General features: G+C 35.9%; 52 protein-coding genes (2 of these 52 running past the window's edge). 46 read left to right on the forward strand and 6 right to left on the reverse strand.

The genetic code is table 11. The features are described from left to right. Positions 1 to 304, forward strand: partial view of a DUF1934 domain-containing protein gene (locus tag ACTXGU_RS07655; protein WP_443480913.1) — the 3' portion only. It extends 149 nt beyond the left edge of the window; the window shows 304 of its 453 coding nt (coding positions 150–453); its start codon lies off the left edge, out of view; it ends in the stop codon at positions 302 to 304. Positions 305 to 306: 2 nt separating this feature from the next. Next, the gene (argS, locus tag ACTXGU_RS07660; RefSeq protein WP_443480914.1) at positions 307 to 1,977 is read left to right on the forward strand and encodes an arginine--tRNA ligase; all 1,671 of its coding nucleotides are present in this window, start codon (positions 307 to 309) and stop codon (positions 1,975 to 1,977) included. 45 nt (positions 1,978 to 2,022) lie between these two features. Here argS and ACTXGU_RS07665 read toward each other — a convergent pair whose 3' ends face one another. Continuing rightward, positions 2,023 to 3,180 (reverse strand): ABC transporter permease, encoded by a 1,158-nt coding sequence (locus tag ACTXGU_RS07665; RefSeq protein ID WP_443480915.1) that lies wholly within the window; start codon positions 3,178 to 3,180, stop codon positions 2,023 to 2,025. Beyond that, on the reverse strand, positions 3,170 to 3,922 hold the full coding sequence (locus tag ACTXGU_RS07670; protein ID WP_443480916.1) for an ATP-binding cassette domain-containing protein: 753 nt from the start codon (positions 3,920 to 3,922) through the stop codon (positions 3,170 to 3,172). The genes ACTXGU_RS07665 and ACTXGU_RS07670 overlap by 11 nt, the downstream gene beginning before the upstream one ends. A 195-nt stretch (positions 3,923 to 4,117) precedes the next feature. On the opposite strand from ACTXGU_RS07670, the gene ACTXGU_RS07675 reads away from it, so the two are divergent. Next, positions 4,118 to 4,816 carry a LytR/AlgR family response regulator transcription factor gene (locus ACTXGU_RS07675; RefSeq protein WP_443480917.1) on the forward strand — a complete coding sequence of 233 codons (699 nt, stop codon included), beginning with the start codon at positions 4,118 to 4,120 and terminating at the stop codon, positions 4,814 to 4,816. 150 nt (positions 4,817 to 4,966) lie between these two features. Next, a complete protein-coding gene (locus ACTXGU_RS07680; protein WP_443480918.1) occupies positions 4,967 to 5,947 on the forward strand; it encodes a sensor histidine kinase in 981 nt (326 codons plus the stop codon). A gap of 193 nt (positions 5,948 to 6,140) precedes the next feature. Here the strand turns inward: ACTXGU_RS07680 and ACTXGU_RS07685 are convergent, their stop codons facing one another. Both ACTXGU_RS07685 and ACTXGU_RS07690 read right to left on the reverse strand, forming a co-directional pair. Then, the gene (locus ACTXGU_RS07685; protein WP_443480919.1) at positions 6,141 to 6,869 is read right to left on the reverse strand and encodes a phospholipase D-like domain-containing protein; all 729 of its coding nucleotides are present in this window, start codon (positions 6,867 to 6,869) and stop codon (positions 6,141 to 6,143) included. 146 nt (positions 6,870 to 7,015) lie between these two features. Next, positions 7,016 to 7,342 carry a hypothetical protein gene (locus tag ACTXGU_RS07690; RefSeq protein ID WP_443480920.1) on the reverse strand — a complete coding sequence of 109 codons (327 nt, stop codon included), beginning with the start codon at positions 7,340 to 7,342 and terminating at the stop codon, positions 7,016 to 7,018. A 218-nt stretch (positions 7,343 to 7,560) separates the two neighbouring features. Here ACTXGU_RS07690 and rpoE point away from each other — a divergent pair, with 218 nt between their 5' ends. Further along, positions 7,561 to 8,142, forward strand: a complete 582-nt coding sequence (gene rpoE, locus ACTXGU_RS07695; RefSeq protein WP_443480921.1) for a DNA-directed RNA polymerase subunit delta — start codon at positions 7,561 to 7,563, stop codon at positions 8,140 to 8,142. A 466-nt stretch (positions 8,143 to 8,608) separates the two neighbouring features. Continuing rightward, positions 8,609 to 10,213 carry a CTP synthase gene (locus ACTXGU_RS07700; protein WP_443480922.1) on the forward strand — a complete coding sequence of 535 codons (1,605 nt, stop codon included), beginning with the start codon at positions 8,609 to 8,611 and terminating at the stop codon, positions 10,211 to 10,213. 642 nt (positions 10,214 to 10,855) lie between these two features. On the opposite strand, the gene ACTXGU_RS07705 is transcribed toward ACTXGU_RS07700, so the two are convergent. After that, on the reverse strand, positions 10,856 to 11,383 hold the full coding sequence (locus tag ACTXGU_RS07705) for a DUF2529 domain-containing protein (protein WP_443480923.1): 528 nt from the start codon (positions 11,381 to 11,383) through the stop codon (positions 10,856 to 10,858). Positions 11,384 to 11,827: 444 nt separating this feature from the next. On the opposite strand from ACTXGU_RS07705, the gene ACTXGU_RS07710 reads away from it, so the two are divergent. The 22 genes from ACTXGU_RS07710 to ACTXGU_RS07815 all read left to right on the forward strand — a co-directional run bounded on the left by ACTXGU_RS07710 (position 11,828) and on the right by ACTXGU_RS07815 (position 37,397). Then, a complete protein-coding gene (locus ACTXGU_RS07710) occupies positions 11,828 to 12,193 on the forward strand; it encodes a response regulator (RefSeq protein WP_443480996.1) in 366 nt (121 codons plus the stop codon). A 263-nt stretch (positions 12,194 to 12,456) separates the two neighbouring features. Continuing rightward, positions 12,457 to 13,314: a class II fructose-bisphosphate aldolase gene (locus tag ACTXGU_RS07715; protein ID WP_443480924.1), complete on the forward strand. Its 858-nt coding sequence runs from the start codon at positions 12,457 to 12,459 to the stop codon at positions 13,312 to 13,314. 908 nt (positions 13,315 to 14,222) lie between these two features. Next, positions 14,223 to 15,509, forward strand: a complete 1,287-nt coding sequence (locus ACTXGU_RS07720; RefSeq protein ID WP_443480925.1) for a UDP-N-acetylglucosamine 1-carboxyvinyltransferase — start codon at positions 14,223 to 14,225, stop codon at positions 15,507 to 15,509. A 1,133-nt stretch (positions 15,510 to 16,642) separates the two neighbouring features. Further along, the gene (gene rho / locus ACTXGU_RS07725) at positions 16,643 to 17,917 is read left to right on the forward strand and encodes a transcription termination factor Rho (RefSeq protein WP_443480926.1); all 1,275 of its coding nucleotides are present in this window, start codon (positions 16,643 to 16,645) and stop codon (positions 17,915 to 17,917) included. A 206-nt stretch (positions 17,918 to 18,123) separates the two neighbouring features. Continuing rightward, complete coding sequence (gene rpmE / locus ACTXGU_RS07730) at positions 18,124 to 18,324, forward strand: 50S ribosomal protein L31 (protein ID WP_443480927.1); 201 nt, start codon at positions 18,124 to 18,126, stop codon at positions 18,322 to 18,324. Positions 18,325 to 18,535: 211 nt separating this feature from the next. After that, positions 18,536 to 19,147, forward strand: coding sequence for a thymidine kinase (locus ACTXGU_RS07735; RefSeq protein WP_443480928.1), 612 nt, complete (start codon positions 18,536 to 18,538; stop codon positions 19,145 to 19,147). 429 nt (positions 19,148 to 19,576) lie between these two features. Continuing rightward, positions 19,577 to 20,650, forward strand: a complete 1,074-nt coding sequence (gene prfA, locus ACTXGU_RS07740; RefSeq protein WP_443480929.1) for a peptide chain release factor 1 — start codon at positions 19,577 to 19,579, stop codon at positions 20,648 to 20,650. Further along, positions 20,643 to 21,521: a peptide chain release factor N(5)-glutamine methyltransferase gene (prmC, locus tag ACTXGU_RS07745; protein WP_443480930.1), complete on the forward strand. Its 879-nt coding sequence runs from the start codon at positions 20,643 to 20,645 to the stop codon at positions 21,519 to 21,521. The genes prfA and prmC overlap by 8 nt, the downstream gene beginning before the upstream one ends. 463 nt (positions 21,522 to 21,984) lie before the next feature. Then, positions 21,985 to 22,989: a stage II sporulation protein R gene (spoIIR, locus tag ACTXGU_RS07750; protein ID WP_443480931.1), complete on the forward strand. Its 1,005-nt coding sequence runs from the start codon at positions 21,985 to 21,987 to the stop codon at positions 22,987 to 22,989. Positions 22,990 to 23,218: 229 nt separating this feature from the next. Next, entirely contained in the window at positions 23,219 to 24,133 is a 915-nt protein-coding gene (locus ACTXGU_RS07755) for a proline dehydrogenase family protein (RefSeq protein ID WP_443480932.1), read from the forward strand. A gap of 233 nt (positions 24,134 to 24,366) precedes the next feature. Beyond that, complete coding sequence (gene pruA, locus ACTXGU_RS07760; RefSeq protein ID WP_443480933.1) at positions 24,367 to 25,938, forward strand: L-glutamate gamma-semialdehyde dehydrogenase; 1,572 nt, start codon at positions 24,367 to 24,369, stop codon at positions 25,936 to 25,938. A 303-nt stretch (positions 25,939 to 26,241) separates the two neighbouring features. Further along, entirely contained in the window at positions 26,242 to 27,867 is a 1,626-nt protein-coding gene (locus ACTXGU_RS07765; protein ID WP_443480934.1) for a sigma-54 interaction domain-containing protein, read from the forward strand. 69 nt (positions 27,868 to 27,936) lie between these two features. Further along, a complete protein-coding gene (locus ACTXGU_RS07770) occupies positions 27,937 to 28,392 on the forward strand; it encodes a GNAT family N-acetyltransferase (protein ID WP_443480935.1) in 456 nt (151 codons plus the stop codon). A gap of 175 nt (positions 28,393 to 28,567) precedes the next feature. Further along, entirely contained in the window at positions 28,568 to 29,608 is a 1,041-nt protein-coding gene (locus ACTXGU_RS07775; RefSeq protein ID WP_443480936.1) for an L-threonylcarbamoyladenylate synthase, read from the forward strand. Positions 29,609 to 29,784: 176 nt separating this feature from the next. Then, the gene (locus ACTXGU_RS07780; protein WP_443480937.1) at positions 29,785 to 30,339 is read left to right on the forward strand and encodes a manganese efflux pump MntP; all 555 of its coding nucleotides are present in this window, start codon (positions 29,785 to 29,787) and stop codon (positions 30,337 to 30,339) included. Between the two features lie 142 nt (positions 30,340 to 30,481). Further along, the gene (locus tag ACTXGU_RS07785) at positions 30,482 to 30,919 is read left to right on the forward strand and encodes a low molecular weight protein arginine phosphatase (protein ID WP_443480938.1); all 438 of its coding nucleotides are present in this window, start codon (positions 30,482 to 30,484) and stop codon (positions 30,917 to 30,919) included. A gap of 21 nt (positions 30,920 to 30,940) precedes the next feature. Continuing rightward, positions 30,941 to 32,236 carry a methyl-accepting chemotaxis protein gene (locus ACTXGU_RS07790; RefSeq protein WP_443480939.1) on the forward strand — a complete coding sequence of 432 codons (1,296 nt, stop codon included), beginning with the start codon at positions 30,941 to 30,943 and terminating at the stop codon, positions 32,234 to 32,236. Between the two features lie 227 nt (positions 32,237 to 32,463). Continuing rightward, on the forward strand, positions 32,464 to 32,913 hold the full coding sequence (rpiB, locus tag ACTXGU_RS07795) for a ribose 5-phosphate isomerase B (RefSeq protein ID WP_443480940.1): 450 nt from the start codon (positions 32,464 to 32,466) through the stop codon (positions 32,911 to 32,913). 24 nt (positions 32,914 to 32,937) lie between these two features. Next, on the forward strand, positions 32,938 to 33,513 hold the full coding sequence (locus ACTXGU_RS07800; RefSeq protein WP_443480941.1) for a TIGR01440 family protein: 576 nt from the start codon (positions 32,938 to 32,940) through the stop codon (positions 33,511 to 33,513). Between the two features lie 749 nt (positions 33,514 to 34,262). Continuing rightward, positions 34,263 to 35,504, forward strand: a complete 1,242-nt coding sequence (gene glyA / locus ACTXGU_RS07805; RefSeq protein WP_443480942.1) for a serine hydroxymethyltransferase — start codon at positions 34,263 to 34,265, stop codon at positions 35,502 to 35,504. A 172-nt stretch (positions 35,505 to 35,676) separates the two neighbouring features. Beyond that, positions 35,677 to 36,306 (forward strand): uracil phosphoribosyltransferase, encoded by a 630-nt coding sequence (gene upp / locus ACTXGU_RS07810; protein WP_443480943.1) that lies wholly within the window; start codon positions 35,677 to 35,679, stop codon positions 36,304 to 36,306. A gap of 470 nt (positions 36,307 to 36,776) precedes the next feature. Next, on the forward strand, positions 36,777 to 37,397 hold the full coding sequence (locus tag ACTXGU_RS07815; protein ID WP_443480944.1) for a nuclease-related domain-containing protein: 621 nt from the start codon (positions 36,777 to 36,779) through the stop codon (positions 37,395 to 37,397). A 207-nt stretch (positions 37,398 to 37,604) separates the two neighbouring features. On the opposite strand, the gene ACTXGU_RS07820 is transcribed toward ACTXGU_RS07815, so the two are convergent. After that, a complete protein-coding gene (locus tag ACTXGU_RS07820) occupies positions 37,605 to 37,727 on the reverse strand; it encodes a hypothetical protein (protein WP_443480945.1) in 123 nt (40 codons plus the stop codon). A gap of 110 nt (positions 37,728 to 37,837) precedes the next feature. On the opposite strand from ACTXGU_RS07820, the gene ACTXGU_RS07825 reads away from it, so the two are divergent. The 18 genes from ACTXGU_RS07825 to ACTXGU_RS07910 all read left to right on the forward strand — a co-directional run. Beyond that, positions 37,838 to 40,054, forward strand: coding sequence for a S8 family serine peptidase (locus tag ACTXGU_RS07825; protein WP_443480946.1), 2,217 nt, complete (start codon positions 37,838 to 37,840; stop codon positions 40,052 to 40,054). A gap of 532 nt (positions 40,055 to 40,586) precedes the next feature. Then, positions 40,587 to 40,976, forward strand: a complete 390-nt coding sequence (locus ACTXGU_RS07830; protein ID WP_443480947.1) for an ATP synthase subunit I — start codon at positions 40,587 to 40,589, stop codon at positions 40,974 to 40,976. A gap of 6 nt (positions 40,977 to 40,982) precedes the next feature. After that, positions 40,983 to 41,705, forward strand: a complete 723-nt coding sequence (gene atpB / locus ACTXGU_RS07835) for a F0F1 ATP synthase subunit A (protein ID WP_443480948.1) — start codon at positions 40,983 to 40,985, stop codon at positions 41,703 to 41,705. Positions 41,706 to 41,774: 69 nt separating this feature from the next. Then, the gene (gene atpE, locus ACTXGU_RS07840) at positions 41,775 to 41,987 is read left to right on the forward strand and encodes a F0F1 ATP synthase subunit C (RefSeq protein ID WP_443480949.1); all 213 of its coding nucleotides are present in this window, start codon (positions 41,775 to 41,777) and stop codon (positions 41,985 to 41,987) included. 106 nt (positions 41,988 to 42,093) lie between these two features. Further along, positions 42,094 to 42,627 carry a F0F1 ATP synthase subunit B gene (locus tag ACTXGU_RS07845; RefSeq protein ID WP_443480950.1) on the forward strand — a complete coding sequence of 178 codons (534 nt, stop codon included), beginning with the start codon at positions 42,094 to 42,096 and terminating at the stop codon, positions 42,625 to 42,627. After that, positions 42,624 to 43,160: a F0F1 ATP synthase subunit delta gene (locus ACTXGU_RS07850; RefSeq protein WP_443480951.1), complete on the forward strand. Its 537-nt coding sequence runs from the start codon at positions 42,624 to 42,626 to the stop codon at positions 43,158 to 43,160. Before ACTXGU_RS07845 ends, ACTXGU_RS07850 begins: the two co-directional genes overlap by 4 nt. A 24-nt stretch (positions 43,161 to 43,184) precedes the next feature. After that, complete coding sequence (gene atpA, locus ACTXGU_RS07855) at positions 43,185 to 44,693, forward strand: F0F1 ATP synthase subunit alpha (protein ID WP_443480952.1); 1,509 nt, start codon at positions 43,185 to 43,187, stop codon at positions 44,691 to 44,693. Positions 44,694 to 44,725: 32 nt separating this feature from the next. Further along, a complete protein-coding gene (gene atpG, locus ACTXGU_RS07860; RefSeq protein ID WP_443480953.1) occupies positions 44,726 to 45,586 on the forward strand; it encodes an ATP synthase F1 subunit gamma in 861 nt (286 codons plus the stop codon). A 146-nt stretch (positions 45,587 to 45,732) separates the two neighbouring features. Then, a complete protein-coding gene (gene atpD, locus ACTXGU_RS07865) occupies positions 45,733 to 47,148 on the forward strand; it encodes a F0F1 ATP synthase subunit beta (protein WP_443480954.1) in 1,416 nt (471 codons plus the stop codon). 21 nt (positions 47,149 to 47,169) lie between these two features. Next, the gene (locus ACTXGU_RS07870) at positions 47,170 to 47,577 is read left to right on the forward strand and encodes a F0F1 ATP synthase subunit epsilon (protein ID WP_443480955.1); all 408 of its coding nucleotides are present in this window, start codon (positions 47,170 to 47,172) and stop codon (positions 47,575 to 47,577) included. A gap of 569 nt (positions 47,578 to 48,146) precedes the next feature. After that, the gene (locus ACTXGU_RS07875; RefSeq protein ID WP_443480956.1) at positions 48,147 to 48,383 is read left to right on the forward strand and encodes a DUF1146 family protein; all 237 of its coding nucleotides are present in this window, start codon (positions 48,147 to 48,149) and stop codon (positions 48,381 to 48,383) included. Positions 48,384 to 48,581: 198 nt separating this feature from the next. Beyond that, positions 48,582 to 49,328, forward strand: a complete 747-nt coding sequence (locus ACTXGU_RS07880) for a YwmB family TATA-box binding protein (RefSeq protein WP_443480957.1) — start codon at positions 48,582 to 48,584, stop codon at positions 49,326 to 49,328. Positions 49,329 to 49,361: 33 nt separating this feature from the next. After that, positions 49,362 to 50,669, forward strand: coding sequence for a UDP-N-acetylglucosamine 1-carboxyvinyltransferase (gene murA, locus ACTXGU_RS07885; protein ID WP_443480958.1), 1,308 nt, complete (start codon positions 49,362 to 49,364; stop codon positions 50,667 to 50,669). A gap of 625 nt (positions 50,670 to 51,294) precedes the next feature. Continuing rightward, positions 51,295 to 52,317 carry a stage II sporulation protein D gene (spoIID, locus tag ACTXGU_RS07890; RefSeq protein WP_443480959.1) on the forward strand — a complete coding sequence of 341 codons (1,023 nt, stop codon included), beginning with the start codon at positions 51,295 to 51,297 and terminating at the stop codon, positions 52,315 to 52,317. 329 nt (positions 52,318 to 52,646) lie between these two features. Further along, the gene (locus ACTXGU_RS07895; RefSeq protein WP_443480960.1) at positions 52,647 to 54,272 is read left to right on the forward strand and encodes an RNA-guided endonuclease TnpB family protein; all 1,626 of its coding nucleotides are present in this window, start codon (positions 52,647 to 52,649) and stop codon (positions 54,270 to 54,272) included. A 375-nt stretch (positions 54,273 to 54,647) separates the two neighbouring features. Next, positions 54,648 to 55,577, forward strand: coding sequence for a peptidoglycan DD-metalloendopeptidase family protein (locus ACTXGU_RS07900; protein ID WP_443480961.1), 930 nt, complete (start codon positions 54,648 to 54,650; stop codon positions 55,575 to 55,577). A gap of 596 nt (positions 55,578 to 56,173) precedes the next feature. Next, positions 56,174 to 56,443 (forward strand): sporulation transcriptional regulator SpoIIID, encoded by a 270-nt coding sequence (gene spoIIID, locus ACTXGU_RS07905; RefSeq protein WP_101179322.1) that lies wholly within the window; start codon positions 56,174 to 56,176, stop codon positions 56,441 to 56,443. A gap of 998 nt (positions 56,444 to 57,441) precedes the next feature. Continuing rightward, positions 57,442 to 57,671: the 5' portion of a rod shape-determining protein gene (locus ACTXGU_RS07910; RefSeq protein ID WP_443480962.1), read on the forward strand. 772 nt of this gene lie beyond the right edge of the window; only the first 230 of its 1,002 coding nucleotides appear in the window; the start codon lies at positions 57,442 to 57,444; its stop codon lies off the right edge, out of view.

Raw genomic sequence — 57,671 nt, forward strand, 5'->3', positions numbered from 1 at the left:
TGAAGAAATTATAGAAGAAGGCTCCATCAAAACCATTATTAAGATAGCAGAAAAGGAAGGATTGATCCTTCGCAGCGGGGCCGTAAAAATGAGGCTTTCCTTCATGCTGAATAAGCTGCGAAATGGCAGTTATGAAAGTCCATACGGGGTTTTTCAGCTAGTTACTGATACAAAAAGAATGACGCTGGAAAAATCGCCGAATCATACGTCAGGCACCTTTGATTTATTATATGACCTAAAAATGCAAGGCAATCAAAATGGAACGTATCATATGACGATAATTTTCAAGGAGGAGAAAAAATAAGCATGAATATAGTTGACCAAATAAAAGAAAATTTAAAGCAAGAGATTAAAGTAAGTGTTATAAAAGCAGGATTAGCAGCAGAAGAGCAAATTCCTGAAGTCGTTTTAGAACTTCCAAAAGATAAAGCACATGGAGATTATTCAACCAATATGGCGATGCAATTAGCGAGAGTGGCAAAAAAAGCGCCGCGTATGATTGCAGAAGCTATCATTGGAAATTTCGATACAAGCAAAGCGTCTATTGAAAAGTTAGAAATTGCCGGACCTGGATTTATCAACTTTTATATGAACAACAGCTATTTAACCGATTTAATTCCGACTATTTTAAAAGCAGATGAAGCATATGGTCAAACAAATGTTGGAAACAAAGAAAAGGTACAAGTAGAGTTTGTTTCTGCAAACCCAACAGGAGACCTGCATTTAGGACATGCTCGCGGCGCTGCCGTTGGTGATTCATTATGTAATATTTTAGATAAAGCGGGCTATGATGTATCAAGAGAATATTATATTAATGATGCTGGAAACCAAATTAATAACTTAGCATTATCGGTAGAAGCACGTTATTTCCAAGCGTTAGGTGTGGAAAAAGAAATGCCGGCAGATGGCTACCATGGAGAAGATATTGTTGGCATCGGCAAAAAGCTAGCGGAAGAATTCGGTGAAAAGTATGTAAATGTTTCTGAGCAAGAACGTTTTGACTTTTTCCGTGAATATGGTCTGAAATACGAGATGGCAAAACTAAAACAAGATTTAGAAGACTTCCGTGTGCCGTTTGATGTTTGGTATTCAGAAACATCCTTATACCATAATGGCAAAATTGATGTTGCCCTTAATACGTTAAAAGAAAATGGCTACATTTATGAGCAGGATGGTGCGACATGGCTGCGCTCAACCGATTTTGCTGATGATAAAGACCGTGTTTTAATTAAAAATGACGGATCATACACTTATTTAACTCCTGATATCGCTTACCATAAAGATAAGCTGGAAAGAGGATTTGAAAAGCTTATTAATATTTGGGGAGCAGATCATCACGGGTATATCCCGCGTATGAAGGCTGCAATTCAAGCGCTTGGCTATGATAAAGACGCGTTGGAAGTAGAAATTATTCAGCTTGTTCATCTATATAAAAATGGTGAAAAAATGAAGATGAGTAAACGTACAGGGAAAGCGGTAACGATGAGAGACTTAGTAGAGGAAGTTGGTCTTGATGCAACACGCTACTTCTTTGCGATGAGAAGTGCGGATACGCATTTAGATTTTGACTTAGATTTAGCAGTATCTCAATCAAATGAAAACCCTGTTTACTATGCACAATATGCTCATGCCCGCATTTCCAGTATTTTAAGACAAGGAAAAGAGCAAGGCATCGAGTTGACAGACAACTTAGATGTGGCACAAATTGCAGCCGAAAAAGAATTTGATTTGCTGAAAAAATTAGGCGAATTCCCACAAGCGGTTGGAGAAGCAGCATTAAAAAGAATGCCGCATAGAATTACTAACTATATTTATGATCTAGCATCCACATTCCACAGCTTCTACAATGCGGAAAAAGTGTTGGATGCAGATAACTTAGAAAGAACAAAAGCAAGATTAGCACTTATTAAAGCAACACAAATTACATTAAAAAATGCATTGCGCTTAATTGGCGTATCTGCACCAGAGAAAATGTAAGAAGCATCAATAAAAGGATTGGCGACCTGCGCCAATCCTTTTTATTTAGTTCATTACCCATTTATCTTTCAAAAATAGCAGCCTGCCCAGTAAAAAGACAATTACCATTACAATAATATTGCTTCCAAAAGTAATGAAAATATGTTCATAATTTAAAATGCCAAATATTAATTCTTTTAGTAGGCTGAATAAATTCATAATAGGTATGGCAAAATGTTTGACCTTCAGTTCGTTTATGCCAAGATTGGATGTAAACATCAACGGAAAGACAGTGAGCATCATAATAGGTGTACTGTAGCTCTGTGCTTCTTTGATTGTTTTGCCGATAATGCTTGTCAGCATGTGAAGAGAAGCGACAAACATTGAATAAATAATCGTAATCAACAAGGAGAATCCAATAGTTGCCAAATAATTATTATCAAAATGAATAGCTTTTTTTAAGTTTTCCGTTAAAAAAGTAATTTCCAGCACAACAACTATTAGTGTAACAACCCCGGTAATTGTACCGATTGTTGTAATGGTTAACCATTTGGCGAATACTAAAATGGAGCGATTAATTGGCGTCATTAATAATGCTTCCATCGTTTTTTTCTCTTTTTCGCCTGCGAACAAATCAGCAGCAGAAGGACCTGAACCTACACCGATGCTAATCGCTAATATTAATGGGATAAGCATGGCAATTACATTGATCGTTGGATCTTCAGCAGAAATTTCTTTTTGCGTTATTTGGAAAGGCTGAATGATATTTGTTGCAACACCTTCTTTTTCCAAACGCTCAAACACAATCGATTTTTCATATTGAGATAATGCGTTCGTGACAAGTGATATAAGAGTTGAAGAACTCTGGCTAAAAGTATCTCCGATAATGGTTATATTTGTTTCTGTTCCATTTTGAATATTAGCAGAGAAATGTCGATCGAAAATAAGAGCCGCCTGAGCTTCGCCTTTTTGCAATGTTTTTTCCGGATTAGCAACATGTTTTAATTGAAGATTCTCACTTGTTTTTAATACATTTTCAACTCCTTTATCTAGTGATGAATCAACAGCTAGTGTAAAAGTTTCGCCTTCACCGTTGGATACTAGCTTTTCATAAAAAAGCGTTAAGCCAGTCATCATAATAATTGGCAAGAATACGGTTAATAATAGTGTTCTTCGATCTCGAAAACAATCTTTTATTTCTTTTATATATATTTTAAGAAACATAGCTTTGACCTCCTCTTACAAGCTTGCTCATAAAAATATAGTTTAAATCCCTGCTGCCTTCTGAAGTATATAATTGCTCTAAACTGCCATGATGAACGAGCTCTCCTTTATGCATCATCGCAACAGAATCGCATAACATGCTTACTTCTTCCATTATGTGGCTGGAAAAAATAATCGTTTTTCCTTCTCGTTTTAATTGATGGACAAGCTGGCGGAAAACGTTGGAAGAAGTAATATCCAATCCTGTCGTCGGCTCATCAAATAAAATAATTTCTGGGTTGTGAATTAGAGTTCTGGCAATAGCAACCTTTTGCCGCATCCCTTTGGAAAAACCGCCAACTTTTCGATTTAAATAATCCTTCATCCCAAACATTTTTGCCAATTCATCAATACGCACTTTTGTTTCATGCTTGCTTAAGCCATACAAGGCAGCAAAGTATACTAAGTTTTCTTTAGCTGTTAATCGGTCATATAACCCGGTTTCTCCACCAAAAAGTACACCAATGCGTTTTTTTACTTCTTCTGGTCTAGTGTTTGTAGCATAACCGGCAACGATGACTTTTCCTTCAGTTGGCTGTAGTAGGGTGGCAATAGTGCGAAGAAGAGTAGTTTTCCCTGCACCGTTTTCCCCTAATAAACCAACTGTTTGCCCTTTTTCAACGGTTAAGGATACATGCTTTAAGGCAGTGACAGATGTTTTTTTATCACGAAATTTTTTGGTAACCTCTTGAATATCAATCAAACTCGTTCACCTCTAATTGTGTTATTGCTTTTATCATACAAAGATACAGTGGAAGATTCTGCGGATATGTCGTGAAAATGCCTTTTTATGTCGCGAAAAGGTTAAATAAAAAGATAAAAATGATAAAATAGATAAGTAATTCCAAATTTAGAAATTATAGCGTTTGGCAATGGAAAAAGAGCGAGGCGGTAAAGCATGAGGATTGGTCTAGTAGATGATCGAGTGATTGATTTAGATAAATTAAACGGAATTGTTTCGAGTATTCCAGAAGCAGAAATTGTTTTTTCTACTTTATCGGCAGAAGAAGCATACGAGCAAATCAAAAAAGAATCAATCGATCTATTAATTGCGGATATTGAAATGCCGAATCTTTCTGGCTATGAATTGGCAGATATTATTCATGCACATGCATTAAACATTACAGTGATTTTTGTTACCGCAAACAGCGGATATGCGGTGCATGCTTTTGAACTGAATGTTCATGACTATATCATGAAGCCATATTCAAAAGAAAGACTAGTACAATCGATTCAGAGATTAATAGAAAAAACACAAACGGCAGAAATTGCAGGCAGATTATATGTAAAACAAAAAAGTGATATACATATTATTCAAAAGAAGGAAATTATTTTTATTGAACGATCGGGACGTGCAACGACTATTTATACAAAATCAAATGCGATCAAAACGTATCAAACATTAAATGAGTTAGAAGGAGAATTAAGAGAAAGAGATTTTATCCGATCACATCGTTCCTTTATTATTAATATTCACTATGTGAAAAACTTTTCTTTATATGCCAAAAATTCCTATACCGTCACATTTGATGGAATAGAAGAAAAAGCAATGATAACAAAAGATAAAGTCGAATTTATACAAAATAATTATTTTTAAGGCTGTTTTCTCAAAGTTTGTTATTTTTTCATAAAAAAACAATTTGGAAATGTATTTCTTGGCAACCTGCATACACGTAGACTCCTGTGGGAATGCGTTTAAAAGCAATAATCTATACGAAAACAGCCATTTTTAAAGGTGGGAAGATAGTTGAAAACAGAAAAAGTCTATTGGGGGCTTATTATACTGCTTGCAATCTTTCATGTACGATTATTCATTATGTCCTTTTACTGGAATAATATTATTTTTATCAGCCTTATTGCTGTTATAATAGCAAGCTGTTACTTAATCTCCAGCAAAATTATTGTTCATTCTCTGTTTTATGAAAAGAAAATAAACGGACTGTTGTGGCTGCTGCAACTGCTGGTAATCACTTTGGCTTTCGTTCTGCCCGATTCTTTTAAAGTTCTAGCAATGGCTATGTTTATGGTGATAGAAATATGCCGATATATTACGTTAAATTCGTTCGTTTCCTTAAAACAAAACGTAAATCAATTGGAGGAGGAGCGGATTCACATTAATGAAACCTTCCGAATTGTGCGGAGTGAAAGACATGATTTTCTTAAGCATATTGCTGCTGTTCATTTTATGATGGAAAGCAAAGAATACAATAATGCAAAACAATATTTAGATCAGTTGGTAGAAGGGTATAAGGAAACAAATTTATCTATTAAAGGGGAAAAAGGAGCAGTAGCTGGAGTGCTTCATAGTATTTACAGACAGGCGAAAGCAAGTGGAATAGAGGTTGCATATGATCTCGATTTGCCAGTATCTACACTGCCAATGGCTGATAAAGAATTGGTTGCGATGCTAAGCAACTTACTAACAAACGGTTTGGAAGCATGTCTTGAATGGAGACAAAAATATAATAAGATGCCATTGTTGTCTCTGCAATTTTATAAAAGAAGCGGCATTTACATATTAATTTGTAGAAATGATAGTCTTTCAATTCCTGTTAAAATACTGGATGAATTATTTAATACATACGGACTGTCCACAAAATCAGGAGCGAATAGAGGATACGGTACAAAAATAATCGGAAATATTGTAAAACAACATCATGGTTTTTTAGATTTTGTTTATAAAGAAGAACAGTTTATGGTGAAAATAAAATTCCCTGCACTAACATGAATTAGAGTGTGAAATCGTTATTTTCAAAGGCTGTTTTCGTATAGATTGTTGTTATTTACCCCGCAGCCTGAATACACTTCGCTTTCCGCCGACGAGTGCCGATCCTCCTCGTCGCTATGCTCCTGCACAAGTCTCGTCTTTCTCGCTTTTCCCGCAGGAGTCTACGTGTATTCAGGCTGTAGCATCTACCACATTATAAAAACGGAGAAATAATGTATGCTATTTTTTCTTTTATCCATCCCCAAATAGTTCGTCTTGCAATATCTTCATAGAATATCTCATTAGACTCTTTCATATCGTTGGTTAGAATTTCATTCATCCGCTGAATAAAAAGTGGATCATAGATACTGCAATTTATCTCATGATTAAGAAAAATACTTCGCTTATCAAAGTTAGATGACCCAATGAAACATATTTCCTCATCCACTAAAATACATTTTCCATGAAAGAAACCATGCTTAAACTGGAAAGCACGGGCGTTTTCGGAAAGTAGGATTCTTAAAAAAGGATAGGAAGCTTCTTTTACAAGAATATGGTCTGAATTTTTAGGTAGAAGAAGGGTGATGGAAACATTCCGTTTCAATGCAAACATTAGCTCGTTCATTATTTTTTTGCTTGGGATAAAATAAGGAGTTCCAATAATAAGGGAACTTTTTGCATGGCGGATTAACTGAGACAATACTTCTTCTAAATACTTTCCTTGTGAAGGAATGGTTTGGTGTCTTGATTTCCCTTTTTTTTGTTTTGGAAAATAATCGTCATTTTGCAGTAAATTAATTTTGGATGCTTCCAACCAATCAATTAGGAATTCTCTTTGTAAATCCTCGACTCCTTCACCTGTCAGCTTTAGATGATAATCTCTCCATGGACTTAGTTTAAGATTTGCATGTATATAGTCCCTGCCAACATTAAACCCTCCCATAAATCCGATATTCCCGTCAATGATCGTGATTTTTCGATGGTTTCTTACTTGTAGGGAATAAAATAAAAACGGGAACTTTGGAATTTGACAAAATCGAAATTGAACTCCCGCAGCTTCAAGTTTTTTAGTTGTTTTTTTTCTGACAATTAAACTGCCCAGCCAATCAAGGATGAGGCAACTTCCACACCTTCTTTTGCCTTTTCCTCTAATAATGATAAAAATTCATTGCTGAGGCTGTCCGCTTTAACCGTATAAAACAAAATATGAATATGATGTTTGGCGTCTTTAATTGCCGAAAATAAATCGGGAAATAATTCTGTTCCGTCTCTATATAAATGAAAGTCTGTATTACGAAAGGCATGGTTATGTCTGTTAATTTGTGTCAGGTTGTGTTTTCTCCCAAGGGAAAAATCGATATATATATATACGATTATTATAATGAAAATGATAATAATGAAAAGTAGTAAGTTCATTTTGTTCCTCCCTTAAGTATTAAGTATTTCCAAAAAGAAAAAATTTCTAACAAAATGTCATATTAATTAATAGAGAAGATAAATTTTAAAAGAAAAGTCAAATAATCCTTAACTGAAACTAGCATATTCACCAAGATATTGTTTATAATGGAGAATATGTATTTTTGCTCTGATTGCTTCAAGTAAAAGAGTTTAGATAGAGGAAGGAAGTGCAAGAAATGAGTGTAGATAAATACACAAAAGTAGAATTACAAGAAATGTCGTTAATTGATGTTGCATATGAATTATTAAACGGTGGAAAAACACCTTATTCCTTTCACGAAATTGTGAGTGAACTAACAAAGATTTTAGATTTAACAGAAGAGGAAGTAAATGCAAAAATTGCACAGTTTTATACAGATATTAATATTGATGGACGTTTTCTTTCTTTAGGTGATAATCGTTGGGGATTAAGAATTTGGTATCCTGTAGATAAATCAGAAGAAGAGATAGTAACAGTAACAAAACCGAAAAAGAAAAAATCGAAAAAAGCAGTTGAAGAAGATTTTGATGATTTTGACCTGCTTGAAGATGAAGAAGATTATGATGACTTTGAAGATGACGATGATGACGAACTTCTAGATGACGACGATGATAATGACGATGATGATGATGATGATTTATTAGATGACGATCTTGTAGAAGAAGATGATGATTTTGAAGAAGATATTGAAGATGAGTATGAAATCGATGACGAAGATTTAGATGAAGAAGATGATGAGGACGACTTTGAAGAAGAGGAAGAGGAAGACAATAAATAAGTCCCTTGACTTTTAAAGTCTATGCTTGTAAAATCATTTTTGGGCTCCTTAAAAAAGGAACGATCTTATATTTGTTAAACAGCGCTCCCTTACTTTTTTAGAAGTAAGAGGGGCTTTTTTTATTTTTTATAATAGTTTAGGCTGTTTTCTAAAAGTTTGTTTTGGGAATAAAATAACAAACGTGGTTGAAGCACTGAGCAGCCTGAATACACGTAGACTCCTGCTTAGAAAAGCGAGAAAGACGAGACTTGTGCAGGAGCATAGCGACGAGGAGGCTCGGCACTCGTCCGCGGAAAGCGAAGTGTATTTAGGCTGCGGGGTAAGTAACAACAATCTATACAAAAAGAGCCATAGTTTATAACTATTTTATAAATGCATCTGCTATATCGTGTCAATCCTCTGTGAAAAAATATAATCTTTAAAAAAGAGGAATATGTACAAACTGATAAATAAGGGGGATTTAAAAATGACAAAATATATTTTTGTAACAGGTGGTGTTGTTTCATCACTTGGAAAAGGGATTACAGCAGCATCTCTTGGCCGTTTATTAAAAAATCGTGGAGTGAGCGTAACGATTCAAAAGTTTGATCCATATATAAATGTGGATCCAGGAACAATGAGTCCATATCAGCATGGAGAGGTTTTTGTTACAGATGATGGTGCAGAAACAGATCTTGACTTAGGACATTATGAGCGCTTTATCGATATTAACTTAACAAAATACAACAACGTTACAACAGGTAAAATTTATTCGACTGTATTACAAAAAGAGCGTCGAGGGGATTATCTTGGAGGAACGGTTCAAGTTATTCCTCACATTACAAATGAAATTAAAGAAAGAGTATATCGAGCAGGGCGTGAAACAAATGCAGATGTTGTCATAACGGAAATTGGTGGAACTGTAGGGGATATTGAGTCATTGCCATTTTTAGAAGCGATTCGTCAAATCAAAAATGACATTGGCAGAGAAAATGTTATGTATATTCACTGTACATTAGTACCGTATATTAAAGCAGCAGGAGAAATGAAAACAAAACCAACACAACATAGTGTAAAAGAACTTCGCAGCTTAGGAATACAGCCAAATGTTATTGTTGTAAGAACTGAAAAAGAAATTTCACAGGATATGAAAGATAAAATTGCTTTATTCTGTGATATTGATACAAAAGCAGTAATTGAATGCCGTGATGCGGATACATTATATACGATACCATTAGCATTACAAGATCAAAACCTAGATCAAATCGTATGCGAACATTTAAAATTAAACTGCGAAGAAGCAGATATGACAGAATGGATTCAGTTAGTAGATAAAGTCCGCAATCTATCTAAAACAACAAAAATTGCCCTTGTAGGAAAATATGTTGAGTTGCAAGACGCTTATATTTCTGTTGTAGAAGCATTAAAACATGCAGGTTATGCTTTTGATGCTGATATTGAGATTGATTGGATCAATGCGGAAGAAGTAAAGGCAGAAAATGCTGCAGAGCTTCTTAAAGATGCAGATGGAATTCTAGTTCCTGGAGGATTTGGCGATCGTGGAATTGAAGGGAAAATTTTCGCAGCACAATACGCTCGTGAGCAAAAGGTTCCATTCTTTGGAATTTGTTTAGGTATGCAAGTAGCTTCTATTGAATTTGCTCGAAACGTATTAGGTTGGGAAGGAGCTCATACTTCTGAAATTGAGGAAGATACAGCTTACCCAATCATTGACTTGCTTCCAGAGCAAAAAGATATAGAAGATTTAGGCGGAACACTTCGTTTAGGATTATATCCTTGTAAAATAAAAGAAAATACAAAAGCATTTGAAGCGTATCAAGATGAAGTGATTTATGAAAGACATCGCCATCGTTATGAATTTAATAATCAATACCGTCAAGACATGGAGAAAGCTGGATTTATTTTCTCTGGAACAAGCCCGGATGGTCGTTTAGTAGAAATTGTGGAATTAAAAGATCACCCTTGGTTTGTAGCATCTCAATTCCACCCAGAATTTATTTCAAGACCAACTAGACCACAGCCATTATTCCGTGACTTCGTGGGAGCCAGCATCAAAATGGCAGAGAAGTAAGAAAAGCGGAAGCGCCTTGATCAGCCCTGAAGAAAAATGTTCATTTGACTCAAAAGTGCTTTTTACTTTTAGAGTCGAAGGGTTATTTTTCATAAGGGCTAGGCGTTGAAGCTAGACAAAGAAAAGCAGAAGCGCCCGTTTAGCGACGAACGGACTGGAGCACTCCGAACGAGATAAAGGAAACACGAAGAGCGAAAGCGATTCGATGTTGACTTATCGTAAGGAGGAGAGCGAAGTACGAGAGTCGTTGGGCGCTGCAGCTAGACAAAGAAAAGCGGAAGCGCCCGTTTAGCGACGAACGGACTGGAGCACTCCGAACGAGATAAAGGAAACACGAAGAGCGAAAGCGATTCGATGTTGACTTATCATAAGGAGGAGAGTGAAGTACGAGAGTCGTTGGGCGCTGCAGCTAGACAAAAGAAACGGATAATTTACATCCTTTATAGAACATAGAAAAAAGCTAACGAGAATGAAAAGTGTAAACTATCATTTGAAGTTAGCTTTTTTTCTAATCCATTATTTTTTGTCCCACTTATCTACGATTCCTCTATTCTTTATAAGAGGACTGAACCAGTGTCTTCACAAATTTAAACAAACGTTTGATTAAAAATCTATATGTAGATATGATGGAGTGTTTTCAGCTTATAAATCGTATTCTCTTAACATTTCATCTATCGTGAATTTGATTCCATAATAAGCATACAAAGCACACATTAGTGCTGGATATCCATATCGGTTTCCATCTTCGTCTGGCAGTAAAGCTTTTTTTAGCGTTAAATCAATATGCACATCCGCAATATTTTGTATTCCTTCTTCTTCCTCCGACAGGATGGTCGATATGGAGACAAAAGAAATATGACGGCGATGAAGCTGTTTAGCAAAGTCTAATACTTCCGGATCAGCAGAAGTTCTAGAGAGTAGCAGAAATCGGTCGCTTTGTGAAATGTCAGCTAAATCCTGGTCTTTCCAAGCTTTTGCATGCTGCAGCGGTTCGGCGCTTTTTGTTGCTTCACTAATTACGCCACTCATTTCATTAGTTGCAAACAAATAAATAGTACCATCACCTACAATTGCTTGAGCAAGCAGACGAGCGCTATCTTCTATCGATTCCTCCTTGTCTTGAATTCTTTTAAATAACCCACTCAACTGGGTGGAAAACATTTTCAGCAATTTATAACCCTCCATGAATTGTTTTGATTTTAGCTGTTTTCTCAAAGTTTGTTGTTTTTTACGTGAAAAAAGGGGAGAAGAAGTACTCAGCAGACTGAATACACGTAGACTCCTGTGGGAATGCGAGAAAGACGAGACCCCACAGGAGCGTATGCGACGAGGAGGCTCGACGCTCGCCCGCGGAACGCGAAGTGTATTCGGGCTGCGAGTTTAAAAGCAACAATCTATACGAAAACAGCCTCATTAAATAATAACTTAACATTCGACAGGAAAATCTGCCAAAAAGCGCTATTATAACCTAATTGTATTATAAGAAAAGGAAGAGAAAAGGTAAAATTTTAGAAGATAGCAGGAAATCTTGACCAATTAGTAGAAAGTTATCTAAAGTTAAAAGAAGAAAAAAGTTGAAAAATATGGGGATTGTTAGAAAGGAAAGGTAGGTTTATTATGAAAGGAAAAATATTGATTGTAGATGATCAGTTTGGGATACGGATACTTTTAAATGAAGTATTTCAAAAAGAAGGATATGATACATTTCAAGCGGCAAATGGTGTGCAAGCTTTAGAAATTGTAACAAAAGAAACACCGGATTTAGTATTATTAGACATGAAAATACCTGGTATGGATGGTATTGAGATACTAAAAAGAATGAAAAAATTAAATCAGGAGATCCGTGTGATTATTATGACAGCATACGGTGAACTTGATATGATTCAAGAAGCCAAAGACTTAGGTGCACTAACCCATTTTGCAAAACCTTTTGATATTGATGATCTTAGAGATGCGGTAAAAAAATATATTCAAAAGTAAAGGAAGTTAGCATATAAAAAATACATATTATCGGAAAAAAGTAAGAATATAGCAAAAAAACACTTGGTTATTTGTGACAATTTAGAAAAAGTTGATGGAATAATAGCATTTCTTCACTTATTTTGGTATGATACAAATGAATTTAAAAGGAAAATGATTCGTTTGGATTTACTTAGGGTAATAAATACATATTTTACTTCCTTTAGGGAATTTAATAAGCTTACCTTGTAAAAAAGGACGATCATAAATAAGGAGGAAGAAAAATGCCTTTAGTTTCAATGACAGAAATGTTAAACAAAGCAAAAGCAGAAGGATATGCTGTTGGACAATTTAACTTAAATAACCTTGAGTTTACTCAAGCTATTCTTCAAGCTGCAGAAGAAGAGAAATCTCCTGTAATTTTAGGGGTTTCTGAAGGTGCAGCACGTTATATGGGTGGTTTTACAACAGTTGTAAAAATGGTAGAAGGATTACTAGTAGATTACAAAATCACTGTACCAGTTGCAATTCATTTAGACCATGGTTCAAGTTTTGACAAATGTAAAGAAGCAATCGATGCAGGATTCACTTCTGTTATGATCGATGCTTCTCATCATCCATTTGAAGAAAACGTTGAAACTACTTCAAAAGTAGTGGAATATGCTCATTCAAAAGGTGTTTCAGTTGAAGCTGAATTAGGTACTGTTGGTGGACAAGAAGATGATGTTGTTGCTGAAGGTGTTATTTACGCTGATGCAAAAGAATGTGATGAGCTAGTTAAACGTACTGGCATTGACTGCTTAGCTCCAGCTCTAGGTTCTGTACATGGTCCTTACAAAGGGGAACCAAACCTAGGATTCGCAGAGATGGAAGAAATCGGAAGCTTAACTGGTATGCCATTAGTATTACACGGTGGAACTGGAATTCCTACAAAAGACATTCAAAAGTCTATCTCTTTAGGAACTGCTAAAATCAACGTAAATACTGAAAACCAAATTGCTTCTGCTAAAGCAGTTCGCGAAACTTTAGCTGCAAAACCAGAAGAGTATGATCCACGTAAATATTTAGGACCAGCTCGTGATGCAATTAAAGCTACTGTTGTTGGTAAAATCAAAGAGTTCGGATCTTCAAACAAAGCGTAATAAAAGAAAAACGTAAACGCCTTGTTCAGCCTTGAAGAAAAATGTTTTATTTTCTTTATTTTTAATGAAACCGCCTGTTTTGGGCGGTTTTGTTCCTTATAAATTGACAGGAGACTGTCGAAAATAATGCAAATAATGAAGAATCCTTTCTAAAATAAGTATCGAAGAAGTCAAGGAAGGAAATAATAAACACTATTACTAAGTTAAAAAAATAGATAGTTGTTTTTAGATTATCTATTGTTTAACTTAGAATGGAAATTACTTTAGAGAAGTTAATAGGATTAATTTCTGAAAAAAATCCTCTAATATTTTCTTCTGATTAACAAAAGAAAATATATTACTGCGTACTCTTCAACTTTTGTCACGGTTCAGTTCTTTTATGCTTTTTCAAAGATTAGAAAAGTAAACCTTTATCATGTTAGGCAATAAATAGTAAGCTTTATGGTCTAGTTATTTTGTTAAAGGTGAAAAGAATCCCCCCTTTAACACTTGATAACCATTACATAATATTTGTCCTTTTCCTATTAAGATTACTTTTTGGTATAATAATGTAATTAGTATAAAACAAAGATTTTACGTCCAAGCCTTGATTCAATTTTTATAGTGCGAGTTCAAAAAGGAGGACAAAAAGAGCCGAGAAGTTCAAGGAAGCAACGCCTAGAGCATCAGATTTCTATAGGATGTGATGACTTCAACGTTGCTCACAGGACGTGAGCGTTTTTAGTAGAAGGATCCTCTATTTAAATACTTGAGAAGCGGATAAGCAAACTGACGCTGAAAATCGCAAGCTTATGTTCCCAAACTTTTTGAACAACCTCTGATATGTTTTGTTTGTACAAAGTTTTTATATATGTGCTTTTATGTACATAACTTGTACTTGTTTTGCATGGCTTAGAAGGGAGTTAGAAATGGAAAAACTTATGATTGCAGGTGGATCTCCATTAAAGGGAACTGTTCGAATAAGTGGAGCAAAAAATAGTGCTGTTGCTCTTATACCAGCAACTATTTTAGCTGATTCTCCAGTTACTATTGAGGGATTACCTGACATTTCTGATGTACAAATTTTAAAAGAAATTATGGAAGAAATAGGCGGGTCTGTATCGCTTTCAGACTCAGATATGACAGTTGATCCAACATCTATGATTTCAATGCCTATGCCAAATGGGAAGGTGAAAAAATTACGCGCTTCCTATTATTTAATGGGGGCAATGCTGGGCCGATTTAAAAAAGCTGTAATAGGATTGCCAGGCGGCTGCCATCTTGGACCACGTCCAATTGATCAGCATATTAAAGGCTTTGAAGCACTTGGAGCACAAGTAACGAATGAACAAGGAGCGATCTATCTTCGAGCTGAAGAATTAAGAGGTGCGCGAATTTATTTAGACGTTGTCAGTGTTGGCGCTACGATAAATATTATGCTTGCTGCAGTAAGAGCAAAAGGCAGAACGATTATTGAAAATGCAGCGAAAGAACCGGAAATTATCGATGTGGCTACTTTATTAACGAATATGGGAGCAAAAATTAAAGGTGCCGGCACCGATGTTATTCGAATTGAAGGGGTGGATCAATTGCATGGCTGCCGTCATACGATTATTCCAGATCGTATTGAAGCGGGAACCTATATTATTATTGGTGCTGCAATTGGCGAGGGCATTTTAGTTGATAATGTCATTCCTCAGCATTTAGAATCATTAATCGCAAAACTTAGGGAAATGAATGTTCATATTGAATCAAGCGATGATCAAATATATGTAAGGTCTAATCCTGATTTAAAAGCAGTAGATATAAAAACATTAGTGTATCCTGGGTTTCCGACAGACTTGCAACAGCCTTTTACTTCTCTTTTAACAAAAACAAAGGGTACAAGTATGGTCACGGATACAATATATAGTGCTAGATTTAAACATATTGATGAATTACGGCGAATGAATGCAGCAATTAAAGTAGAAGGACGCTCCGCGATTATTCATGGACCTGTTCATTTACAAGGAGCAAAAGTAAAAGCGAGTGATTTGCGAGCAGGAGCCGCGTTAGTCATTGCGGGTCTCATAGCTGACGGAGTTACTGAAGTTACAGGGCTTGAACATATAGATAGGGGTTACAGCAACTTAGTAGAAAAGCTTAATGGCTTAGGTGCAACGATATGGAGAGAAAATCTGTCTCAGGAAGAGTATGAGCAACTGAAAAATACGTAAATAAAGGGAGCATAATAGAAAGATGATCATGGAGTTGGTTGTGTTATGGAATTTGCGTTAAAAGGGTGCGGATGACACAGGCAACTTCAGATATGCTTAATTAATTCACGTATATTGGAGAAAAGCTACTAGGCATTGATTATGGTTTTGATTCGTTATAAAGAAGAAAAATCGATGCTGTAGGAGTCTGAAATACATTAGCAGCCTGAACAAGGCAACTTTTTATGCTTCTGATATGTATCTTTTGGGAAAACAATGGAATTGGTATTGGATATGAATTAGTGGATAAATTTAATTATTTGTATGGAAGAGTTAGTGAAAGTGATGCTGCTTTACAGATGGTGCTCTAATTTAAGCAATCTTCTTTATATTTGGCTATGTTAAAGCTCATTGTTGATGTTGGCACGATGTTGATTGGAGTGGAAGGCGTGAGACTCCTGCGGGAAAAGCGAGTCAGAGGGAGACCCCACAGGCGCACAGCGCCGAGGAGGCTCCCGGACCGCCCGCGGAAAGCGAACGCCTGGAACGGAAATGAACAGCCAAGTTTAACAGAGCCTTATATTTAAACATTTTATAGTATATAAAAGTTGAATAAGAGATAAAATGGTAAAACTTAAGGGGCCGAATTTATTCACAAAAACGGCGATAAGACCCGCGCAGAAGGAAGTTTTACTTATTCCTCTATCCTTTCAAAAACATTATTTCCTTTTGAAAAAATGAATAGTAAAGTTGTGCTAATAGTTTGCTTTCCAAAAGGTATCTAATTTAGAAGCAAGCGAACGAACGAAGAGATTTGAAGCTTTAATTTGGTGGCTTTTTGAACATATTTACTTATTTTAAAAAATATTGTTGCACATTTTTTATAGGAAGAGTTAAAATAGAGATTGCTTTTGGTAGATTCTTTTTACGTTAATGTATTTTTGTTTATGGATTTTTTTCATCTTGTGTGAAAACAATATGTAAACAGTTCGTATAAAGAACAATTCTTTTTATGTTATTACTTCAATTTATTCTCGCATCAACAATGCATTTCTTCACATTGCCTCAAAAAGATGATAAAAACATTCCTTTCCTAATATTAATGCTCGAAACAATGGTAGGAATAACTGAAAATTTAAAAGAGTGGTGTCAAAATGGGATTAAACATATCTAGTTTAGAAAATATGAAATTAAAAGAGCTATATGAATTAGCACGTGAATATAAAGTATCATATTATAGTAAGTTAACGAAAAAAGAATTGATTTTCTCCATCTTAAAAGCGAGAGCGGAACAAGAAGGCTATTTCTTTATGGAAGGTGTTTTAGAAATAATTCAGTCGGAAGGTTTTGGGTTCCTACGACCAATAAACTATTCTCCAAGTTCCCAAGACATCTATATATCTGCATCGCAAATTAGAAAATTTGATTTAAGAAATGGAGATAAAGTTTCAGGAAAAGTACGCCCGCCAAAAGAAAATGAACGTTATTTTGGTTTGCTGCAAGTAGAAGCAGTAAATGGAGATGATCCGGATGCTGCCAAAGAAAGAGTGCATTTTCCAGCATTAACTCCATTGTATCCAAATCGTCAAATGAAGTTAGAAACAACACAAAGAAATGTTTCTACTAGAATAATGGATGTATTAGCGCCTGTTGGGTTTGGGCAAAGGGGTCTTATTGTTGCACCGCCAAAAGCAGGGAAAACAATGTTAATTAAAGAAATTGCCAATAGTATTACAACGAATCATCCAGATGCAGAATTAATTGTATTATTAATTGATGAGCGTCCAGAAGAAGTAACAGATATCGAAAGATCGGTTACAGGGGATGTTGTAAGTTCGACATTTGATGAAGTGCCTGAAAATCATATTAAAGTGGCAGAACTTGTATTAGAAAGAGCGATGCGTCTTGTAGAGCATAAACGAGATGTTATTATTTTAATGGACAGTATTACAAGGTTAGCACGAGCATACAACCTCGTAATTCCTCCGAGTGGTCGAACTTTATCTGGTGGTATTGACCCTGCGGCTTTTCACCGTCCAAAGCGTTTCTTTGGTGCTGCACGTAATATAGAAGAAGGCGGTTCGTTAACGATTTTAGCAACTGCTTTAGTAGATACCGGTTCACGTATGGATGATGTAATATATGAGGAATTCAAAGGAACTGGTAATATGGAGCTTCATTTAGATCGTTCTCTTGCAGAAAGAAGAATATTCCCAGCGATCGATATTCGCCGCTCTGGAACGAGAAAAGAAGAATTGCTTATCCCGAAAGAGCATTTAGATAAACTATGGGCTATTCGTAAGTCGATGTCTGATTCGCCTGATTTTGCAGAGCGATTTTTACGTAAATTAAGACAAACAAAATCAAACGAAGATTTTTTTGCAGTGTTAGCAGAACAAATGAAAGCCGGCACAGCTAAAAGATCTTAATAGATTTAAAACCCAAGTAAGTTATTTAAACTTAAAGGTAGTAAATAATAGATTTTTTATAATTATTCGATTCATAATGAATCGAGTTGCAAAATAGAAATGTCCTTGCTATAATGAACACAGTGTGTTTTTAAAAATTAACAATGAAATTTCATTGTTTTATAACTCTGTTTCGAAAGTTGCAGGGCGGAAGGAGATGAAAAGGAATGAAAGCAGGAATTCATCCTAATTATAATCAAATTACGGTGAAATGTGCGTGTGGAAATGAGTTCACAACTGGTTCTGTTAAAAAAGAAATGAAAGTTGAAACTTGTTCTGAGTGCCACCCGTTCTATACTGGTCGTCAAAAATTCGCTGAAGCTGGCGGACGTGTTGATCGTTTCAACAAAAAATACGGCCTTAAGTAATATTAAATGTCAAGAACAGGCAAGAAGTTTTTATTCCTTGCCTGTTCTTTCTTTTATGAATAAATTAATTCTAACCTTACACGATAAGCTGTTTAAGAATAGAAGGAAATACATATATGTTTTCCCTTCTATCCTTAAGTGTCTTATGTTTTTGTTGACGAAATAAACGGAAGAATTTTTGCTGAGTTGTTTTTTGGGAAGGAGTGGTTTCATGTATGTAATGAAACAGCATGGATGGGTAGAAGTGATTTGTGGAAGTATGTTTTCTGGAAAATCGGAAGAACTCATTCGTCGTATAAGAAGGGCAGAATTTGCCAAACAAAAAATTATTGTATTTAAACCGAAAATAGATAATCGTTATAGCGAGGAGGCGGTTGTGTCTCATAATGGTACGACAGCAAATGCTATTCCTATCAGCAAATCTGCGGAAATTTTTAAATATGTAACAGCAGATATTGAATTAGTAGCGATTGATGAAGTGCAGTTTTTTGATGAGGAAATCGTGGATGTCATTCAACATTTGGCAAATAGTGGTCATCGTGTAATTTGTGCAGGACTTGATCAAGACTTTCGCGGTGAACCTTTTGCGAGAATGCCGGATTTGATGGCTATTGCTGAGTTGGTTACAAAACTTCAGGCAGTTTGTGCTGTATGTGGCTCACCTGCAAGTCGCACACAACGCTTAATTAACGGTTCGCCAGCGTCTTATGATGATCCGATTATTTTAGTTGGTGCATCAGAATCCTATGAACCACGCTGTCGTCATCACCATGAAGTGCCTAAAGCCCCTCAACTGCTAAAAAAACAAGACAGTAATTTGTAACAATTTGAACCTTCCGACATTGGGAGGTTTTTTTACAGGTAGGCTCTGTTAAACGATAATGTTGTTTTTGTCTATATTTGAAGCACCGAGCAGCAGGAATACACGAAGACTCCTACGGGAAAAGCGAAATAGGCGAGACCCCGCAGGAGCAAAGCGACGAGGAGGCTTGGCATTCGCCCGTGGAAAGCGAAGTGTATTCCTGCTGCGGATCTTCTTTTAAAATCAACATTAAAAATTAACAAAGCCTTAAAATGAAAAATATGTACCAAGAGAGAACCAAAAAATAATGAATTCGCATTCTTTTCTGGGGGATAAAAAAACTGCCCATAAATGCTTGACTCAATCGAAAGTAGGCTTAATTTGGTTTTGACGGGGGTTATCGCCTATAATATAATTAATACGTTATGGAGAAAAATGAGGTGAAGATTCGTGTTTGATCGTCTACAAGCTGTAGAGGACCGTTACGATAAGTTAAATGAGTTATTGAGCGATCCTGAAATTGTTAATGATACAAAGAAATTGCGTGATTATTCGAAAGAACAATCCGATATCCAAGAAACGGTTGAAGCATACCGGGAATATAAAGAAGTAAAAGAACAGCATAAAGAAGCAAAATCAATGTTAGAAGAAAAATTAGATGCGGAAATGCGCGAAATGGTGAAAGAAGAATTAGATGAAACAGCTTCGCGTATTGAGGAACTAGAAGCACGTTTGAAAATTTTGCTTATTCCAAAAGACCCAAATGATGATAAAAACGTTATCATGGAAGTTCGTGGTGCTGCAGGTGGAGACGAAGCAGCATTATTTGCTGGTGATTTATTCCGCATGTACAGCCGTTTTGCAGAAGCTCAAGGATGGAAAATTGAAATCATTGATGCAAGCTCAACAGGGGTTGGTGGATATAAAGAGATTATCTTTATGATCAATGGTAAAGGTGCTTATTCAAAAATGAAGTTTGAGAATGGTGCACATCGAGTACAACGTGTTCCAGAAACAGAATCGGGCGGCCGTATTCATACATCAACAGCAACAGTTGCTTGTCTGCCAGAAGCGGAAGAGGTAGAGATAGAAATTCACGAAAAAGATATCCGAGTAGATACGTTTGCTTCGAGCGGACCAGGAGGACAAAGTGTTAACACTACGATGTCTGCAGTACGCTTAACCCATTTGCCTACTGGTACAGTAGTATCTTGTCAGGATGAAAAGTCGCAGATCAAAAACAAAGAGAAAGCGATGAAAGTATTACGTGCCCGTGTTTATGATAAATTCCAACAAGAAGCACAAGCAGAATACGATCAACAACGTAAATCTGCCGTTGGAACGGGAGATAGATCGGAGCGTATTAGAACGTATAACTTCCCACAAAATCGTGTCACAGACCATCGTATTGGTTTAACGATTCAAAAGTTAGATCAAATTCTGCAAGGGAAAATGGACGATGTTATTGATGCGTTAATTTTTGAAGAACAATCAAGCCGTTTAGAAAGTGCTTCTGATGTGTAAAAATAGTCCGGTAAAAATTTTTGAGGCCCTAAAATGGGCTTCTTCTTATTTACATGAACATAATCGGGAAGAATACGCAGCAGAATTGCTGTTAAGACATGTACTTCAAATCAGCCGGTCTGAAATGTTAATGAACTTTCGAGATGACATGAATTTGGAGGCATTGTCTGTATTTAAAAAATATATTTATCTTCATGCGGAAGGAACACCTGTTCAATATATTATCGGGTATGAAGAGTTTTATGGACGAAAGTTTAAAGTAAATGAAGAGGTTCTTATTCCGAGACCGGAAACAGAAGAATTAGTAGAAGCTACTTTAAAAAGAATAAATACACTTTTTAAAGGGAAAAATGGTTTAAAGCTAGCTGATATTGGAACTGGAAGCGGTGCAATTGCTGTTTCTATGCAATTAGAAGAACCGAGTCTATTAGTGACTGCAACAGATCTTTATTCCCCTTCTTTGCAGGTTGCAAAAGAAAACGCGTCTATTTTAGGTGCAGATAAAATCCAATTTGTGCAAGGCGATTTGCTTGCTCCTTTTATCGAACAAAAACAAACATTTGATATTATTCTTTCTAATCCTCCGTATATTCCAGAAAGTGACCAAATGGAGATGTCGGATATCGTAACAGAACATGAACCACATCGAGCTTTATTTGCAGGGGCTGATGGACTGATGATATATAGAAGATTATGCAAGGAACTTCCCTCAGTATTAAAAAAACAAAGTTTAGTTGGTTTTGAAGTTGGTGCAGGACAAAGTAAAGCAGTATCTGCTTTATTGCAGACAGCGTTTCCAGAGGCAAATATCGAAGTGGTATTTGATATAAATGGAAAAGATAGAATGGTTTTTGCAGAGATTGGATTTTAAGTAGAGAATAACCACTTTTAACTATTGGATAAATAGTTGGAAGTGGTTTTTTATTAAGGCTGTTTTCTCTAAGTTTGTTGTTTTTTACGAAAAAAATGGGAGAAGAAGTACTCAGCAGACTGAATACACGTAGACTCCTGTGGGAATGCGAGAAAGACGAGACCCCCCACAAAAGCGAATGCGACGAGGAGGCTCGACGCTCGCTAAACGGACGAAGTGTATTCAGGCTGCGCGTTTAAAAGCAACAATCTATACGAAAACAGCCTTTATTAAAATTTTACTAAAAGTGAGAGTTTAAAAAGGTATTAAATAGAAGCAAGCCAACGAAGTGTTTCGCTGCTTATCATTTGGTGTCTTTTTGAACATCCTATTAAAAAATAGTTTTTTTGCTAGTTTAAGATTATAGTAATCTGTCCACACTGTTTTAGTGAAGGGGCGGTGCTAAAAAATGAGAAGAAAACCGATGGCAACTATATATTTATTCGTACTTATTATTTCTACTGTGTTAAGTTTATATATACCAAAAAATGAAGTGACTGCAAATGATGAAGTAGTTATTCCAAGTGATGCCATTCGATTAAGAATATTGGCAAATAGCGATAACGAAGAAGACCAAGCGTTAAAAAGAAAAGTAAGAGATGCCGTAAATAAAGAAATTACAACTTGGGTATCAGAATTAACTTCTAAAGAGGAAGCAAAAAAATTATTACAATCAAAATTGCCGGAAATTCAACAAATTGCAGAAAAAGTAGTGGAAGAAGAAAATAAAAATCAAAGTGTAAAAGTCAAATTTGGAAAAGTAGATTTTCCAACTAAATTATACGGACAATTTCTATATCCAGCAGGAGAATATGAAGCAATTCTTATCACTTTAGGGAAAGGCGAAGGAGCAAACTGGTGGTGTGTATTATTTCCTCCATTATGTTTTCTTGACTTTTCCAATGGGGTGGCAGTAAGTGATGGATTTGATGATAAAAATGGAAAAAAACAAGAGAAGAAAAAAGAAGAAAATAAAGCAAATGTGGAAAATGAAAATACAAAGCAAGAACAAGCAGTGAAAACAGAAAATGAAAATAAAAAGCAAGAACAAGCAGTGAAAACAGAAAATGAGAATACAAAGCAAGAACAAGCAGTGAAAGCAGAAAATGAAAATAAAAAGCAAGAACAAGCAGTGAAAGTAGAAAATGAAAATAAAAAGCAAGAACAAGCAGTGAAAGCAGAAAATGAAAATAAAAAGCAAGAACAAGCAGTGAAAACAGAAAATGAGAATACAAAGCAAGAACAAGCAGTCAAAGCAGAAAATGAAAATAAAAAGCAAGAACAAGCAGTAAAAACAGAAAACGATAATAAAAATAAAGAGAACAAACAAAAGGATAAAAAAGAACCAGTATATGTAGAGGAAACAAAAGAAGATAAGGTAGAAGTGAAATTTTTTATCGTGGAAGTATGGGATAAACTATTTGGATAATAACAAATGAGAGGCTGCTTTTTTATCAGACACGCTGATGGAAAGGCAGTCTTATTTTCTGTTTACAAAAGAAAAGTTGTCAGAATTTTTAACAAATTTCTATGTTAACGATATACAATATCGTATAATTAATTTAACGAATAAACATTTATGTTTGAAATTATATGTTTGTACAAAAGTGTTTAATGTTATATGGGTGATGTGAATGTTTAAAAAGGGGGGAATGAAATTGGAAGTTGTGATGCGCAATATGTTTCAGTCATTAGCAAAGAACACTTCAGCAAATAAGTTGGCTAAAAAATATGGCTTGCGTTTTGGGGCTAATAGATTCGTTGCAGGAGAAACCATCTTAAAAGCAATTGAATGCGTGAAGGAGCTGAATAATGAAGGAAAAGTAGTTACGCTCGATCATTTAGGCGAGTTTGTTTATACAGAAGCTGAGGTCAATCAAGCAGCTGACATGTGTTTACAAACATTGGATGCTATCCACGCTTCTGGTGTTCAATCTAATTTATCCCTTAAAATGACCTCGCTTGGGTTGGACATTAACAAAGACCTATGCAGGAAAAACATGAATGCAATACTCTTAAGAGCGAAACAATATAACAATTTTGTACGGATTGATATGGAGGATTATGCTCATTGTCAAATAACCATTGATCTTTTTAAAGAACTTTGCAGAGATTTTGACAATGTTGGTTTAGTTATTCAAGCCTATTTATATCGAACAGAAGAAGATATAGAGCTATTAAACGGATTACATGCAAATTTACGTTTAGTAAAGGGGGCTTATAAAGAATCGCCTGATGTAGCATTTCCAGCAAAAAAAGATGTCGATGAAAATTTTAAAAAAATAATTAAAAGTCATTTGCTAAATGGTCATTATACTGCAGTTGCAAGCCATGACGAGAAGATAATTGATTTTACGAAAAAGCTTGTTGCTGAACATCACATCGATAAAAGCCGATTTGAATTCCAAATGTTATATGGCATATGTGTTGAGCTGCAAAATAAGCTAATTAAAGAAGGATATAAAGTAAGAATTTATGTACCATATGGTGTCGATTGGTTTGGCTATTTTATGCGCAGATTAGCAGAAAGACCGGCGAATGTTTGGTTTGTGCTGAAAAACTTATTTAAATAAAGTCATAGATTTTTAGTTTGATAGGAAATTATAAACGAAACGGAGTTGTGGATAACTTAGCGGTTGGGTCTGCATCTAGCTCCAGCGCCTAGCTCTTGTGAAAAATAACCCCATGCCTCTAAAAGTAAAAAGCACTTTTTGAGTCATGTGAACATTTTTCTTCAGAGCTGTTCAAGGCGCTTGCGCTTTTGTTCTTTGATAGAAAATAATTTAAGAAGTGAAGGAGAATGGTGATGACAAATTTAACAACGATAACACCTTATAAAAATGAGCCATTTACAGATTTTAAGGTAAAAGAAAATAAGGAAGCATTTGAAAAAGCATTAGCAAAAGTAAAAGGAGAATTTGGGAAAACATTTCCGTTGGTAATTGGGAAAGATAAAATAATCACCGAAGAAAAAACAGTATCCATTAATCCGGGAAATATAGACGAAATAATTGGAGAAGTTAGTAAAGGATCAAAAGAATATGCAGAAAAAGCGATGCAAGAAGCGTTGGCTGCGTTTGATGCATGGAAAAAAGTGAAACCTGTTGAACGTGCGGAATACTTATTTAAGGCAGCAGCGTTAATGCGTCAACGCAAGCATGAGTTTTCTGCTTATTTAGTATACGAATCCGGGAAAAACTGGGCGGAAGCAGATGCGGATACGGCGGAAGCGATTGATTTCTTAGAATTTTATGCACGGGAAATGCTTCGTTTAAGCGAAACATCTACCCATCAGCCTTTATATCAAACTGCAGGTGAGGTTGATAACAAAATTACGTATATTCCACTAGGGGTAGGAATTGTTATTTCCCCGTTTAACTTCCCATTGGCTATTATGGCAGGAACAACGGTAGCTGCCGTTGTCTCAGGAAATACAGTCATTTTAAAACCCTCCGATACAACGTCAGTGATTGCGGCAAAGTTTGTAGAATTAATGGAAGAAGTTGGTCTTCCGGCAGGTGTTATTAACTTTGTTCCAGGGGATGGCATCGATGTAGGGGAATATTTAGTAGATCATCCAAAAACAAGATTTATTTCATTTACAGGCTCAAGAGCAGTTGGCTGCAGAATTTATGAACGTGCATCGGTTGTGCAGCCCGGACAAATTTGGTTAAAACGAGTCGTAGCAGAGATGGGAGGAAAAGACGGAATTGTTGTGGATGAAACGGCGGATATAGATGCAGCAGCAGAGGCAATCGTTACATCCGCTTTCGGTTTCCAGGGACAAAAGTGTTCAGCAGGATCTCGTGCCATTATTGTAGAGACTGTTTATGACCAAGTAGTAGAAAAAGTAGCGGCATTAACTCAAAAATTACGTGTTGGATTACCAGAAGAAAATGCCCCGGTAGGACCTGTCATTGACCAAAAAGCATTGGATAAAATTCTTAGGTTTATAGAAATCGGAAAAGAAGAAGGAAAATTGCTGACTGGCGGCTGTCGTGCAGAAGGAAATGGCTATTATATAGAGCCGACTGTTTTTGCAGATGTTCAGCCAGACGCAAGAATTATGCAAGAAGAAATTTTTGGACCGGTGATAGCTCTTTCCAAAGTAGCTGATTGGAAAACAGGAATAGATGTTTACAACAATACAGATTATGGATTAACAGGTTCCTTCTTTTCAGCTAGAGAAGAACGAATCGAGTATGCACTCGAAACGATGCATTGTGGAAATCTTTATATAAATAAAAAGTGTACAGGTGCGTTAGTAGGGGTTCATCCGTTTGGCGGCTTTAATATGTCAGGAACAGATTCTAAAGCTGGAGGTTTTGATTACTTATTATTATTTACGCAAGCAAAATTAAGTTCTCGAAAAGTTTAATAAGGTTCCGATAATAACTGAAATAGTAGACAGATATAAGCTGATACTTATTATTTAACAGGAGTTTCCGTGGAGACAAAATTTCAGATTTAGAATTATTTTGTCGACTGTTCGAAGCTAAGTGAAAAATAAAAGTATCAGCTTTTTTCATTAAGGGAGAAGAACTTTTTATTGATAAAAGGCAATACTATCTGCTTGTATAGCGAAGACTACTGAACATATGTTAAATTAATAGTTATCATTGTATGAAAGGAATTTGTTATGTTCATCCATTCACATGTTGAATTAGAGAGATCATTTGTAATGGTTTCGATTCATGAGGATAAACAATCTCTCTTAAATAAATTAGCTTTATATGATTTTGTTGTCGTAAAGGCAGATCACTGGTATTGTATCGAAAAGAAAGAAGCTTTTCTTGTACAGTTAGGCAAGGAGAAGGAAACAGTAGAAGAGTCGATAAAATGTCTCCATCTAAAACCATCCTCTGTGACTAGTATCGATACTATTCATCAAAATAATGTTGATTGGGAGCGACCAGTATTAGTTATGGACGAAAAGCAGGAAGAAGTTGCTGGTGTGATCACCGCATCTAAGTTGCTTCCAGCTTTACAGAAAGAGAATAAACAATTAGCCACTTTTTTTCAAACATTGGCAGAGACGATTAATGACGCAGTAACAGCAGTAGATAAAGATGGAACCGTTGTATATTGGAATAATGTCGCGGAAATTACGTATAACATTAAAAAAGAAGCGATTATTGGGAAAAAGATAGGAGCACATTTTGATGCGGATTCGATTGTCTTGCATCAAATTTTAAAAGAAGGAAATCCAGTTAGAGGAACGTATCATCGTCCAGATGAGCATACACATGTTTTAATCAACGCATCACCTATTGTTGAAAATAACGAAATTATTGGCGGTGTTGCTACGGAACATGACATTACAAAAATGATGCATTTAAATCGAGAGTTGGAATCTAAATTATCGCTGCACGTTCAAAGAGATGCACCGTTTTCTTCTATTGTTACTGAAAGTGAAGAAGTAAATAAAGCAGTGGGAATGGCACAGAAAATGGCGCATGCTAATATGCCTGTACTAATCACCGGTGAAAGAGGAACAGGGAAAGAACTGTTGGCACAAGCCATCCATTATGGGGGGGCAAAAAGTAATCAGCCGTTTATTTCTTTAAATTGCTCTGTTATTCCAGCGGATGTATTAGAAATTGAGCTGTTTGGTTATCAAAAAATTTCCTTTCATTCAGGTGAAGAAAATGAAAAGAACGGAAAAATCGAACAAGCAAATGGTGGGTCATTATTTATTGAAGATGTGGATAAAATGCCGTTAGCTGTTCAACAAAAATTAGTAGAGTATGTGACAAATGGTACGTTCACTCGTGTTGGAGGGAAAAAAGAGATTTCAGCAAAAACAAGAGTAATTGTTTCAACTGCACAAAGTTTAATAAAGTTAGTAAAGAATGGAGAATTTAATGAAAATCTTTATTTTCAATTAAGTGTTATTCACATTAATATTCCTCCCCTTCGTAAAAGAAAAGAAGATATTCCGAGCTTGATCTGTCAATTTATAAAAGAGTATGGGGAGAAACATCAAAAAAATAATATCGTATTAAGTGATGCTGCATTAAATAAGCTTAAACAATATGATTGGCCGGGTAATGTGCAAGAATTAAGAAATATAGTGGAACGTTGTATTCTTTTAACAGAAAATAACGAAGTTTCGTTAGAACATTTACCGGCAGAAATCGTAAAAATCTCTTCTAGTTTAGCAAATGATGAGGGAATAATAGCAGAAGAAGCAAAACGAATTGAAGAAGCACTTCATAAAACATACGGAAATAAAAGTGCAGCAGCAAACCTATTAGGCATTTCAAGAGGGACGCTTTATAACAAAATAAAAGAATATGGTCTTTAACGATATTCTAGCATCATTTCTTTCTCTTCATCATAGTAATAGAAAAACACTTATTATGGAGGGAAATGTATGCAGAAAACGATAAGACAAGCGCAGCCGAACGATCTAAATAAAATTCGATCATTTTTACAAAAAACAGCAATAGATAGGAGCGGAATGGAAAAATGGCTAGAATATTATCTTCTTGTTGAGGATGTTAATGGAAAAATAGTAGGGACCATTGGAATTCAGCCATTTAAAAAACTTGGGCTTCTCCGTTCTCTTGTTTTATCGAATGCAAGCGCAGAAGAAATTCTCTATTTGCTGCAGCAAACAATCAAAATGGCAAAAGACAAAGAACTTGAAACTTTATACTGTATGTTAAATAATAAACAAGCTATTCAGCTTTTTTCTCTTTTAGGCTTTAATAGAATAGAGAAAACAGCGCTTCCTCATGTGTTGAAAAAGTCGAATACTGTAAATAACTTATCAACTGTTAATAACCTTGAATTTATGTGTTATTCCTTAAAAAATGTGGATAAATAGATATAGTTATCCACTTTTTTGGGTATTTTATTCACAATTTGTGGATGAATAATATGTTTATCCACTGTTCAAACAGAATGAACACCTTTTGAAAGCGAAGAGTACTTGTCGAAAAATGTGGAAAATAAGCAGTTTGGCTAAGAAATAATATAGATTTTTGTAAAGGTGGATAAAAATGAAGACAATTTACTGGTCAGTGGATAAAAATGTGGATAATGAATATAGTTATCCACAAATCCAACAAGCTGCTGATCTTTTAAAACGAAATGAAGTAATTGCTTTTCCTACAGAAACGGTTTATGGATTAGGCGGAAATGCAAAAGATGATGAAGCAATTAAAAAGATTTTTGCTGCAAAAGGTCGTCCTTCCGATAATCCGCTAATTATACATATTGCGAAACAAGCGCAATTAAAGGAAATAGTGGAAGAAATCCCGGAAGTGGCTAAAAAACTAATGGATTCCTTTTGGCCGGGAGCGTTGACCATTATTTTTCGTGCGAAAGAAGGAGCATTATCTTCCTATGCGACAGCAGGCTTAAAAACAGTAGCGGTGCGGATGCCTGATCATCCTGTTGCTTTAAAGTTATTGGCGGAAGCATCTTTGCCGATTGCAGCTCCTAGCGCCAATCGTTCCGGAAAGCCAAGTCCAACAACTGCTTTGCATGTGAAAGAAGATTTGGATCAGATTATTGCGGGAATTGTAGATGGAGGGCCTACAGGTGTTGGGGTTGAATCTACTGTAATAGACTGTACGGATTCAATACCTGTTATATTGCGACCTGGAGGGGTAACAAAAGAACAAATAGAACAAATAGTGGGTGAGGTACGTTTAGATCCAGCACTTATCAACAAAGAATCCACACCAAAAGCACCTGGTATGAAATATAGTCATTATGCTCCAAATGCTCCGATGTTTTTAGTAAGAGGAACAAAAGAAAAAATCCAATTGCTAATAAACGAAGAGAAATTACAAGGGAAAAAAGTAGGTGTGTTAACGACGGAAGAAAATAAAGGTTATTATCAAGCTGATTATATTTTTGCTTGTGGAAAAAGAGTAGACATACAAACAGTTGCCGCATCTTTATATGAAGGGTTGAGAAGCTTTAATCATAGGGATGTTGATATAATCTTTAGTGAGATGTTTCCGATTGAGGGTGTAGGACAAGCGATTATGAATAGATTAATGAAAGCTGCTTCCCATCAAGTGATTGAATGAACGATGTGGATAAGTGTTTCTTAAAGAAAATCCACTCTAAACTTAATAAGGTAATAAGGATAAACTTAAATACAGAGCACCATGGCTCATTTTTTTCATTAAAGTTGCCGCAGCGGACTTCTAAAAAAACTTGGACGTGCATAACATCTAATTAGCAAGTCCAAGGAGGCGGAGTAATGTCTGCGTTAATGGGAGAAATATTCACACTAATATTGATGGCATTTGCGTTGGGAATGGACGCATTTTCTGTTGCGTTAGGAATGGGAATGTATAAGCTCAGATTAAAGCAAATAATGAATACTGGTATAATAATTGGCGTTTTTCATGTTATCATGCCGCTGATTGGCATCGTTGCTGGCAGATTTTTATCAGATAATTTTGGTGCAATTGCCGTGTATATCGGAGGCGGATTGCTTGTTATTTTAGGAATCCAAATGATTTGGTCTGTATTTAAGGAAGAGGATGTATATCGCATAACACCAGTAGGATTTGGTTTATTGCTATTTTCTCTAAGTGTTAGCTTAGACAGCTTTTCTGTTGGTTTAAGCTTAGGAATTTATCATGCAAGAACTGCTGTTGTGTTAGCGTGCTTTGGGATAGGTGCGACCATTTTAACATGGGCGGGTCTTCTAATCGGCAGAAAAGTTCAAGGGTTGTTAGGAACTTACGGAGAAGTGTTAGGTGGAGGAATACTTTTAACTTTGGGCATAAAATTATTGATGAATTTTTAAAGGGAGAAATAGCTGTCTGAATTTCCGTGTAAGCTTAAGGGATCTGGTGTACTTCAGATCCCTTTTTTGCAGGCAAAAAACAATTAGGACTTTTAAGAAGGTTGGAATATAATGATAGATGATGATTAGGAGGAGGATTCGTATGTATCGTGTTTTATTTGTATGCACAGGAAATACTTGTCGTAGTCCAATGGCGGAAGCGATTTTAAAAAATAAAAAACTTAAAAATGTGGAAGTGAAATCAGCGGGTGTATATGCTATGGATGGAGGAGCAGCATCAAACCATGCGCAAGAAGTGTTGGCTGAAAAAGGAATCGACCATCATCATACATCTTCCATGCTTACAAAGGAATTATTAGACTGGGCAACACATATATTTACGATGACAACAGGGCATAAGAATGCCATTGCAGCACAATTCCCATCTTCAATAGAGAAAACATTTACTTTAAAAGAGTTTGCAACAGAAGATAAAAAAGGAGATGTGATCGATCCTTTTGGCGGTTCTGTAGAACATTATCGAAAAACATTTCAAGAATTAGATGATTTAATACTTAATATCATAAAAAAATTAGATTAATGGTGTGTGAGGAGAACAGGAATGGAAGTGAATATAAGCTATAAGTTTAGCTTGAGAAAAAAACTGGCATTATTTATTACAATATTAGCGGTAATCACTTATTCAACAAGTGCGCTTTTTATATATGGTCTATATCCAATGCTTCAAAATAATTTGAAAATTAGTTCTTTTGCTTTTACAATGGGGACATTATTATTGGGGATTCTCTGGTCGGGTTTTTTAGCGTTTTTAGCAGCTGGATATATTATTAAACCACTTCAAAAATTAGAGAAAACCGCAATGAAAGCAGCTAATGGAAATATGAAGGAAGACGCAGAAATTTCAAAATCAGATGATGAAATTAAATCGTTAGGCATTGCATTTAATCATATGCTATTTAATTTACGTGAAATGGTACAAAATATTGAATGTAATTTTAATCAAACAAATGCCAAAGTGGATGCTTTAACGACAGAAGCGGAGCAAGCATCTGAGCAAACGCTTGCAATTTCCAGGGCTGTTGAAGAAATTGCGGGAGGTGCAGAAGTATCAGCACAATCTGTACAGGATACAGCAATTTCTGTGGATGAAGCAATGGAAATTGCACAAACTGTTCAAAAGAAAGCGAATACTTCTATACAAACATCTAACCAAATGATGGATCATCTACAGAAAACGAATGGCGTTGTTTTATCCTTAGTAAATGGATTGAAAGCGATCGTAGAGGATAATAATCTATCTTTGCAATCTGTTCAGAAACTAGAAACCAACGTAGGGAAGGTAGAAGGTATTATTAAATTGGTTGGCGATATTGCATCTCAAACCAATTTATTGGCATTAAATGCAAGCATTGAAGCAGCACGTGCAGGTGAACATGGAGCAGGATTTGCGGTGGTAGCGAATGAAGTACGGTATTTAGCTGATGAAAGCGGAAAGGCTGTAGCAGGGATATCAGATCTTATTAAAAATATGCAATTAGAAGTGAAAAATGTAGTGAAACAAATGGAGAGACAGGTATTAAATGCAGAAAAAGAAGCTGAACGAGGGGAACAAGCTAATCTTATCTTTAAGGATATGAATAACACAATAAAAGAGATGGCAGATGACGTTGCTAGTATAACTGCGCTTGTTCGCAGGCAGATGGAGCAAATTTATCATACTGCTCAACAATCTCAAGAGGTAGCTGCAGTAGCAGAAGAAACATCAGCTGGTGCCCAGCAAGTTACTTTTATAACAGAAAAGCAAACGAAAATAATGAATAGAGTTAACCAATTGGCCTTAGAATTACAAGCGCATGCAGAAGAATTAAAAACGACTATTTTTCGTTTTAAAATTTAGTTTTGTTCACATGGATTAAGTGGGTGTGAGACTTAATTCAATGGGATTCGACTTAACGGGATGTATTTAGATAGGATGTTGTTCGTCCCGCATCATTGCTTGCAGATAGTGCAGATGTCGTACTGTCCATCTAATATATGATAAAAATATTTTTCTTTTTCCTAGTCTTTTTATTTTGGTTTTTTTATGTGAGAATATAGTTTGTGAACGTAGGGAGGATGGTAATAATGAAAGTTGCGATAGCATCAGATCATGGTGGAATCATCATGCGTGGAGAAGTAATAAAATTACTAGAACAATTAGGGGTAGAATATACTGATTTTGGCTGTGAATGTGAAGCTTCTGTAGACTATCCGGATTATGCATTGCCAGTTGCGGAAAAAGTAGCAAATGGTGAGTTTGATAGAGGGATATTAATATGCGGCACAGGCATCGGCATGAGCATTGCTGCCAATAAAGTAAAGGGAGTCCGCTGCGCTTTAGTTCATGACGTTTATAGTGCAAAATTAACCCGTGAACATAACGATAGTAATGTAATAGCTATGGGAGAGCGTGTAATTGGACCTGGTTTGGCATGTGAGATTGTAAAAGTTTGGCTGCAATCAGAATTTAGTGGTCAAAGACATGAAACTAGATTAAAGAAAATTGCTCAATATGAAGAAAGTCAATTAGTTTAATTCTGTTCGAAAGGCCGTGTTTTTATGAATGATGAAAAAGTAGCTTTAGAACAACAATTAGAAACGATTATTTCAGAGTATCAGGCACAAGCAAACTTAAGGAAGTCTCAATTATTCGTTATTGGCTGCAGTACGAGTGAAGTGATTGGGCAAAAAATAGGAACATCTGGAACGATTGATGTGGCTGGGATTATCTTTGAAAAACTTCAAAGTTATCAGCAGCAAGCCGGCATTAGTTTAGCTTTTCAATGCTGTGAACATTTAAATAGAGCACTAGTAGTAGAAAGAAAAACATTGGAAGAGCGAGGGTTGACAGAGGTTTCTGTTATACCTGTTCGCCATGCTGGTGGAGCGATGGCAACATATGCCTATCAGCATATGAGCGATCCAGTTATTGTTGAGTTTATCGAAGCAGACGGTGGAATAGATATAGGTGATACATTTATCGGCATGCATTTAAAACATGTCGCAGTTCCAATTAGAACGTCTCTCAAGCAACTAGGTGAAGCGCATGTTACAATGGCGAAATCACGACCAAAACTAATTGGCGGCCAAAGAGCCGTTTACGAAAATACAAAAGAAAACCAGTCTTGTTCCTAGTAGACTTCTTTTTTAAGGAAGGCTGTTTTCTCAAAGTTTGTTGTTTTTTACAAAATGGGAGAAGAAGTACTCAGCAGACTGAATACACGTAGACTCCTGTGGGAATGCGAGAAAGACGAGACCCCACAGGAGCGTATGCGACGAGGAGGCTCGACGCTCGCCCGCGGAAAGCGAAGTGTATTCAGGCTGCGGGTTTACGAAAACAGCCTTAAGGAAAGAATAATTGTATATCTATATAATGTTGTTGTTTTTTATAGTAGACATGATTAAGTGAACGAATGGATCCATTTACAAAAAGCTTTGTACTTTATTTTTTGAAAGGCTGTTTTCTAAAAGTTTGTTGTTTTTGAATAAATAATAAACATGGCTGAAGCACTGAGCAGACTGAATACACGTAGACTCCTGCGGGAAAAGCGAGAAAGACGAGACCCCACAGGAGCATAGCGACGAGGAGGCTCGGCACTCGTCCGCGGAAAGCGAAGTGTATTCAGGCTGCGGGTTAAATAATAACAATCTATACGAAAAGAGCGTTTGAAAATAACTAAAATTAGTGAAAAACGTTAAAAACAAATAGAATTCCACAGGCTGTTAAAAAGGAAACATCAAAATACGAACGATAGTTTCGAACATAAATTTATAATTCGTGTTTTTCTATCTTTCTTTTTAAAATAAATACATGTTAGAATATAATAGGATTTACGGTTAGATAGAGAAAAAAATATACGGACAAGTTATAGGGAGGATTACAAATGAAGCATTTAGCACAACAAGATGAGCGAGTGTATCAAGCGATTCAACAAGAATTAGGTCGTCAAAGATCAAAGATTGAATTAATAGCATCTGAAAACTTTGTTACGGAAGCAGTAATGGAAGCTCAAGGTTCCGTTTTAACAAATAAATATGCAGAAGGCTATCCTGGAAAACGATACTATGGTGGTTGTGAATATGTAGATATCGTGGAAGATATTGCTAGAGATCGTGCAAAAGAAATATTCGGTGCAGAATATGTAAATGTTCAACCTCACTCAGGTGCACAAGCAAACATGGCTGTGTATTTTACAATTTTAGAGCCTGGAGATACTGTTTTAGGGATGAATTTATCACATGGCGGCCATTTAACACACGGAAGCCCTGTAAATTTCAGCGGTGTTCTATACAACTTTGTGGAATACGGTGTGGATAAAGAAACACAATATATTAATTACGAAGATGTACGAGAAAAAGCTCTAACACATAAGCCGAAACTAATTGTTGCTGGAGCAAGTGCATATCCACGCGAAATTGATTTTAAAAAATTCCGTGAGATTGCTGATGAAGTAGGAGCATATTTAATGGTAGATATGGCTCATATTGCTGGTCTTGTTGCTACAGGTTTACACCAAAGCCCAGTGCCATATGCTGATTTTGTAACAACTACTACACATAAAACATTACGCGGACCACGTGGTGGAATGATTTTATGTAAAGAAGAATTCGGTAAAAAAATTGATAAATCTATTTTCCCTGGAATCCAAGGCGGACCGTTAATGCATGTTATTTCTGCTAAAGCTGTTGCGTTTGGCGAAGCATTACAAGATGAGTTTAAAGTATATGGCCAAAACATTATCGCTAATGCTAAGAGATTAGCAGAAGGTTTGCAAAAAGAAGGATTAAACTTAGTATCTGGCGGAACAGACAACCATTTAATATTAGTGGATCTTCAATCATTAGGGTTGACAGGTAAAGTAGCAGAGCATGTTCTAGATGAAGTAGGTATTACTGTTAACAAAAATGCTATTCCATTTGATCCTGCAAGCCCATTTGTAACAAGTGGTATTCGTATTGGTACAGCAGCTGTAACATCTCGTGGCTTTGGTTTAGAAGACATGGATGAAATTGCTTCTATCATTGGGTTTACACTTAAAAACCACGAAGATAACGAAAAATTAGCTGAAGCAGCAAATCGCGTAGAAGCTTTAACAAGCAAATTCGTTTTATATAAAGAACTATAAGAAAAACCAGCGAACCTTAAGGTGTGATAATCTTGAGGTTTGCTTTTTTATTTTTCCTGACTAAAGGCGTTATATATAAATGAAACATACTATTTGTTGATTCGTTCCTATTTTTTCTGTAAAATAAATAGAAGTGTGTTTTGGAAAAAAAGAAGGAAACGGAGTGAACGTTGTGGCAAAAGTATTTGTATTTGATCACCCACTTATTCAGCATAAGCTTACATACATTAGAGAAGTTCAAACAGGTACAAAAGAATTTAGAGAATTAGTAGATGAAGTTGCTACATTAATGGCTTTTGAAATCACTCGTGATATGCCTTTAGAAGAGATCGAAATTCAAACACCTGTAAGCAAAACAAAATCAAAAGTACTATCTGGTAAAAAATTAGGCATCATCCCTATTTTACGTGCCGGTATCGGAATGGTTGATGGAATTTTAAAACTAATTCCAGCTGCAAAAGTTGGACATATTGGTTTATACCGTGATCCTAAAACATTAAAACCAGTAGAATATTATGTAAAACTTCCATCAGATGTGGAAGAAAGAGATTTTATCGTAGTAGACCCAATGCTTGCTACTGGCGGATCTGCAGTAGAAGCGATTAACTCGTTAAAAAAACGCGGCGGAAAAAACATTAAATTTATGTGTTTAATCGCTGCTCCAGAAGGCGTTGAGGTGCTGAAAGAAGCACATCCAGATGTAGATATTTATATTGCAGCATTAGATGAAAAGCTAAACGAAAAAGGATATATAGTACCAGGTTTAGGTGATGCAGGAGACCGCTTGTTTGGTACAAAATAATATAGATTAACTTTTAAAGCCTGTCACTTATATAGAGTGACAGGCTTTTCTTTTTTTTAAATGAGAACCTTGCCGGACGAAGCAGGAATCCCGCCGGATGAGGTAGGGGATTCGCCGGACGAAGCAGGAATCCCGCCGAACGGGAGAAGAAATCCGCCGGACGAAGAAGGAACCTCGCCGGATGAGAGAAGAAATCTGCCGGACGAAGAAGGAACCTCGCCGGAAAGGAGCAGCCCTCCATCTGATGAAGAATGGAATTCACCTCAGGAAAGAACAATAGATTTGATCTAAATTAGACAATCTTGTGAACATATAAGGATGTTTACTGTATATTATGAAAAAAATGATAAAATGAAATATCTCCTCTTCTTTTTTCCTTTCCTTCTGCTTTAATTCCTTGTTTTATATGTAATTTCATTTGAAAAATCCATCTGCTCAACCTCAAAATTTCTTCCAAAGGAGTATTTTATATGATTTTAAAAGAACGAAAGGAACCGATTAAATTATTGCAAGTTAAAATGTTGTTAATGAGGGCTAAAAAACATCCATCACATCCTAAAATAAAAGTCGATTATGCCAAAAGGCTTGCGGGATATAAAGGAGAAAGGAATGTAGATTATTATTTAAAGTTTTTACCAAGTGATAAGTTTGATATATTTCACGATGTTACGATAAAAATAGAAGGAATGACCGTTCAAATTGATACATTAATCATTTCTTTACATGTTATTTTTATACTAGAAGTGAAAAATATTGCTGGTACATTGTACTTTGACCAGCGGAAAAATCAACTTATTCGGACCTATCAATCAAAAGAAGAGGTATTGCCAAACCCATTTTTACAAGTGAAAAGGCAGGCTTTTTTGTTTAAAAGAAGGTTGGAAAGTAAAAACATTAATAATTTTCAAGTGGAAAATTTTATTGTTATTAGCAATCCATACACAATTCTTAAAACAAATGAAGAGGATCGCAAATTTTTTGATAGAATGGTTCAACCAGAAGCGATTGTTGAAAAAATAGTTGAAAATATGAAGAGATATGAAAAAATAAAGTCCCTGAACAATCAATTAAAAAAGCATATCCCTTGTTAATACGGCAAACAAATTGTATAAGTAAAGAAATTTTTCTCCAATATAACATTGAGTTTAAAGATATCGAGAAAGGGGTGATGTGTGAAAAATGTTTATCTTTTTCCATGGTGAGAACAAAAGGAAAGTGGATTTGTCCAAGCTGTCAATTTGTTTCGAAAAATGCGCATATTCAAGCAATCATTGACTATTTGCTAATCAACACTACAATTACAAATCAACAATGTAGAGATTTTCTTGTAATATCATCTGAGCATATTGCAAAACATTTACTGCGCTCCATGAAGCTTTCATATGTTGGAAAAACAAATACTCGTAAATATTTCCTGTCATAATAAATCCCCTCCTCACACATATTTTTCCCTTTAAGTGAAACGATAAGCTATACCCTTTATCATAAATTCTCCAAATTTTATTTCAGTAAAGTATAAAGGAGATCCAACATGAAAAAATTCATCATACTAATAGCCTTATGCACGCTCCTATGGACAAATAATACACATGCCATCTCAATAAATCTCCCATCTATTCCAAAGGAAAACTTTAATGAAAGAAAAATAGCAATTGTTAAAACAGAAAACCCTTTTTCGAGTAAAGAGATAGACCAGCTTTTACAGTCTTATAAAACGATAAAAAAACGCAATGTTTTTCATGAAGTTTTCAACGGGTTTTCTGTGGAGGGATCGATTGCTGAATTGAAAATATTAGCACGAAACCAATTAGTTGAAATGGTTTCGCCTGTACATACTTATAAGGTAGAAACCGAAAATCCGGTGCAGTTAATTGGAGCAGAATTCAAAGAAAATATTAATCGAACATATAAACAGTTGACCGGAAAGGGGGTAAAAGTTGGGGTGATTGATACAGGGATTGATTATAAGCATCCTGATTTAAAGGCAAATTATAAAGGAGGATGGGATTTTGTAGATCGTGATAAAAACCCGATGGAAACAGTTGGGAAGGGAACGAGAAATACACTGCATGGTACACATGTTGCAGGTATTATTGCCGCAGATGGAAAAATAAAAGGGGTTGCTCCGCAAGCAGAAATTATTGCTTACCGAGCACTTGGTCCAGGCGGATCTGGAACGACAGAACAAATACTAGCAGCTATTGAACAAGCGATAAAAGATAAAGTAGATATTTTAAACCTGTCATTGGGTAGTGAAATAAATGGGCCGGATCTCCCTATTAGTTTAGCTTTAAATAAAGCGGTAAAAAAAGGGATTATTGCGGTTGCTGCAGCAGGTAATTCGGGACCTTCTGAATGGACAGTAGGTTCTCCTGGTACAGCAAGTAAAGCAATTTCTGTTGGAGCTTCTACCCCATATATGCAAATAGCTTCTATAAAAATAAATAATAAATCCCTATTTTTAACTAGTATGAAACAGAGCGAAAGCTGGAGAAAGTCTAATTTAATGGAAGTAGTTAGTGCAGGACTTGGGAAGAAACAAAATATAAAAAATGTAGATGGGAAGATGGTGTTATTAGAAAGAGGGGAATTGACTTTTACAGAAAAGGTCATGAATGCGTATAAAGCTGGAGCAACAGCTGTGCTGATTTCTAACAATATCGATGGTCCTCTTATCGGAAGCTTGGAAAAAGAAATTCCTATTCCTGTTGCGGGAATAACAAAAGGTGAAGGAGAAATCATTAAACAAAAACTCAAAAACGCTCCTTTATATGTACGTGTTGAAACAAAATGGGAAAAAGATCTACTAGCTGATTTTAGTTCAAGAGGCCCTGTTACTAATAGTTGGGAAATAAAACCAGATGTGCTTGCTCCAGGGGTTGTGATAAATAGCACAGTTCCAGGTGGATATATGTCCCTTCAAGGAACCAGTATGGCTGCACCCCATGTAGCAGGAGCATGTGCCTTGATATTGGAAGCCCATCCTAATTGGACCCCGGAAGAAGTAAAAGCGGCTCTTATGAATACGGCAAAACCAATGATGAATCGAGAAGGAAAGAGATATAAAGTATATGAACAAGGAGCGGGAAGAATTCAAGTGAAAGAGGCCATTAGAGCTAATATACTCATCATGCCCGGCTCTATTCGATTTGGGAAATTCCGGTTTGTTGACCATCTCCATGAGCATACAGCGTATATAAAAGTAAAAAATGTCGGAGAGACAATAGAACAGATCTCCTTTTCTATACCAAAAAAGAAAGACGGCATTACTTGGGAGATGCCCTTTTCCTTTCGTTTAGAAAAGGGGGAAACAAAAAATGTACCGATTAGCATGATGGTGGATAGTGAAGTTTTTAAAGAGAATCTTCAAGATGGTACATTAGAAATAAGGGCAGGAAAACAACAAATACATATTCCTTATTTATATGTACTAGAAGAACCGAACTACCCAAGAATAATGGGATTCGACCTTATAAAAGATAACAAAGAAAACACATATAAATATGAAGTGTATTTACCTGGTGGAGCAGAGGAGTTTGGCATCGCCTTATTTGAAAAAGAAAGTTTACAGTTTGCCCAATTTCTAGATTGGAAAAAAGATGTTAGAAGAGGGATGATAACATCTAAAATTAAAGAAGAGAACATACCAGATGAAGGGGAATATATAGTAAAAGTATTTGCACGAAAATCCGGAAAAGAGGACATCATTAGTTCATATTTGTCTATTGGACCATGGAAATCAAAATGACATATGATATATATAGAAGAAACGCAACTTTGAGGGGAACCGTAATAATGATAGAGTTTTCCTAAATGAGTATGTGTTTCTTCTATAAATTCGGTCTATATTTATAAAAATTTAAAAAGTATGTGAATAAATTCTCTAATCTATAAAAAAATAGTTATTTCATGTTAAAATAAATAATGTTAAAACAGGTACTTATCAATAGCCACTTTTTTGTAACATTCCATGCTCTTTTTTTGAAGTATCCGTTTTCAATAATAGTATCATGAATATATTGTGAAATATATGATTGTAGCGTTTCAACACTATTAATACTAATTGACATTGACATTGGCTTATTGTATGCTTACAAAGGGAAGAATGGCAGGGTTTTCAGCTTAATTTTTCATTTAATTTAGGCGATTTTAAGAGATTGCTTTGTTTTTATGAGGTTTTTCTATTTTCTAATATGTTTTCACTAGAAAGTAGAGCTTTAGACACTGACATTTGACTAAACAGTTTTGCAGAAAGAAAGTGATCAGGAGATTGGCTAATTATGCTTGAAATTAGACTGATGCTATCAAGACAAGGTAGATACATATCTGTTTTATTGTCTTTATATTTAATAGGGTGGGCTTTGACCCCGTTCCAGCCGGTTTTTTTAGGGCTGATTATTGGAACTGGTTTAAGCTTTTTTAACATGTTTTTACTAGTAAGAAGAATGGGGAAGTTTAATACAGCAATTGATAAAGGAAAAAAAATATCCTCGTTAGGCATGCTGTCAAGAATGGCAACCGCTATACTTGGAGTAGCATTGGCGATGGAATTTCCTGAACATATTCATCTTATTAGTGTGGTTATTGGATTAATGACTTCTTATGTAGTCATTATGATAGATTTTATATTAAATACTATTCAAACAGGTAGTAACAAAAAAGAGAGGTGAACATGATTGGAACATAAAGAACCGATTTACCACTTGTTTGGCATCGATTTTTTGCAGTTTAATTTAGCAAATGTAATGATGATTACCATTGCAAGTGCAATAGTATTAATTATAGCAGTACTTGCAACACGAAAGCTGGCCCTAAAGCCTACTGGACTCCAAAACTTTATGGAGTGGGTAATGGACTTTGTAAAAAATATCATCAACAGTACAATGGACTGGAAAGATGGTGGGAAGTTCCATATTTTAGGTATCACGCTTATATTTTATATTTTTGTCTCAAATATGTTAGGATTGCCTTTTGCCATTGTAATAAATGGGGAGCTTTGGTGGAAATCACCGACAGCAGATCCAACTATTACGTTAACACTAGCAGTGTTGATTATTGCTCTCACTCATTATTATGGTATTAAACAAAAAGGATTTAAAGAATATTCTAAAGGTTTCTTCAGTCCAATGAAGTTTTTATTTCCTTTAAAAATCATAGAAGAGTTTGCAAATACACTTACTCTTGGATTACGTCTCTACGGTAACATATATGCAGGTGAATTGTTGCTATCCCTTTTAGTAGGATCATTAGCAGCTACAGGAACAGCAGGCTTAATAGCTGCCATTCCGTTAACACTTGTATGGCAAGGTTTTTCGATATTTGTCGGTACAATACAGGCATACATCTTTACAATGTTAACAATGGTTTACATGTCTCATAAAGTTAGTCATGACCATTAATATATACCCTTTGTTACAAAAGGTGAAACTAAAAAATAACTTATGTTTATAAATTAGGAGGAAAAAATAATGAATCTTATAGCAGCAGCAATAGCAATCGGTTTAGCAGCACTTGGAGCAGGTATTGGTAACGGATTAATCGTAGGTCGTACAGTAGAAGGAATTGCTCGTCAACCAGAAGCGCGCGGTTTACTACAAACAACAATGTTCATCGGTGTTGCCCTAGTAGAAGCACTACCAATTATCGGCGTAGTTATTGCATTCATGGTTTTAAACCGTTAATTCATAATGTTATCTTATGCGGCGAAGACAATCTTCTATAAGAACTTCGCCTTTCCTTTATGTCCTAAAATGTAATAATGGTTGAGTATTGAAGGGAGTGAACCAAGTGTTATTGAACAATTTAGTTCTGGGAGCTGCAGAAGCTGCATCTCATGAAGGTATAAATTATGGAGATATTATCTTACAGCTCGTTGTTTTTATCGTTCTTCTTTTTTTGTTAAAGAAATTAGCTTGGGGCCCATTAATGGGAATCATGAAACAAAGGGAAGAGTTCGTAGCAAACGAAATTGAAGCAGCAGAAAAAAGCCGAAAAGATGCTGCGAACGTTTTAGAAGAGCAACGTGTATTGTTAAAAGAAGCGCGTGTAGAAGCGCAAAATTTAATGGAAAATGCAAAAGCTCAGGCAAATGCACAAAGAGAACAAATTATTGCAGATGCAAAACAAGATGCAGAACGTTTAAAGAGCTCTGCTTTGCTTGAAATTGATCAGCAAAAAGAAAAGGCTGTTGCAGCTATTCGTGATCAAGTATCGTCACTATCTGTATTAATCGCTTCAAAGGTTATTGAAAAAGAATTAAATGAACAAGATCAAGAGAAGCTGATAAATGATTATATACAAGAGGTAGGCGAAAAACGATGATGGATATAGGAGTTTCAAAGCGATACGCTTTAGCCCTTTTCCAAATCGCAAAAGAGAACGGTAACGTAGATCAATTGGAAGAGGAAGTTCGTGTTGTAAAAACATTTTTTACTGCTTCATCTGAATTACATCTGATTTTAAAATCTCCTAATATTTCATTGGAGAAGAAAAAAGAGTTAGTAAAGAATGCTTTTGCTCAGGCAAGCAGCTCTTTACAAAACTTATTGATGTTATTGATAGATCGTCACCGTGAAGACTATATTGCAAGTATATGTGATCAATTTTTATTTTTAATAAATGAAGAAAAAGGGATTGCAGATGCAAAAGTCTACTCTGTACGACCATTATCAGATGATGAAAAAAGTGCAATTTCCGCTGCTTTTGCAGTAAAAGTGGGTAAAACATCGCTTAATATTGAAAATATAGTAGATTCCAATCTTTTAGGTGGAATAATTGTTCGAATCGGAAATCAAATTTTTGACGGTAGCTTGCAAGGCAAACTAGATCGTCTACAACGAAAATTATTAGGATAGTATTTCTAGATAGGGGTGAAACGCATGAGCATCAAAGCGGAAGAAATTAGTGCTCTTATAAAAAAGCAAATCGAAAATTATCAATCGGAAGTTCAAGTTAGTGAAGTCGGTACAGTTATTAGTATTGGTGATGGTATCGCACGTGTTCATGGGCTGGACAATTGTATGGCTGGCGAGCTGGTTGAATTTTCAAATGGTGTGATGGGCTTAGCGCAAAACTTAGAGGAAAGCAATGTTGGTATCATTATTCTTGGACCTTTTGCGGATATTCGTGAAGGAGACGAAGTTCGTCGTACGGGCAGAATAATGGAGGTTCCTGTAGGAGAAGAATTAGTTGGTCGTGTAGTAAACTCACTTGGGCAGCCAGTTGACGGACTTGGTCCAATTAATGCTAGCAAAACAAGACCAATTGAATTTCTTGCACCAGGTGTTATGGATCGTAAATCGGTTAGTGAACCGCTTCAAACAGGAATTAAAGCAATCGACGCGCTTGTTCCAATCGGACGTGGACAGCGTGAATTGGTTATTGGTGACCGTCAAACAGGTAAAACATCTGTAGCAATCGATACAATCTTAAACCAAAAAGACCAAGATATGATTTGTATCTACGTTGCAATTGGTCAAAAAGAATCAACAGTTCGTAATGCGGTTGAAACTCTTCGTAAGCATGGTGCATTAGATTACTCTATCGTAGTAACTGCATCAGCGTCTCAACCAGCTCCGTTACTATACTTAGCTCCATATGCTGGTGTAGCAATGGGAGAAGAATTTATGTATAACGGCAAACACGTGTTAATCGTGTATGATGATTTATCTAAACAAGCGTCTGCTTATCGTGAGCTGTCACTATTATTACGTCGTCCTCCAGGCCGTGAAGCATATCCAGGGGATGTATTCTACTTGCATTCTCGTTTATTAGAACGTGCTGCAAAATTAAGTGATGCAAAAGGTGGCGGATCTATTACAGCTCTTCCATTTATTGAAACACAAGCGGGTGACGTATCTGCGTATATTCCAACAAACGTAATTTCGATTACAGATGGACAAATTTTCTTGCAGTCTGATTTATTCTTCTCTGGTGTTCGTCCAGCTATTAACGCGGGATTATCTGTATCACGTGTAGGTGGATCAGCACAAATTAAAGCGATGAAAAAGGTTGCAGGTACATTACGTCTTGACCTTGCATCATACCGTGAGTTAGAATCATTTGCTCAATTTGGTTCTGATTTAGATAAAGCGACACAAGCTAAATTAAATCGTGGTGCGCGTACAGTAGAAGTACTAAAACAGGATTTAAATAAACCATTAAAAGTCGAAAAACAAGTTGCTATTTTATATGCATTAACACGTGGATTCCTTGATGATATTCCAGTTCATGATATTAGACGATTTGAAGAGGAATATTTAAATTGGTTAGATCACAACCGTAAAGATTTGTTAGATCACATCGTGTCAACAAAGGAACTTCCAGCTGACGATGATATGGCAGCTGCTATTAACGAATTTAAAAAATCGTTTGTAGCTTCTGAATAAGAAGACAAACTTATGATTGGTGGTGAGAACCGTTGGCATCATTACGTGATATAAAATCTCGTATAAATTCTACAAAAAAAACGAGTCAAATAACCAAAGCCATGCAAATGGTTTATTCAGCAAAAATGAACAGGGCTGTATTAAATGTTAAATCGTTTGCCCCATATATGACGAAAATCGAAGAGGTCACTCATTCTGTTGCATTAGGAGGATCGGCTGCAGCACATCCTATGCTTCAAAATCGACCAGTCAAAAAAACAGGATACATTGTTATTACATCGGAACGTGGACTAGCAGGCGCTTATAATAGTAATGTTTTAAGAAAGCTTGGCCAAACAATTAAAGAACGTCATCAATCAAAAGATGAATATGCGATAATTGTTGTCGGCAGATTAGGTCGCGATTTCTTAGTGAAACAAGGGTATAATGTTGTTTTGGATGTAATCGGAATACCAGACCTGCCTGATTTTTTAGATATAAAAGATGTAGCTAGCAAATCAGTAGGAATGTTTGCGGATGGTACATTTGACGAGTTAAATATCTACTATAGTCATTATGTAAGTGCTATTCAACAAGATGTAATAGAGAAGAAAATTCTTCCTCTAACAGATTTAGGTAGCACTGCAACGAAGCTTACTTCTTATGAGTTTGAGCCATCAGCAGAAGAAATATTGGATGTTTTACTGCCGCAATATGCTGAAAGCTTAATCTATGGTGCATTGCTCGATAGTAAGGCAAGTGAGCATTCTGCAAGGATGACGGCAATGAAAAACTCAACAGATAACGCGAAAGAAATAATTGATAATTTAAGTTTAGTATATAACCGTGCACGCCAAGCAGCGATTACACAAGAAATTACCGAAATTGTTGGTGGAGCTGCTGCATTAGAATAGTTCCTTTAAAAAAAGGAAAAAGGTTGTTTCATAACAAAAGACTATCTACTCCATTATACATTTCATTAACAATAGAAATGTATAATGGGTAGCTAGTCTCTTGTTTGGACACCCTTGTTTTAAGAGAAAGTTTAGGAGGGAAAATAATGAGCTTAGGACGAGTTCTTCAAGTAATGGGACCAGTTGTTGACGTTAAGTTCGACGGAGGATATTTACCTGATATTAATAACTCATTAAAAGTAGTTCAAACTGCTGGTAGTGATGCGAATGTCGAATTAACGCTTGAAGTGGCCCTTCATTTAGGTGATAACACAGTTCGAACTATTGCAATGTCTTCTACAGATGGAATTACTAGAGGTACACAAGTAGAGGATTCTGGTAAGCCAATTTCAGTTCCTGTTGGGGACGTTACACTAGGACGTGTATTTAATGTTTTAGGAGAAACAATTGATTTAGATCCAAAAATTCCTGCGGATGCAAGACGTGATTCTATTCATAGAGAAGCTCCTAAGTTTGAACAGCTTTCAACACAAGTTGAAATTTTGGAAACTGGTATTAAAGTTGTAGACTTACTTGCCCCTTATATTAAAGGTGGGAAAATTGGATTGTTCGGTGGAGCGGGAGTTGGTAAAACCGTTTTAATCCAAGAATTAATCAATAATATTGCACAAGAACATGGTGGTATCTCTGTTTTTGCTGGAGTTGGAGAGCGTACACGTGAAGGAAATGACCTTTACTTTGAGATGACTGATTCTGGTGTTATCAAAAAAACAGCGATGGTATTCGGACAAATGAATGAGCCGCCTGGTGCCCGTATGCGTGTTGCATTAACAGGATTGACAATGGCAGAATACTTCCGTGACGAACAAGGTCAGGACGTATTATTCTTTATCGATAACATTTTCCGTTTTACTCAAGCAGGTTCAGAAGTATCAGCCCTTCTTGGCCGTATGCCTTCAGCGGTTGGGTACCAGCCAACACTTGCTACTGAAATGGGTAAACTGCAAGAGCGTATTACATCTACTAGTGTAGGTTCTGTAACATCTATTCAAGCAATTTACGTACCAGCGGATGACTATACAGATCCGGCTCCTGCTACAACATTTGCTCACTTAGATGCAACAACAAACTTAGAGCGTAAACTAACAGAAATGGGTATTTATCCAGCGGTTGATCCGTTAGCATCAACATCTCGTGCATTATCTCCAGAAATTGTAGGAGAAGAGCACTATAGTGTTGCACGTCAAGTACAGTCAACATTACAACGTTACAAAGAGCTACAAGATATCATCAGTATCCTTGGTATGGATGAGTTAAGTGATGAAGATAAACTAGTTGTACACCGTGCAAGAAGAGTTCAGTTCTTCTTATCACAAAACTTCCATGTTGCTGAACAGTTTACAGGTCAAGCAGGATCTTATGTACCAGTAAATGAAACAGTAAAAGGATTTAAAGATATTTTGGAAGGAAAATACGATAATCTTCCAGAAGATGCATTCCGTCTTGTAGGACGTATAGAAGAAGCTGTTGAGAATGCAAAAAAAATGGGTGTTGAAGTTTAAACATAATCAGGAGGGGTAGAAATGAAGACGATTAAAGTCAATGTAGTAACTCCTGATGGCCCGGTGCATGAATCAGACGTTGAAATGGTTATCGCAAAAGCAGAAAGTGGAGAATTAGGGATACTTGCAGGGCATATTCCAATGGTAGCACCCCTAAAAATTGGGGCAATTCACTTGAAAAACGGGAAGTCTTCTGAATATATTGCTGTAAATGGCGGTATTTTGGAAGTGCGTCCAGAACAAGTAACAGTGCTTGCTCAGTCTGCTGAAACTGCGGAAGAAATTGATTATGATCGTGCTTTACGAGCTAAGGAGCGTGCCGAAAAAAGAATACATGAACAAAAAAATGAACATGTAGATTTTAAACGTGCTGAACTTGCTCTTAAACGTGCAATGAATCGTATATCCATTGTTGAAAAGAAATATTAATAATGATAAATACCTCTCTATTGTTTACCATACAATAGAGAGGTATTTTTTATCGGACAGGAAAAGATAATATAAAAAATATACAGTTTAATTTATGTTCTCTGTTAAATTCCATGGGTGATTTTCTAAAGGCTATTTTCTCAAAGGTTGTTGTTTTTTACGTGGAAAAAATGGGAGAAGAAGTACTTAACAGACTGAATACACGTAGACTCCTGTGGGAATGCGAGAAAGACGAGACCCCATAGGAGCGTATGCGACGAGGAGGCTCGACGCTCGCTAAACGGACGAAGTGTATTCAGGCTGCGCGTTTAAAAGCAATAATCTATACGAAAACAGCCTTTTCAAAAGGTCAGGAAATTCACTCCCTTTCCGCGGACGAACTGGCAAGCCGTCTTGCTTAGATCGTTTTTTCACAGGAGTCTCGCAGATTCTCTTCCCATAAACAACATGATCGTTAAACGGAGCTAATTAATAAGAAAAATAAAAAAAGATGAAACCTTTTTAGCAGTTAACTCGTCAAATAAGAGTTAGTACATAAGGAATCGTTTTAGATTGGGGGATGTGTCTAGTTGATTTCAAATTTCGGACAGCAAGCGTTACTTAGTATCATCGCTCATGTTATTTTTATTGCATTAGCATGGTGGGCATTACAATCCTTAAATTTTGATAAATTCCTTCGTGCAAACAAAGTTTTTCAAGCGAGAGTATTATATGTATTATTGTCTATTATTATTGGTTCCATTATTAGTAATTTCTTCTTAGATTATTTAACATGGTCGCAGCAATTGCCATTAATTATGCAATGAACTGCATAAAAAGCATAAAATATAGGTCTTCATACATGTTTTCATTTGGGGTGTTTTTCTGTACAATTCAAATTGCGTGTGTATAAAAAATAGTATGTCTATTACTAAAGAAAATATTCTTGTCAAAATGTGACGACAATTCCTCTGTATGCAATCCTTCGCCATGGACAAAATGGTAGTAAGGGGGAGGAATTATAAATGAATAAAATATTTTATATCACTTTCACTATTTTTATGGGGTTTGCTGTTTGGATACTTGGATATAACACCATTAATGCGCATACACAACTTGATTTGTTCACTATAAATGAAATATTAAAAAATGAAAACGGGATTCAAATCAATGAATGGTCTCTAAATGCAAGAGAAAAGCTGGAAAATGTAACAACCATACAAGATGCGAAAAATTACCAAGAATTAATGAAGGAAAAATTCCCGACAGCGAAATGGCAGGAAACAAAAAATCGACAAAGCTGGCAAATGAAAGCTTTGCTGCGGTCTAATAAAAACATGGAAGAAAGCATTATTATTACTACTTCTTTAACAACAAAAACTTCCCAATCATATATTATATATGAGGCAAAAGGGAAGGAGTTAAAAGACGAAACAAATAAAAAGCTGCAACAGCAAATAGAAGAAAATATTTCTGCCATATTTCGGGGTGAACCTACAATTTTCTCTTGTATAAAAGGCGAATTCAATGATAAGATTAATGAGTCTTTGCCTTATTATGTAAACCATTTGCTAAGTGTTTTTCAAGCAAAACAAATAGAAGCGTTAAAAGAAAATGAATTTATTTCTACTTCTGCTTATACACCAATATTTGAAGAGACAGTTCATAACAGCAAAGAGGCAATGAATTTACAATTAGGAATAAGAACACAAGGAATGGGCGGTAAAACTACCATTGTAGTTGGCACACCCATCATAACGATTGAATATTAATATAGAGACATTGGACGCGGAGGGGAATACACTTTGGATAAAATCATCGTCCGCGGCGGAAAAAGGTTAAATGGAACGGTTAAAGTAGAAGGCGCAAAGAATGCCGTTTTGCCTGTAATCGCCGCAACATTATTAGCAAGTGATGGAAAAAGTATTATTAAATCAGTTCCAACTCTTTCAGATGTATATACAATTAACGAAGTATTGCGTTTTTTAAATGCGGAAGTTAAATTTCATAATAATGAAGTAGTTGTAGATGCATCACAAGAGTTAAGTGTGGAAGCACCTTTTGAATATGTTAGTAAAATGCGTGCTTCTGTTTTAGTTATGGGTTCACTGCTCGCTAGAAACGGAAGAGCGAGAGTAGCATTACCAGGTGGTTGTGCTATTGGTTCAAGACCAATCGACCAACACCTTAAAGGCTTTGAAGCAATGGGTGCAAAAGTTCAAGTGGGGAATGGCTTTATTGAAGCATCAGTTGAAGATCGTTTACAAGGTGCAAAAATCTATTTAGATTTCCCAAGTGTTGGTGCTACAGAAAATATTATGATGGCAGCAACTTTGGCAAAAGGCACAACTGTTATTGAGAATGTTGCAAAAGAACCTGAGATTGTTGACTTAGCTAATTTCTTAAATAAGATGGGTGCAAAAGTTAGAGGTGCGGGTACTGGGACAATTCGAATTGAAGGGGTAGACGTATTATTTGGTGCAGAGCATTGTATTATCCCTGATAGAATTGAAGCAGGAACATTTTTAGTTGCCGCTGCTATTACAGGAGGAGATGTCCTTGTACAAGGAGCTGTTCCTGAACATTTATCTTCTTTAATTGCAAAAATGGAAGAAATGGGTGTTGTTTTTAAGGAAGAAGAAGACGGCATTCGTGTAATCAGTGCAAATAATTTAAAAGCAGTAGACATTAAAACAATGCCACACCCTGGATTTCCAACAGATATGCAGTCACAAATGATGGCATTATTACTTCGTGCTAAAGGAACAAGTATGATAACGGAAACTGTTTTTGAAAACCGTTTTATGCATGTAGAAGAATTTAGACGTATGAATGGTGATGTGAAAATTGAAGGTCGTTCGGTTATTATGAATGGACCAACAAATTTACAAGGTGCTGAAGTAGCAGCAACTGATCTTCGTGCTGCGGCTGCATTGATTTTATCTGGCCTTGCTGCAGATGGAATCACACGCGTAACGCAACTTAAACATTTAGATCGTGGTTATGTTAATTTCCATCAAAAACTTGCTGCATTAGGTGCGGATATTGAAAGAGTAACAGAAGAAGAAGAGGTTACATTAACAGCATCTTATGTTGCTGATTTAAATGCATAAAGCTATTTGGCTGCAAATTTTATTTATTGGTGATAAATAAAATTTGCAGTTTTTTTGTCGTCTAAGAAATTATAAACGAAATGGGATTGTGGATAACTCGGCGGTTGTGTCCGCATCTAGCTCCAGCGCCTAGCTCTTGTGAAAAATAACCCCATGCCTCTAAAAGTAAAAAGCACTTTTGGAGTCATGTGAACATTTTTCTTCAGAGCTGTTCAAGGCGCTTGCTCTTTTGTTCTTTAAAAAGGTATTGAATGTGAAAAGAGTGGTTTTTAATTAGAGGTTTTGAAAGTTAGGCGGGAAAAAGGGTATTAATGAAATAATATGCAAAAAAAACGCTGATAGAACAACTATTTAGTTGTTTCGAAAAGAATTTTCCTCCTGCTTAATCTTGTCATAAAAGCATGTCCCACTCCATATGAATGTTAAGAAGAGACGTCATTTATTGGATAAGAAAGACAAGTTTTTTGAAGTTAGATAGATGTCCAGCTCCGGCGCCTAGCCCCTGTGAAAGATAACCTCTTGCCTCTAAAAGTAAAAAACACTTTTTGAGTCAAGAGAACATTTTTCTTCGGGGCTGAGCAAGGCGCCTGCGCTTTTCTTATTTCGTTCATATGGGGGCCTTGACATGATTAAAATCAAACCATTCATCGTACTAGGAGTAATTCTGTTTGCCATCACATTATTAATACCTTCCATATTAGTTCTACCTTTTATGGAGGCAAAGATTAGTGGAAAATTAGGAGAAAATGTGCAAGAAGTAAATAAAAGCAAAAAGACTTCAGGGCCTGCCGTTGAGGTAGCAGTTTATAGAGAAAATAAAAAGGCAGTAGAAAAGCTAGATTTAGATGAATATGTTCTTGGAGTGGTAGCTAGTGAAATGCCTGCAGATTTTAATCCAGAAGCGTTAAAGGCTCAAGCGTTAACGGCAAGAACCTACATTGTAAAGAAGTTGGAAAGCGGTGAGTCATCAGACCTTCCTGACGGGGCAGTAGTTGGTGATTCTATCAATTATCAAGTATATAAAAGCAGGGAAGAATTAAAAAAGCTTTGGAAAGCATCTGATTATAATTGGAAAATTAAAAAATTGGAAGAAGCTGTCGCAGCTACTTCGGGGCAAATACTGACGTATGCTGGTAAACCAATTGATGCCACTTTTTTTTCGACAAGCAATGGTTATACTGAAAGCTCTAGTAGCATATGGCCAAATAAGATCCCCTATTTAACAAGTGTGGAAAGTCCGTGGGATATAAAGTCTCCAAAATATAATGGAAAAAAGGTGCTGTCGGTAGCGGAATTTGAACAAAAACTAGGCGTTACCTTAACCAGCAGCGCAGAAGTAGGACAAATTACAGCGTACACAGCAGGAAAACGTGTTGCGAAAGTAAATATTAATGGCAAAGTGTTAACAGGTAAAGATATAAGAGATAAACTTGAGTTAAAATCCACTGATTTTAAATGGGTACGCAAAGGAGACAACATCGTAATTACAACAGAAGGATATGGCCATGGTGTTGGCATGAGTCAATATGGAGCGAATGGAATGGCTTCAGAAGGAAAGAACTATAAAGATATTGTGAAACATTACTATAAAGGTGTTCAAGTAGCAGATGCAAGTAGTTTGTTAACGAAATATACGGCAAAAAAATAATAAAAGCGGAAGCGCCTTGATCAGCCCCGAAGAAAAATGTTCACTTGTCTCAAAAAGTGTCTTTTACTTTTAGAGACAAGTGATTATCTTTCACAGGGGCTAGGCGCTGTAGCTAGACAAAGAAAAGCGGAAGCGCCTTGGCTAAAAAATGAGCCAGGCCTTTTTTGCAGAGAAACTAAGTTTTCACAGAATTTTAGGCAAAGGAAGCCCATTCCTTCAGGTGTGGGAGGAATTTGCTTTTTTTGAACATTTTGTTAAAAGGTACATTTGTTCCATTTTATTTGTTATAATTATAACGCAAACAAATGTTCTGTATGGAGGTTTTTGTAATGGCAAAGGAGAAAAAACCTTCCTATGTATTAACGATGGAATTATGGACAAATCCTTCTATTATAAAAGACATAGAGAGCGATTTAGAAGTGAGTCGCGTCATTTATAATTCGTGTCTTGGAGTATTATTAAAACGTGAGGCACAAATGAAACGGACAAAAAAATATAAAAAATTAAGTAGATGTCTTCGTGCTGTTTCTAAAAAACTCTCCTACTACAAAGCACAAGGAAATAAAAAGAACATCCAATTCTATCAAAACGAGAAAAAGCAAATCATGAGGAAAATATTTGATATACAAGAACAATTTGAGTTAACGGAGTATGCTATGCACGATTATCTTAAAGCCATTCGGAACCATTTTGGAAATACATTAAATGCAGATTTTGCTCAGAAGGCAGCTACTCGTGCTTGGAATACGTTTCATAAGAAATTGAAGGGTGAATCCAAGAGAGTAAACTTTATTAAACGCGGAGAAATAGTTAGTTTTGAAGGGAAGAAAAACAATACCGGGTGGTTTTATCGAGATGGAAACATTGTTTATGGAAAAACAAAAATAAATTTAATGATAAAAGAAAATGATTTGTACATGCAGGAAGCATTGTCTAACCTCAAAAACAGCGTTGAATTTGAATACAAAACTAAAAAAGGCGAGGTAAAAAACTCTTTCTATAAAGTGAAATATGTTCGTATTGTAAAACGTGTAATACGTGGGAAAACTCGTTATTTTGCACAATTGATCGTTCAAGGATTTCCTCCAGCGAAACGAAATAAAGATGGTTCATTTAGGTATCAAATAGGGGAAGGTCGTGTTGGCGGAGATTTAGGAACTTCTTCTATCGCAGTCGTTGGAGAGAATAACGTTCTCTTAACGAATTTAGCTGGGAATGTGATGAATCTATCAAGGAAAATTCGATTGATTCAAAGAAAAATGGATCGTTCAAAACGAGCGATGAATCCGAAAAATTATCATCCAGATGGAACGATTAAAAAAGGAAAAAAGACGTGGATTTACTCCAAAGGTTATTTGAAGTTAAAATCGAAACTGAAAGAGTTATACCGAAAACAGGCCGTTTGTAGAAAACTATCTCATCGTACATTAGCTAATAGACTCCTCTCTTTCGGAGATGAACATTACTGGGAAGAAATGAACATAAAGAGTTTGCAAAAACGTTCTAAGAAAATAGAAATCAGTGAAAAAACAGGAAAATACAAACGTAAAAAGCGTTTTGGAAAAAGTATAGGGCACCGTGCTCCTGCAATGTTTATAAACATACTTGAACGAAAAGTAACAGCTCAAGGCGGAATATTTAAAAAAGTGAATACAAGAACATTTAAAGCGAGTCAATATAATCATAAGACAAATGATTATACGAAAAAAGAATTGAAAGAAAGATGGCACAGCTTTGATGATGGGACAAGCATTCAACGAGATTTATACTCGGCGTTTCTGTTGATGAATTCCAATTGTACCGGAACAAAAACGAATAGAAAACTTTGTGAAAAGACATTTGAGCTGTTTCAATCTTTACATGATAAAGAAATAGAACGAATAGAGAAACAAGGTGTAATGGTGTTAAATTCAGGCATTCAATTAAAAAACAAAAAAGCTGCAGCAGCGGTTTAAAAAACAAAAATGGCGGTGTGACCTACCGAGTCTGTGAGGGCCATAGATGCAGTCGTAAATGGCAACAGAGGTTGCTTTGGCTGTGAAAGTTCTGAATAAACCTTTAAACATGATGTTTATTAATGTCAGTGCTTCATTCCCAAGCCGTCCACTTGTAAAAGTGTGGAGTGTGTGAATGTACTTGTACATGTATGAATGAAGAGAAGCAAGAGTTTTTCAGAACCCCATTGCTTTAGCGGTGGGAGTGTCAGTCATAATTTTAATAAAATATGAATAATAAGGTGGTTTTTGTCGAAAAATAACTTTTTAAAATTTTTTTGAAGAATGTATATAATTCTCATTATCTGTTCAGAATGATTGCTGAGGTGATGATAAATGAGAGAGGAAGAAAACAAACGTACTTCTCCAAATTCGAAAGTAAAACGCTTCTTTAAAAAGCGTTGGGCATTCCCAGCCGTTTATATTGCAAGTGCAGCCATTATTTTAACAGGTGTTCTTTGGTATCAAAACAGTGTATCAAACAGCGATGATTTTAAATATGATGCAACTGATTCGCCAACGAAACAATTTAATGATCCAGGGCTGCCAGTGAGTAAAGACTTAGAAAATTTTGCTTGGCCAGTAGCTGACCCAGATGCAGTTGTTACACAGAAAGAATTCTATGACAATGCAGAAAGCAAAGACAAACAAGTAGGTGCATTAGTATTCTATGATAATATGTACCAACCGAATACAGGTATCGATTTGAAAATGAAGGATGACAGTGAATTTAATGTTGTTGCATCCTTAAGTGGAACCGTTACAAATGTCACTACAGATCCAGTGTTAGGAAATACAATCGAGTTGGATCATGGAAATGGTATCAAAACAGTGTATCAATCAGTAAAAGATTTTAAAGTGGAAAAAGGCGACCAAGTAGACAAAGGACAAACACTTGCAACAGCTGGTAAAAGTTCTTTTAATAAAGAAGCCAGTGTTCATGTACATTTTGAAATTCGCAAAAACAATGTGGCTGTAAATCCGATTGACTTTTTCGATAAGTCATTAAGTGCATTAGAAAAAGATGAATCAATCGGTGCCAGTGCTGCTACAGAAGATAATGCGGCAGTAGAAAAAAAGGCAAGCGACGAAGATTCTAAACTAGATGAAAGCAGTGCAGAACCAAGTACGGAAGGCTCTTCTGTAGAAGATTCAAAATCAAGTGATGATGCTTCTTTACAAGAAAAAAAATCATCTGATTCTACTGAATCAACAACAGATGAACCAAACTCTGAAAGCAGCGTAACAACCGATCCTAACGCATAAAAAGATAAATAGTCTGGTGATTCTTATTGGCAAAAATAGCCGCTAATAAGAAGACCAGGCTTTTTTTAATGAATAAGGTAAGCTAGTTAATCCCTGCTTATATTGTCGAACTAAATACCGTATCTTCTTATTTCGATTATTTTCCACTTAATCTTTTATCTTATTCTGTAAATTATCGTTATTTCCCGAGAAATTTGTCTTCTTTTCCCTACTAGTGCTGGTTCTGTCATTATTTGTTTAGTTATGTTTGGATACCCTCTTTTTTATGGAAGAAGGAATCTTTTTAAAAAAAATAAGACAAAACCTTGTCCCTATTCACTTTTTTCTGCATAAACTGATACCCAAGCTAATAAACTGTTACAAACATTACAAAGATGAAGTTTGGAGTGAAGAGTCGTTTACAGATAATTGGTATGCAGTCGGGAACATGCTTAATCATAATAAGTTCAGAAAGCGCTGTAAGCTTTCTGCCGCATGAGGAATAAAGCTACTTTACATGAGTATGAAAGGAAACGTGCGGGATGAAGAATTTCTATGAAGCGAAAAGCGAGTCTCATTTCACACTTCTCACATCCAATTTAAGGAGGGCGAGTGGTGTGCACGATTACATCAAAGAGAGAACTATCAAGATTGGAAAGTATATCGTGGAGACGAGAAAAACAGTTCGCGTTATTGCGAAGGAGTTTGGCGTATCCAAAAGTACAGTTCATAAGGATTTAACAGAAAGGCTTCCAGAAATTAATCCGGATCTAGCCAATGAAGTGAAAGAAATTCTTGATTACCATAAATCAATCAGACATCTTCGTGGTGGGGAAGCAACGAAAATGAAGTATAAAAAAGAAGAATTAGAAGGGGAAACTGTATAATTTTTATAACAAAAAAGGACCGCATATACACAATAAAGCAGTAAAAACTACTATCGATGGGGAAACCTCCGTCGATAGAACCAAAACTATACATAAATTAATTGATAAAGTATTAAAGCTCAAAAATAGAGCTTTTTATTTTTGTTGAGGGTTGTTTTCTCAAAGTTAGTTGTTTTTTACATAAAAAAATGGGAGAAGAGTACTTAGCAGCCTGCATACATGTAGACTCCTGTGGGAGTGCGAGAAAGACGAGACCCCGCAGGAGCGTATGCGCGACGAGGAGGCTTGTCGCTCGCCCACGGAAAGCGAAGGGTATGCAGGCTGCGCGTTTAAAAGCAACAATCTATATGAAAACAGCCTTGTTGAAAAAGGTTTCTTTATAACAAAATTCTTTTTTGAATGAAAGTTAATGACGAATATATTTTATCCTAATAAACGAATTAGAAAAAAATTGCTGAAATACCGCTAAATTTTTACAAAAAGTTATTCCTTTTAGCATGGTTATGATAAAATAGAAAATTAGAGTGGGATAATATGCTTACCGCAAAAACATCATTAATGTAAGTTCAAAAAGGGAACAAATTAGAAGCAAGCCAACGAAGAGATTCGCCGCTTATCATTTGGTGCCTTTTTGAACCTCCTCTAATAGGAACGCATGTTTCATATGTTTAGTATACTAAAGAAATGATACTTTGTATAGGATATAAAACGATTGGTATCAATAGAAATGAATATTTTTTCATGTTATAAATGAATGGAAATTAAAATAATAAATGAATAAGAAATGAGATAAAGTTGAATAGACAGTGAAATAACATAAGTAACCTCCACTTTATCCAGCTTCTTACATACAAGTACGAGCTATCTATTTTAATAAAGTGTGTCAGAAATAGTTCACACAAAACTTTTTATGAGCATGGGAAAACTAGGACAAGATATGTGCCTAATCGGAGTAGCGGTAGGAATTTACGGAAAAATAATGACAGGAGGAAAACATAATGTTTGCTAGAGATATCGGCATTGATTTAGGAACAGCCAATGTATTAATTCATGTAAAAGGTCGCGGAATTGTATTAAATGAACCATCAGTAGTAGCACTTGATAAAAACACGGGGAGAGTGCTTGCTGTTGGAGAAGAAGCTCGTCGCATGGTTGGTCGTACACCGGGCAATATTGTAGCGATTCGCCCATTAAAAGATGGTGTTATAGCCGATTTTGATGTAACAGA

Source organism: Niallia sp. 01092 (genome assembly GCF_052318935.1).
Classification (GTDB): Bacteria; Bacillota; Bacilli; order Bacillales; family Cytobacillaceae; genus Niallia.

What these genes read in the sequence shown, in the direction of transcription:
- ACTXGU_RS07775 (WP_443480936.1), top strand. Translation starts at nt 28,568, where the DNA reads ATGAAGACAATTTACTGGTCAGTGGATAAAAATGTGGATAATGAATAT.
- ACTXGU_RS07700 (WP_443480922.1), top strand. Translation starts at nt 8,609, where the DNA reads ATGACAAAATATATTTTTGTAACAGGTGGTGTTGTTTCATCACTTGGA.
- ACTXGU_RS07715 (WP_443480924.1), top strand. Translation starts at nt 12,457, where the DNA reads ATGCCTTTAGTTTCAATGACAGAAATGTTAAACAAAGCAAAAGCAGAA.
- atpE (WP_443480949.1), top strand. Translation starts at nt 41,775, where the DNA reads ATGAATCTTATAGCAGCAGCAATAGCAATCGGTTTAGCAGCACTTGGA.
- pruA (WP_443480933.1), top strand. Translation starts at nt 24,367, where the DNA reads ATGACAAATTTAACAACGATAACACCTTATAAAAATGAGCCATTTACA.
- spoIID (WP_443480959.1), top strand. Translation starts at nt 51,295, where the DNA reads ATGATTAAAATCAAACCATTCATCGTACTAGGAGTAATTCTGTTTGCC.
- ACTXGU_RS07765 (WP_443480934.1), top strand. Translation starts at nt 26,242, where the DNA reads ATGGTTTCGATTCATGAGGATAAACAATCTCTCTTAAATAAATTAGCT.
- ACTXGU_RS07790 (WP_443480939.1), top strand. Translation starts at nt 30,941, where the DNA reads ATGGAAGTGAATATAAGCTATAAGTTTAGCTTGAGAAAAAAACTGGCA.
- ACTXGU_RS07815 (WP_443480944.1), top strand. Translation starts at nt 36,777, where the DNA reads ATGATTTTAAAAGAACGAAAGGAACCGATTAAATTATTGCAAGTTAAA.
- glyA (WP_443480942.1), top strand. Translation starts at nt 34,263, where the DNA reads ATGAAGCATTTAGCACAACAAGATGAGCGAGTGTATCAAGCGATTCAA.
- rpiB (WP_443480940.1), top strand. Translation starts at nt 32,464, where the DNA reads ATGAAAGTTGCGATAGCATCAGATCATGGTGGAATCATCATGCGTGGA.
- prmC (WP_443480930.1), top strand. Translation starts at nt 20,643, where the DNA reads ATGTGTAAAAATAGTCCGGTAAAAATTTTTGAGGCCCTAAAATGGGCT.
- ACTXGU_RS07735 (WP_443480928.1), top strand. Translation starts at nt 18,536, where the DNA reads ATGTATGTAATGAAACAGCATGGATGGGTAGAAGTGATTTGTGGAAGT.
- atpD (WP_443480954.1), top strand. Translation starts at nt 45,733, where the DNA reads ATGAGCTTAGGACGAGTTCTTCAAGTAATGGGACCAGTTGTTGACGTT.
- ACTXGU_RS07895 (WP_443480960.1), top strand. Translation starts at nt 52,647, where the DNA reads ATGGCAAAGGAGAAAAAACCTTCCTATGTATTAACGATGGAATTATGG.
- ACTXGU_RS07690 (WP_443480920.1), bottom strand. Translation starts at nt 7,342, where the DNA reads ATGAACTTACTACTTTTCATTATTATCATTTTCATTATAATAATCGTA.
- ACTXGU_RS07870 (WP_443480955.1), top strand. Translation starts at nt 47,170, where the DNA reads ATGAAGACGATTAAAGTCAATGTAGTAACTCCTGATGGCCCGGTGCAT.
- ACTXGU_RS07780 (WP_443480937.1), top strand. Translation starts at nt 29,785, where the DNA reads ATGTCTGCGTTAATGGGAGAAATATTCACACTAATATTGATGGCATTT.
- rpoE (WP_443480921.1), top strand. Translation starts at nt 7,561, where the DNA reads ATGAGTGTAGATAAATACACAAAAGTAGAATTACAAGAAATGTCGTTA.
- ACTXGU_RS07785 (WP_443480938.1), top strand. Translation starts at nt 30,482, where the DNA reads ATGTATCGTGTTTTATTTGTATGCACAGGAAATACTTGTCGTAGTCCA.
- ACTXGU_RS07665 (WP_443480915.1), bottom strand. Translation starts at nt 3,180, where the DNA reads ATGTTTCTTAAAATATATATAAAAGAAATAAAAGATTGTTTTCGAGAT.
- atpA (WP_443480952.1), top strand. Translation starts at nt 43,185, where the DNA reads ATGAGCATCAAAGCGGAAGAAATTAGTGCTCTTATAAAAAAGCAAATC.
- rho (WP_443480926.1), top strand. Translation starts at nt 16,643, where the DNA reads ATGGGATTAAACATATCTAGTTTAGAAAATATGAAATTAAAAGAGCTA.
- ACTXGU_RS07820 (WP_443480945.1), bottom strand. Translation starts at nt 37,727, where the DNA reads ATGACAGGAAATATTTACGAGTATTTGTTTTTCCAACATATGAAAGCT.
- ACTXGU_RS07825 (WP_443480946.1), top strand. Translation starts at nt 37,838, where the DNA reads ATGAAAAAATTCATCATACTAATAGCCTTATGCACGCTCCTATGGACA.
- ACTXGU_RS07800 (WP_443480941.1), top strand. Translation starts at nt 32,938, where the DNA reads ATGAATGATGAAAAAGTAGCTTTAGAACAACAATTAGAAACGATTATT.
- ACTXGU_RS07770 (WP_443480935.1), top strand. Translation starts at nt 27,937, where the DNA reads ATGCAGAAAACGATAAGACAAGCGCAGCCGAACGATCTAAATAAAATT.
- ACTXGU_RS07900 (WP_443480961.1), top strand. Translation starts at nt 54,648, where the DNA reads ATGAGAGAGGAAGAAAACAAACGTACTTCTCCAAATTCGAAAGTAAAA.
- ACTXGU_RS07685 (WP_443480919.1), bottom strand. Translation starts at nt 6,869, where the DNA reads ATGGGAGGGTTTAATGTTGGCAGGGACTATATACATGCAAATCTTAAA.
- ACTXGU_RS07720 (WP_443480925.1), top strand. Translation starts at nt 14,223, where the DNA reads ATGGAAAAACTTATGATTGCAGGTGGATCTCCATTAAAGGGAACTGTT.
- spoIIR (WP_443480931.1), top strand. Translation starts at nt 21,985, where the DNA reads ATGGCAACTATATATTTATTCGTACTTATTATTTCTACTGTGTTAAGT.
- ACTXGU_RS07880 (WP_443480957.1), top strand. Translation starts at nt 48,582, where the DNA reads ATGAATAAAATATTTTATATCACTTTCACTATTTTTATGGGGTTTGCT.
- ACTXGU_RS07830 (WP_443480947.1), top strand. Translation starts at nt 40,587, where the DNA reads ATGCTTGAAATTAGACTGATGCTATCAAGACAAGGTAGATACATATCT.
- ACTXGU_RS07850 (WP_443480951.1), top strand. Translation starts at nt 42,624, where the DNA reads ATGATGGATATAGGAGTTTCAAAGCGATACGCTTTAGCCCTTTTCCAA.
- rpmE (WP_443480927.1), top strand. Translation starts at nt 18,124, where the DNA reads ATGAAAGCAGGAATTCATCCTAATTATAATCAAATTACGGTGAAATGT.
- ACTXGU_RS07675 (WP_443480917.1), top strand. Translation starts at nt 4,118, where the DNA reads ATGAGGATTGGTCTAGTAGATGATCGAGTGATTGATTTAGATAAATTA.
- argS (WP_443480914.1), top strand. Translation starts at nt 307, where the DNA reads ATGAATATAGTTGACCAAATAAAAGAAAATTTAAAGCAAGAGATTAAA.